Here is a 56,634-nt window from a genome sequence, read left to right as displayed (position 1 = left end):
TCGCCCACCCGGCCACCTTCCCGGACGGCTCGAAGGCCCGCTACCTGGCCACCATGCAGGCCGCGGCCGGCCTGGCCTCGGCGGTCGGACCGCTGTTCGGCGTGTGGGCCTGGACGCACCTGCACGCCGGGTTCTGGGTGCTGATGGCCGTGGTCAACGGCCTGGCCGGGGTGCTCGCGGTGTACGGCACCAGGCAGCGGGCGCAGCGGCGGACGGCCGCCGCGGCCGCCGCCGACCAGGACCCGGTGGGGGAGACGGTATGAGCGGCCCGTCGACCGGCCCGCGGCCGGTGCTGATCGTCGGCTACGTGGCCTTCGCGGTCGCGACCGTCGCGGCCTTCCAGGACGCCGACTCGGTGGTCTACGTCGAGGAACCGGACGTCGCCCGCAAGCGGAACCTCGCCGGGGCGGTCGAAGCCATCGGCTACGCCCGCGGCCTGATCGAGTGGGAGTACCACCTGCCCGGCCGCGCCGATGCCTTCTTCGCCGCCCACCCCGGGCTCGAGCCGGTCGCGGTGATCCCCGCCGTCGAGTACGCGGTGCCGTTCGCGGCCCGGCTCGCCGAACGCTACGGGCTGCCCGGCGCGGGCCTGGGAGCCGCCCAACTGCTGCGCGACAAGCACCAGTTGCGGGTGGTCGCGGCCGCCGCCGGGATCGCCAACCCGGCCTCCGAGCCGGTCGCCGACGCCGCCGCGCTGGCCGGCTTCCTGGCCCGGCACCCCGGCCCGGCGGTGCTCAAGCCCGCCAACCGGCAGGCGTCCGTCGGCACCCTGGTGGTCGGCGGCCCCGAGGAGGCCGAGGCCGCCTGGGCGTTCGGACAGGCCCAGGACGAGGGCGCGTTCGTCCCGGACCGGCCGATCACCCCCGTCATGCTGGCCGAACAGTACGTCTCCGGGCCGGAGTTCAGCGTCGAGATGCTGGTCGCCGACGGCCGCCCGGTGTTCGCCAACACCACCGGCAAACTGCTCTACCCCGGCCCGCACCCGATCGAGTCCGGGCACACCGTCCCGGCCGAACTGCCCCCGGAGACCCACGAGTTGCTGGCCGCCGAGACCGAAAGGCTGGCCGCCGCGGTCGGCTTCGGCACCGGCGTGCTGCACTGCGAGTGGATCCTCGCCGACGGCGTCCCGGTCCTGGTCGAGTGCGCCGGACGGCTGCCCGGCGACTCCATCACCGACCTGATCGAGGCCGCCTACCCGGTCGACCTCACCCGCGCCTACTACGCGCTGATGCGCGGCGAGGACCCCGGCCCGCTGCCCGCCAAGGCCGAACGCGCCACCGCCGCCGCCTTCCTGGCCCCCGACCGGCCCGGCACCGTCACCGCCGTGCACGGCCTGGACGCCGCCCGCGCCGCCGAAGGCGTCCGGCTCGCCGCGGTCGGCATCGCCCCCGGCCACCGCGCCACCGGCCTGCGCAGCTCCTGGGACCGGGTCGGCATCGTCACCACCCTCGCCGACACCCCCGCCGAGGCCCGCCGGCTCGCCGACGCGGCCGCCGCGCTGGTCCGGTTCGACCTCGCCCCCCGAGCAGCGGAGGAATCATGACCGAACAACGGGAAACGACGCCCGGCACCCTGCTGGTGATCGGCAGCGGACTCAAGGAGTACCGCGAGTACCTGGTCGGCCCGATGAGCCGCCGGGCCCGCGCCGCCGGCCTGGAGCTGCTGCTGGTCAACAACCTGCGGCCGACCTGGCAGCGCGAGTACTTCGACGAGATCGTGGTCGCCGACGTCTTCGACACCGCCACCATGAACGCCACTGTCCGGGAGATCGCCGCCCGCCGGAACATCGTCGGCCTGCTCTGCTGGGACGAGCCGCTGGTGCTGGACGCCGGCCTGCTGGCCGCCGAACTCGGCGTCCCCGGCCTGTCCGAACGCGGCGTGCGCGGCGTCCGCGACAAGGAGCGCACCCGCACCGTGCTCACCGCCGCCGGCCTGCGCCAGCCCGGCTTCGCGCTCACCACCGACCTCGCCGAGGCCCGCGCCGCCGCCGCCCGGATCGGCTACCCCGTGGTGCTCAAGCCGCGCGCCATGGGCGCCAGCATCGGCGTGGTCTTCGCCGCCGACGAGCGGGAGCTCGACGAGGCGTTCCGCACCGCGCTGTCCGCCAGCGAGGTCGACCCCGGCCCCTACCGGGCCAGCGTGATCGTCGAGGAGTACGCGGGCGGCCCGGAGATCAGCGTGGACGGCGCCGTCCACAAGGGCGAGTACCTGCCGCTGTTCCTGGCCCGCAAGTACAGCAGCGACGAGCCGTACTTCGAGGAGGTCGGCCACGTCGTCGACGCCGCCGACCCGCTGCTCGCCGATCCGGCCCTGCTGGCCCACCTGGCCGACGCGCACCGGGCGCTCGGCGTCGAGGACGGCATCACCCACACCGAGCTGCGGCTCACCCCGCGCGGCCCGCTGATCGTCGAGGTCAACGGGCGGCTCGGCGGCGACCTGATCCCGCTGCTCGGCCGGATCGCCACCGGGATCGAACCCGGCGAGGTGCTGTTCGACGTCGCCACCGGCCGCCGCCCGGAGATCGCCCCGACCCGCGCCGCGGTCGCCGGTATCCGCTTCGGCTGCCCCGAACAGGACTGCCAGCTGGAGGAGTTGACCCTCCCCGCGCCCGGCGACGCGCCCGGCCTGCTGCACGCCGCCCCGATGGCCCCGCCCGGCACCGTGCTGCGGCTGCCCCCCGGCGGCTACCTGGCCCGGCACTCCTTCGTGGTCTGCGAGGCCGACGGCGTCGCCGCCTGCGAGCAGCGGCTGGCCGCCGCCGCCGCGCTGGTGCGCACCGTCACCTCGGAGGTCGGGCCCGCCGACCCCGAGGCCCCGTTCGCGATGCCCGCCGGGCTGCTGGACGTGGACCGGTGAGCGCCGCGCGCTGGGCCGGACCGCCCCAGGACGCCGCCGAGGTGCTGCGCCGGGCCAGGGAGATCGCCCCCGCGCTGCGGGAGAAGGCCCCGGAGATCGAGGCCAACCGCACGCTGCCCGCCGAGGTGGTCGAACTGCTGCGCGGCACCGGCGTGTTCCGGATGTGCTTCGCCCGCGAGTGGGGCGGCCCCGAACTCACCTCGGTCGAACAGCTGGAGGTCGTCGAGGCGCTGGCGCACGGCGACGCCTCGGCCGCCTGGTGCGCCGTGATCGGCGCCAACAGCGGGCTGCTCGCCAACTTCCTCCACCAGTCCGTGGTGAAGGACGTGTACCCGAGCCTGGACCTGATCACCGCTGGTGTGCTCGCCCCGGCCGGCCGGGCCGAGCGGGTCCCCGGCGGCTTCCGGCTCAGCGGCCGCTGGTCGTTCGGCTCCGGGATCAGGCACAGCGACTGGGTCACCTCCGGCGCGTTCCTGTTCCAGGACGGCGAGCCCTGGGCCGAGCCCGGCAGCCCGCACGCACACGACTCCCGACAGTTCCTGGTGCCGCGCTCCGCCGTCGAGGTGGTCGAGGACTGGGACACCACGGGCCTGTGCGGGACCGGCAGTTGCGACTACACGATGACCGACGTGTTCGTCCCCGAGGAGCACACCTTCACCTTCTGGGAGGTCCGCGGCACCCCCGGCCCGCTCGCCCAGCCGGACTCCTTCATGCGCGCCCTGTGCGGCGTCCCGCTCGGCGTGGCCCGGGCCGCGCTCGACCACGCCCGCGAGGTCGCCACCACCCGCTACGACCGGATGGCCGGCCGCAGCTGGGCCGACAGCTGGCGGGTGCAGACCGAACTCGCCAGCTGCGAGGCCGAGTTCAACGCCGCCCGGGAGGGCGTGTACGGCGCGGCACGCCGCCAGTGGGCGGTGCTGTCGGCCGGCGGCACCCTGGACGACCTCACCCCGACCGAGCGCGCCGCCTCCCCGCTCGCCTGGCTGCACGCCTTCCGGGCCTCCCGCGCCGTCGTCACCCGGCTCTACGACCTGCTGCAGACCTGGTCGATCAACCGCTCCTCGCCGATGGACCGCTGGCTGCGCGACACCGCGGTGATGTGCCAGAACCTGACCGCCCAGGACGCCGTGCTGGAGTCGGTCGGCGCCTACCTGCTCGGCAGCCCCCCGCTGTTCCGGATCAGCCTCGGCCTGGACCGCTGACCCGCCCGACCCCCCCGACGTAGAAGGAGAAGTGACCAGCATGACATCGGAGATCCTGCTCCGCGCAAGGGAGTTGGCGCCGGTCCTGCGGGAGCGGGCCCCGGAGATCGAGGCCAACCGCACACTGCCCGCCGAGGTGGTCGAACTGCTGCGCGGCACCGGCGTGTTCGGCATGTGCTACGGCCCCGAGTGGGGCGGACCCGGCCTGACCTCGATGGAGCAGACCGAGGTGGTGGAGGCCCTCGCGTACGGCGACGCCTCGGCCGCCTGGTGCGCCGTGATCGGCGCCAACACCGGCATCTACGCCAACTTCCTGGACCAGACGGTGGCCAAGGAGGTCTTCCCGCGCCTCGACCTGGTGGTGGCCGGCCTGCTCCAGCCCGCCGGCCGGGCCGAGCGGGTCCCCGGCGGCTTCCGGCTCAGCGGCCGCTGGTCGTTCGGCTCCGGCGTCAAGCACGCCGACTGGGTCACCTCCGGCGCGTTCATCTACGACGGCGGCCGGCCCTGGGCCGCCCCCGGCAGCAAGCACCGGCACGACTCCCGGCAGTTCCTGGTGCCCCGCGAACAGGTCGAGGTGATCGACAACTGGGACACCACCGGCCTGTGCGGCAGCGGCAGTTGCGACTACACCATGGACGGCGTGTTCGTCCCCGAGGAGCACACCTACACCTTCGCCACCCCGCAGGGCCGCCCCGGCCCGCTCGCCCAGCCGGACTCCTTCACCCGGGCGATGTGCGGCGTCCCGCTCGGCGTGGCCCGGGCCGCGCTCGACCACGCCCGCGAGGTCGCCACCACCCGCTACGACCGGATGGCCGGCCGCAGCTGGGCCGACAGCTGGCGGGTGCAGACCGAACTCGCCCGCCTGGAAGGCGAGTTCAACGCCGTCCGGGAGGGCGTGTACGGCGCGATGCGCCGCCAGTGGGCGGTGCTGGCGGCCGGCGGCACCCTGGACGACCTCACCCCCACCGAGCGGGTCGCCTCCCCGCTGTCCTGGCTGCACGCCTTCCGCGGCTCCCGGACGATCGTCGCCCGCACCTACGACCTGCTGCAGACCTGGTCGATCAACCGCTCCTCGCCGATGGACCGCTGGCTGCGCGACACCACCGTCCTCGCCCAGCACCTGGTCGCCCAGGACCGCATCCTGCAGTCCGCCGGGGCCTACCTGCTGGGCTCCGAGCCCGAGTTCGGCATCAGCCTCGGCCTGGTCTGACCCCGCGAACCCCGAACCCCGAGGGAGAGAACCCCGATGAGCAGACTCGTCCTGCTGGTCAACCCGAACAAGGTGCATCCGCCGATCGCCCCGTACGCCCTCGACGTGCTCACCACCGCGCTGGAGGACGACGGATTCGAGGTGGAGGTGCTCGACCTGACCTTCCGCCGCGAGGACTGGAAGGCGTGCCTGCACGAGTACTTCGCCGAACGCTCCCCGATGCTGGTCGGGGTGACCGTCCGCAACACCGACACCGTGTACGCCTTCGAGCAGCGCCCGTTCGTCGGTGAGCACCGGGAGATCATCACCGAGATCCGGCGGCTCACCGACGCGCCCGTGGTCGGCGGCGGCATCGGCTTCTCCACCATGCCGTTCGCGCTGGTCGAGTACTTCGGCATCGACTACGGCGTGAAGGGCCCCGGCGAGAAGATCCTCTGCGAACTGGCCGCCGCGATCGCCGAGGGCCGCGACACCGCGGGCATCCCCGGCCTGATCCGCAACACCGACCGGGGCGCCGTCCGGGTGCCGCCCGCGGTGCTCACCGTCCGCCACGGTCAGACCCAACTCGCCGAGGCCACCGGCCAGTTCGAGCCACGGGTGTGGCAGGTCGACCGGCTCTCGGTGTACCGGCGGCGCTCCGGCCTGCCGCACCGGGTCGACAACCTGGAGTACTACCGGCGCGGCGGCCTCGGCTCCATCCTGACCAAGAACGGCTGCGCCTACCGCTGCTCGCACTGCGTCGAGCCCGACGCCAAGGGCACCCGTTACGGGCAGCGCGAACTCGCCTCGGTGGTGGACGAGATGGAGTCGCTGGCGGCCCAGGGCATCCTGGACCAGCACACCACCGACAGCGAGTTCAACCTGTCGATCGCGCACGCCAAGAACCTGCTGCGGGAGATCGTCCGCCGCCGGCACGCCGACCCGGCCAACCCGCTGAACGACCTGCGGCTCTGGGTCTACTGCCAACCCAGCCCGTTCGACGAGGAGTTCGCCGACCTGCTGGCCGAGGCCGGCTGCCGGGGCGTCAACGTCGGCAGCGACCACATCCGCCCCGAGGTGCTCAGCGGCTGGAAGGTCACCGAGAAGGGCGGCACCTACTACACCTTCGCAGACACCGAACGGCTGGTCCGGCTCTGCCACGAACGCGGCATCCTCACCATGGTCGAGGCGCTGTTCGGCATGCCGGGGGAGACCCCCGAGACGGTCCGCGCCTGCGTGGACGCCTTCATGGCGCTGGACGCCACCGTCACCGGCTTCTCGCTCGGCCTGCGGCTGTTCCCGTACACCCCGATGGGCATCGACATCGCCGAGCAGTGCGCGGGCGTGCGCACCGTCCCCGGCCTGCAGTCCAACACCGCCGACGGCCCGATCGTGCTCAAGCCGCTGCGGATGTGCTCCTCCCCGGCCGAGTACGAGCGGCAGTTCATGTTCGACGAGCACGGCAACTTCCGGCTGGTCTGCTACTTCTCGCCCGACCTGCTGCCCGACCCGGCCCGCGCCGCCGACCCGGCCGAGCGCTGGCACGGCGCCGTCACCGACCTGTGGGCGCTGATCGACCCGGCCGACCACCACCGGGTCATGCTGCCGACCGTCGAGGGCATGAGCGAGCACGACAACAACTACGCCGACAACCCGTTCCTCACCAGCCTGGGCGGCCTCGGCTACACCGGCGCGTTCTGGTCGCACTGGCGCGGCCGCGAGGAGATCATGCGCAAGGCCCGGGAGACGGCCGCCCAATCCTCACATCTGCCAACTCCTGCATGACATTGCGCACTTGAGGCGCCGGATTGATCGGATCATGATGAGGTAACGGAATCATCACTACCGGTGATCGACTCCGCACACCGCACCGCACCGCACCACCGCCGCACCACCACACGCCGCGAGGGGACGATGAACCAGCACGGGACCACCACGCCACTGACCGTGCTGCTCGCCGACGCCCAGCCCGCCGTCCGCCAGGGCGTCCGCTCGATGGTCGAGGCGGGCGGCGGCGCGGCCGTGGTCGACGAGGCCGGCACCACCGGCGAAGTGCTCGCCGCCGCCTCCCGGCACCGCCCCGACGTCCTGGTCCTCGACCCGCAGATGGACGACGGCACCGGCATGCGGATGATCAGCCAGGTCCTGCGCCTCGCCCCCGGGACCGGCGTCCTGGTGTTCAGCCCGTACGACGACGACAAGGCCGTCGCCGCCGCCTTCCACGCCGGAGCCCGCGGCTACCTGGTCAAACGTGCCACCGCCGACCAGATCGTCCGCGGCATCCACGCCGTCGGCGCCGGCGAGGCCATCCTCGACCGCACCATCGCGGCCCGGCTCGGCACCCTGATCGGCACCGGCCAGCGTCCGCGCAGCTACCCGTTCCCGCAGCTCAGCGACCGCGAACGGCAGGTCCTCGAACACCTCGCCGCCGGCCGCTCCAACACCGTCATCGCGCGGGAACTCGCCCTCGCCTCCAAGACCGTCAGCAACCGGATCTCCAACATCCTCGGCAAGCTCGGCGTGGCCGACCGCGCCCAGGCCCTCGTCCTCGCCCGCGACGCCGGCCTCGGCCACGCCGCCGCCCGCTGACCCGCCGCACCCCCAGAACGGAGCCCCGCCATGCCCGAAACCGGCCTGCCGCCCGGCCTGGTGATCCGCCGCCAGGAACCCGAAGGGCTCGAACGCGCCCACGGCCTCGACCTCAAGCTCCTGCACCCCTGGGACGGACTGACCGCCCCCTTCCACGGCGCCTGGTGCGTCCTGCGCCCCGGCGACCTCACCGACACCCACCAGCACACCGAACGCGAACTCTTCATCTGCATCAGCGGCCGCGGCGAGGTCCGCACCCCCGACGGCCACCGCCACCCCGTCGCCGCCGGCGACCTCGTCCTGCTCCCGGCCGACTCCGACCACGCCGTCGCCAACCCGCACGACACCGACTTCGCCTACTACGCCATCTGGTGGCAGGCGTGAACCCCCGCCACCCCGCCGAACCCCGCGAACCCGCCGCCCCTCGCCACCCCGACGTCCCTCGCCACCCCGCCGACCTCCACCGTCCCGACGACCTCCACCGCCTCGACTACGAGGGCCGCCGCTTCCACGCCCCCGACGGCGACCAGCGCACCGTCGCCGTCTACCACCAGCAGGGCGACCTGGTCTGGGGCGAGGTCACCGGCGGCAGCATCCGACGCGGCTGGACGGCCGGCACCCGCCAGCCCGACGGCACCCTCGCGATGGGCTACACCTTCGTCCTCACCGACGGCCAGGTCGTCTGCGGCCGCACCCGCAACACCCCCGCCCTCACCCCCGACGGCCGGATCCGCCTCCACGAGACCTGGGAGCGCTACGGCCCCCGGCCCGGCACCGGCACCTCCACCATCGAAGAGGTCGCCCCGTGACCCCCGTCGACTGGGCGCTGCTCGACAAGCACACCACCGGCCCCCTGCTGCGCCCCGGGGACGACGGCTTCCGCGCCTCCTCCGCCGCGTTCAACGAGCGCTGGGCGCACCGCGCGCCCGCCGCCGTGCTGCGCGCCGCCGACACGGCCGACGTGCTGCGGGCCGTCGACTGGGCGCGCGACCACGGGGTGCCGATCGTGCCGCGCGGCGGAGGGCACTCGTACGCCGGGCACTCCGTCAACTCCGGCCTGGTGGTGGACCTGCGGGCGCTGGACGCGATCACCGTCGACCCCGGCACCGGACGGGTCACGGTCGGCGGCGGCGTCCTGACCGGCGCGCTGTACGCGGCGCTGCGCCCGCACGGGCTGGCGCTGCCGCTGGGCAACGGCGCGGGCGTCGGGATCGCCGGGCTGGCGCTCGGCGGCGGCTCGGCCGCGACCTCCCGCCGGTTCGGGCTGACGGCGGACACGCTGCGCGCCACCACCCTGGCCACCGCGGCCGGGGAGGTCCTGGAGTGCGACGCCGAGCGCAACGCGGACCTGTACTGGGCCTGCCGGGGCGGTGGCGGCGGCAACTTCGGGATCAACCTGGACCTGACCTTCCAGGCCGTCGAGGCCCCCGCCGCGGCCACCTGCGTGCTGCTCTGGGAGGCCGTCCACGCCCCCGGAGTCCTGGCCGCCGTCCAGCAGTTGATGCTCACCGCGCCCGAGGAGACCTCGCTCCGCCTGGGCGTCGCCCGCTCCGGCGGCCGCACCCTGGTCTCCACCGTCGGCCTGCACCTGGGCAGCGCCGCCGAGCTGCGCGAACTGCTCGCCCCGGCGTTCGCGGCCGCCCCGCCGCTGCGCGCGGAGATCGCCGACCGGGCGTTCTGGGACGCGATGGACCACCTGAAGCACGAGACCAGCGGCGGGGCGTTCGCCGTCCGCACCCACTTCGCCACCCGCCCGCTGCCGCCCGGGGCCCTGGACGCCGCCCTGGCGCACCTCGCGGCCGCGCCCCCCAGCGGCAACACCGACGGCTGCGGCCTGGCGCTGTTCGGCTGGGGCGGCGCGATCAACCGGGTCGACCCGGCGGCCACCGCGTTCGTGCACCGCGACGCCCGGTACCTGGTCAGCCTGGACACCTCCTGGCTGCCCGGCGAGGACCCGGCCCCGCACCTCGACCACCTCGCCGGCCTCGACCAGCTGATCGCCCCGCACGCGACCGGCGGCGCCTACCTGAACTTCACCGACCCGGACCTGCGGGACTGGCGCGACGCCTACTACGGTGCGAACTACCCGCGGCTGGTCGCCACCAAGCGCCGCCACGACCCGGACGGACTGTTCGCCTTCCCGCAGTCCGTCGGCAGCTGAACGACCCCGATCCCCCCGCGAGGAAACACGACCGACCGACCGTCGGTCGATCCTCCGTGCCCGGAAGGAGACACCACCGTGTCGCCGCGAACCGCCACCCCGCGCCACTACCTGATGTGCCGGCCCGCGCACTTCACCGTCGACTACTCCATCAACCCGTGGATGGACCCGGCGAAGCCCACCGACACCGGCACCGCCCTCGCCCAGTGGGACCAGCTGCACGCGCTGTTCCAACGCCTGGGCCACACCGTCGAGTTGATCGAGCCGCTGCCCGGCCTGCCGGACATGGTGTTCGCCGCCAACGGTGCCACCACGCTGGACGGCCGGGTGCTCGGGGCCCGCTTCCGGCACCCCGAGCGGGCCGCCGAGGGCCCCGCGTACGCCGACTGGTTCCGCCGGCGCGGCTGGGAGGTCAAGGACGCCGAGCACGTCAACGAGGGCGAGGGCGACCTGCTGGTGGTCGGCGAGCGGATCCTGGCCGGCACCGGCTTCCGCACCGAGGCGGCCGCGCACGCCGAGGCGGCGGAGTTCCTCGGCCGCGAGGTGGTCCCGCTGCGGCTGGTCGACCCGCGCTACTACCACCTGGACACCGCGCTCGCCGTGCTCAGCGACACCGAGATCATGTACCACCCGCCGGCCTTCGACGCCGCGTCCCGCGCGACCCTGGAGCGCCTCTACCCGGACGCGGTGCTGGCCGACGCCGACGACGCCCGGGTGTTCGGCCTGAACGCGGTCTCCGACGGCGCCCGCGTGGTCCTCCCGGAGGCCGCCGTCCGGCTCGCCGAGCGGCTGCGCGAACGCGGCTTCACCCCGATCGGCGTCGACCTGACCGAGCTGCTCCGGGCCGGCGGCGCCGTCAAGTGCTGCACCCTGGAACTGCGGCACTGATCCCCGCCCGCGACGCCGCAGGGCCCGGACCGCAGCAGCGGTCCGGGCCCTCCGTCAGCTCACGCTCACACCAGGTCGAAGCGGTCCAGCTCCATCACCTTGGTCCAGGCGGCGGCGAAGTCCTTGACGAACTTCTCCTTGGCGTCGGCCGAGGCGTACACCTCGGCCAGCGCCCGCAGCTCCGAGTTGGAGCCGAACACCAGGTCGGCCCGGGTGCCGGTCCACTTGACCGCGCCGGAGGCGTCCCGGCCCTCGTAGACCGTGTTGTCGGAGGCGACCGGCGCCCAGGTGGTGCCCAGGTCCAGCAGGTTGGTGAAGAAGTCGTTGGACAGCGTGCCGGGGCGGTCGGTGAACACGCCGTGCTGCGAGCCGCCGGTGTTCGCGCCCAGCACCCGCAGGCCGCCGACCAGCACGGTCAGCTCGGGGGCGGACAGGTTCAGCAGGTTGGCCTTGTCCACCAGCAGGTACTCGGCCGGGAGCCGGGTGCCCTTGCCCTGGTAGTTGCGGAACCCGTCGGCCTGCGGCTCCAGCGCCGAGAAGGACTCGACGTCGGTCTTCTCCTGGGTGGCGTCCACCCGGCCCGGGCGGAAGCCCACCTCGACCTCGACGCCGCCCTCCTTCGCGGCCCGCTCGACCGCCGCGGTGCCGCCGAGCACGATCAGGTCGGCCAGCGAGACCTGCTTGCCGCCCCGCGCGTTGAACTCCTGCTGCACGCCCTCCAGCACCCGCAGCACCTGCGCCAGCTGCTCCGGGTCGTTGGCCTCCCAGCCGCGCTGCGGCTCCAGCCGGATCCGGGCGCCGTTCGCGCCGCCGCGCTTGTCACTGCCGCGGAAGGACGCCGCCGAGGCCCACGCGGTGGACACCAGCTGGGCGGTGGTCAGGCCGGAGTCCAGCAGCTTCGCCTTCAGCTCCGCCACGTCCGCCGCGTCGACCGGCTCGCCCTGGGCGGCCGGCAGCGGGTCCTGCCAGAGCAGCTCCTCGGACGGCACCTCGGGGCCGAGGTAGCGGACGACCGGGCCCATGTCGCGGTGGGTCAGCTTGAACCAGGCGCGGGCGAAGGCGTCCGCGAAGGCCGCCGGGTCGTTCAGGAAGCGGCGGGAGATCTGCTCGTACACCGGGTCGAAGCGCAGCGACAGGTCGGTGGTGAGCATCTGCGGGGCGTGCTTCTTCGCCGGGTCGAAGGCGTCCGGCACGGTGTCCGCGCCGGCGCCGTCCTTCGGCTTCCACTGGTGCGCCCCGGCGGGGGACTTGGTGAGCTCCCACTCGTAGCCGAACAGGATCTCGAAGAACGAGTTGTCCCAGGTGGTGGGGGTGTTGGTCCAGGTCACCTCCAGGCCGGAGGTGATCGCGTCGGCGCCCTTGCCGGAGCCGTACGCGCTCTTCCAGCCGAGGCCCTGCTCCTCCAGCGGCGCGCCCTCGGGGTCGGCGGCGACGTTGTCCGCCGGGCCGGCGCCGTGGGTCTTGCCGAAGGTGTGGCCGCCGGCGATCAGCGCGACGGTCTCCTCGTCGTTCATCGCCATCCGGCGGAAGGTCTCGCGGATGTCGCGGGCCGCCGCGAGCGGGTCCGGGTTGCCGTTGGGGCCCTCCGGGTTGACGTAGATCAGGCCCATCTGGACGGCGCCCAGCGGCTCCTCCAGCTGGCGGTCGCCGGTGTAGCGCTCGTCGCCCAGCCAGGTGGTCTCCGGGCCCCAGTACACGTCCTCGTCGGCCTCCCAGACGTCCGCCCGGCCGCCGCCGAAGCCGAAGGTCTCGAAGCCCATCGACTCCAGCGCCACGTTGCCGGACAGGATCAGCAGGTCGGCCCAGGACAGCGCCTGGCCGTACTTCTGCTTCACCGGCCACAGCAGGCGGCGGGCCTTGTCCAGGTTGGCGTTGTCCGGCCAGGAGTTGAGCGGGGCGAAGCGCTGCTGCCCGGCGCCCGCGCCGCCGCGGCCGTCGGAGATCCGGTAGGTGCCGGCGCTGTGCCAGGCCATCCGGACGATCAGCGGGCCGTAGTGGCCGAAGTCGGCCGGCCACCAGTCCTGCGAGGTGGTGAGCACGGTCTCGATGTCGCGCTTGACGGCGGCCAGGTCGAGCGAGGCGAAGGCCGCCGGGTAGTCGAAGTCCGCGCCCAGCGGGTTCGCCACCGCCGGGTTCTTCGCCAGGATCTTCAGGTTCAGCCGGTTGGGCCACCACTGCCGGTTGCCGCCGCCCTGAGTGGGGTGCGCGGCCCGGCCGTGCGCGACCGGGCAGCCGCCCGCACCCTCGGACTTGGGGTCGGTGACGATGGCGTCGTCGTTCTCGGGCATGGGAGTCCCTCCGGGTCGGGCGGATAGCGCTCTGCGACGGGCGTCTGGCTCTTCTTCGGAGCCGATCCTAAGATAGACCGAGTCTAAGTCAAGAAGAGGGTCAAACGGGTGGTGGTCCCGCTCGAATCGGGAGTCCGATGACGCCCGCTGTACAGTTCGGGCGAATGTTGAGCTGATTGGGTGAACGAGATGAGTGATCTGCTGGAACGACTGCGGTCCCGCGGCTGGCGACTGACCTCCCAGCGGCGGGTGGTCGCCGAGGTGCTCGACGGCGACCACGTCCACCTGACCGCGGACGAGGTGCACGCCCGCGCGGCCGAGCGCCTCCCGGAGATCTCCCGGGCCACCGTCTACAACACCCTCGGCGAGCTGGTCACCCTCGGTGAGGTCCTGGAGGTCGCCACCGACGGCCGGGCCAAGCGCTACGACCCCAACGCCCACCAGCCGCACCAGCACCTGGTCTGCTCCGCCTGCGGCACCATCCGGGACGTCCACCCCACCGGCGACCCGCTCGCCGCCCTCCCCGCCGCCGAGCGCTTCGGCTTCAGCGTCGCCACCGCCGAGGTCACCTACCGCGGACTCTGCCCCGACTGCGCCTGACGCCCCGCCCCGGCCCCCGCACCGTCCGCCGCGACGGGAGCCACCGGAGCCGGTGCCGGAGCCGGTGCCGCAGCCGCCCCGCGCCGGGCCCCCGGCCCCGCCGCGCCCAGCACCGCGATCAGCACCCCCGCCGCCAGCAGCAGCCACCACACCCCGTGCGCCGCCGCCGTGAACCGCGCGCCGCCCGCCGCCACCCCGGGCGCCAGCAGGACGCCCGCCACCGCCACGCCCACCGCCGAACCCGTCTGCCGGGCCGTCGAGGCCAGCGCGGCGGCCGTCGAGGCCATCGACCCCGGCAGCCCCGACACCGCGGTGTCGGTGATCGGCGGGTTCACCGTGCCCTGGAACACCCCGACCAGCGCGAACACCGCCAGCAGCGCGGGCACCGGCGTCCGCGGGCCCACCGCCGGCAGCAGCGCGCCCGCCAGCGCCAGCGCCGTCCCCGACACCAGCAGCGGCCCGCGCGGCCCGCACCGGCCCACCACCCGCCCGGTCCGCGGCGACAGCAGCAGGATCAGCACCCCCGCCGGCACCAGGCACAGCCCCGCGTCCAGCGCGGACATCCCGCGCACTCCCTGCAGGTACAGCGTCGCCGCGAACAGGAACGCCGCGAACGCGCCCAGCGCCGCGAACGCCAGCACCAGCGCCGCCACCACCGGCCCGCGCAGCAGCCGCACCTCCAGCAGCGGGTCCGCCCGCCGCGCCTCGTACCGCCCGAGCACCGGGACGGCCGCCGCCGCCAGCGCCAGCGGCCCCCACACCGACGGCGCCGACCAGCCCGAGCGCCCCGCCGAGATCAGCGCGAACACCGTCCCGCCCAGCACCAGCACCACCAGCAGCTGCCCCACCGGGTCGAACCGCCGGGCCCGCTCCGCCCGGGACTCCGGCACCCAGCGCAGCGCGCCCGCCACCCCCGCCGCCACCACCGGCAGGTTCACCCAGAACACCGCCCGCCAGCCCCAGCCGTCCACCAGCGCCCCGCCCAGCACCGGGCCCAGCGCCAGCGACAGCCCCGACACCGACCCGAACACCCCGATCGCCCGGGCCCGTTCGGCCGGCTCCGGGAACGTCGTCGCCACGATCCCCATCGCCACCGGGTTCAGCATCGTCCCGCCCACCGCCTGCACCGCCCGCGCGGCCACCAGCGCCCCGGCCCCCGGCGCCAGCGCGCACAGCGCCGACCCCAGCCCGAAGACCAGCAGCCCCAGCACGAACACCCGCCGCCGCCCCCACCGGTCCGCCGCCGCCCCCGCGGGCAGCAGGAACGCCGCCAGCACCAGCGTGTACGCGTCCACCGTCCACTGCAGCGCCGCCACCGACGCCCCCCAGTCCCGGTGGACCGCGGGCAGCGCCACGTTCACCACCGAGACGTCCAGCACCACCAGCGCCATGCTCAGGCAGCACACCGCGAGCACCAACCGCCTCCGCCGTCCGTCCGGTTCGGACACCGTCCCGCCTCCGTCCGCCGCCGCGGCGGGGGCCGGCCCCTCGCCGGCTCCGACCCGCCCGGTCGGCGGCACCGACGCTACGATTTCGAGCGTGCTCGAAATCAAGCCGGAGATTCCCGTCGAAGGACTGACCATCGCCGAGGCCGCCGAGCGGACGGGCGTCAGCGTCCACACCCTGCGCTACTACGAGCGGGCCGGCCTGGTCGTCACCGAGATCGACCGCACCCCCGGCGGCCGCCGCCGCTACCACCACCGCGACCTCAAGTGGATCGACATCTGCACCCGGCTGCGCGCCACCGGCATGCCGATCCGCACCCTGCGCCGCTACGCCGAACTCGTCGCCGCCGGCAACGGCAACGAGGCCGCCCGCCTCGCCCTCCTCGAAGCCCACCGCGCCGAGACCGCCGCGCGCCTCGCCGAACTCCAGGACCACCTCGCGCGCATCGACCACAAGGTCACCACCTACCGCTCCCGCCTGGCCGAGGGCAGCGCCGAGGGCCTCTGGGACCCGCAGCCTTGAACAAACCTTGACCCCGGCCCCGGTCACCGCGCCGCGGAGGCCGTCCGCGCACCGGTCTCCGGTGCACCCTTGAACAAGCCTTTACCCCAGGTCAGGGCGCCAATCAGCGCTGCCCGAACCCCGTTGGCCACTGCGCTACAGTCTGGCCGCCCGACCCGCCCGCGACCGCGGCGAGTCCGAACGACTGCACGGGGGATGCGCAGTGGCCATCGACGACCTACCGGCACCGGTGGTGACGTTCCTGAACGTCATCGGGGTGCCCTGGCCCTACATCAACGAGGACGAGGTCCGCGCCTTCGCCGCCATGGTGCGGCAGTTCGGCCAGGCCGTGGAGCGGACGCACGCCGAGGCGACCCGGGCGATGACCTCCTTCGCCCAGGCATACCAGGGCGCCGCCACCCAGCGGATGCAGTCCGGCTGGTCCGAGCTCTCCGAGCGGCACACCCGGGAACTCGTGATGGGCTGCACCCTGCTCGCCGAGGCGCTGGAGATCGGCGCCGAGGTGATCATCGGGCAGAAGGTCGAGGCCTTGGTCGAACTGGGCGTCATGGCCGCCACCTTCATCGCCGACCAGGCCGCCGCCGTGGCCACCTTCGGGCTGGCCGAGGCCGCCGTGCCGGTGATCGTGGAGGCCGGGAAGAAACTGCTGGAGACGCTCAAGCAGCAGATCATCCAGTACATCATCGGCGAGATCATCGAGGCCGCGGCCAAACCGCTCTTCGCCAAGATCGAGCACGCCATGTCCGGCCTGGACTGGGGCCAGACCTCGGGCGCGGCGGGTGCGGCGGACGGCTTCAGCCTCGACGCCGACCTGGCCGACCAGCACCTGAGGACGATGCGCGCCCACACCGAGGCGTTCCGCGGCCACGCGCAGGAACTGCGCGGCGGGCTCGAGAGGCTGGCGTTCTGATGGCGGCCGGAGGAGAGGAGCAGGCGGTCTTCCGGGCGCTCAAGAACGACGCCATGGACTCGCTGCCGAAGATCGCCGAGAAGCACGCCGCCGTCGTCGAGGAGGCCGCCGAGAAGGGCGCCCGCAACCTCGCCGCCCACGCCGCCACCGAGACCAAGATCGCCGAGGACCTCAGGGCGGTGGCCCCGCGGGACCTCAAGGTGGCGGCCCCGAAGGACCTGGAGGCGGCCGGCCCGCGCCTGGCGAGCGAGGAGTCCGCCCTGGCCGGCGAGGCCGGAACGGTCCCGAGCCCGCGCACCCCGTCCGGCCCCGGCCCGCTGGAGACCGAGCAGTACGGCAACGGGGCGCTCCGCGACGGCCCCAGCTACCAGCAGCAGATCGACGAGGAACTGGCCCCCCACGGCCTCGACCGCGCCGAGCACGACCGGCTGCGCCTCAGCCCCACCAACAGCCTGACCGAGGAGGAGGCCCGCCAGGTCGTCCAGGTCCGCGACGCGATCAAGCTGGACGAGGGCCGCATGGTCACCAAGATCGTCAAGCCCGACGTCGCGGAGGCCTACCTGGAGAACTCCACCACGCTCGGCGGCCGCGCCTTCGACCCCGGCGAGTTCCGCGGCTCCATCGCGCGCGGCTCCGACACCGCCGACCTGCGCAGCATGGACGACCTGCGCAACGGCCTCGCCCTCGACGACGGCGGCGCGGGCTGGACCCCGGTGCCGCCCGGCGCGTCCGAGGCATACCAGCTGCGCTTCCCCGCCCCGCACGGCATGGAGGCCGCCCCGACCCTCGGCGCGGTCAACGACCAGGCCCTGGCCGACCGCGTCGCGGGCATGGCCGGGCAGAATGCAGGAAAGAACTGGGACGCACCGTTCCTGGGCACCGGCTACACCGGCGGCGGCGTCCCGGAGTGGGACGCCAAGCCCACCGGCTTCCCGCACGGTGCGGAGATCTGGCGGATGAACGCCGACGGGACGGAAGAGGCCGTCGGCCGCTTCGACAAGAGCGATGGGCTGTGGAAGTACTATGACAACTGATCCCTCGGACCGTCACCAGCCGGTGAAGGGCGAGTTCGCGGTCTACGGCGGGGCGGTGTACCCGGCCCGCGCCGCCGCCGGCCTGTGGCCTTGCGTGGAACTGCTCCCCGGCCCCGGCGTCCCCGCCCCCGAGGACGTCGCCCCCCGGCTCGCCGCCGACGGCTCGGTGCTCGGCTACCCGCTGCCGCCCGAGCGGCTCGACGCCTGGTACGCCGTGCACTGGACCTTCCACTGGCGCGGCGAGCCCTTCGAGTGCACCGACCGCGTCGACACCACCGTCTCCGGCAACTACCTCGGCGACGACCGGGAGTTCGCCCGGCAGCACCTGAAGCGCCGGGTCACCGGCTACCGGGGCGCCTTCCCGCTCGCCGAGGTCACCGAGCCCGAGGAGCACCGCGAGGACCTGCTGGCCCCGCGCCTCGACCTGGCCCGGCGGCTGTCCGAGGCCGACCACTTCCGCCCCGGCTGCCACGCCGTCCTCGGCGGCACCACCCACCGGGCCGCCCCCGCGGTCGACCCGCACGGGCTGGTCGCCCTCGCCGGGGGCGGCGCGGTCCCCCCGGAGCAGCTCGACGCCTGGTACCGCACCCATTGGACGTTCCAGTGGCGGGGCGGCCCGTTCGAGGCCGTCGGCACGGTCGAGGGCCGGATCAAGGGCGTCTACACCGGCGGCAGTTGGGGCTTCGCCGACGCCAACCAGCTGGACGAGGAGACCGCCCCCGACGGCACGCACACCCGGTACACGGTGGAAGCCGACCCGGACAGCGTCACCGACCTGGCCCCCCACCGCACCGACCTGCTGCCCCCGCGCTGACCGAACCCCGCCCGGCGGCCCCGCGGCCGTCGGGCGGGCGGCGGCGCTCCGGCCGCGCGGCGGCACTCCGGCCGGGCCGTCGCGTTCCGGCCGGGAAAAGCAGAAGACCCCCGCCGAAGCAGGGGTCTCTCACTGGTGTCCGAGGGGGGACTTGAACCCCCACGCCCGATAAAGGGCACTAGCACCTCAAGCTAGCGCGTCTGCCATTCCGCCACCCGGACCGGGTGTTCACCTCGGGGCTTCCTTTCGGTCGCCCCCTGGCGACAGAGAGAACATTACCAGGCCCGGGGAGTGCTTCTCACCTGCGTTTTCGGGGGCGCGGACGGCCGCCCGCCGGGGATGCGGGCAGAACCGGACAAGCCGGGCGGCGGGGTGGGGGAGCGGAGGGCGATTGCGCTGGTGGCGGGCCCGGGGGCGATTTCGGACGGGCGTTCTGGCGGCAACAGTCGGTCCGGGGTGCGCCGCGACCGGCCAGGACGGCGCACAACACGCACCGAATCGGTCGGGAACCTTCACGACACGCGTAGTTCCAGTCCCGGTGCGGGTCGCCGGGTGGTGCTCTCCTAGCCTCTGTGGACCAGGGAGCCTTGAGCGGAACGCCCGATTCCCGACAGCCGTCGCCGGCCGGACCCCGGCGCGGGAGCCTCCCGTCACCGCGTGAAGGGCGGCGTGCAGTGGAACAGACGGAGAAGGCGGTCCCGGTCACCGCGACCTGGTGGCCCGGCCGCGAACCCGGACCGGGGCCGGAACCCGGGGTGTGGCGCTTCTCGGCGCTCTCCCACGAGGCGTCGGTGCCGCGCACCAGACACGCCGTGCGGGACCGGCTGCTGGCCCAGGGGATGGCGGGGGAGCGCTACCAGGAGCTGGTGGACGACCTGCTGCTGATCGTCTCCGAGCTGGTCTCCAACGCCGTCACGCACGCGGCGGTGCTCTCGCCCGAGGTGGTCTGCGAACTCGCCATCGACCCCGACCGGGTGCGGGTCTCGGTGCTGGACGGCCACCCGTACCGCCCCAAGGCGCAGGAGAACGACCCGGCCCGCCCCGGCGGGCGCGGGCTGCTGCTGGTCAAGAGCGTCACCCTGCAGGCGGGCGGCGAGTGCGACGTGGAGCGCACCGAGGACGGCGGCAAGGTGATCTGGGCCAGCCTGCCGCTGCCCGGCCCCGGGGCCGCCGGGCCGGACGCGGAGGCCGACCCCGACGACGACCCCGACTACTGAGCCGGGCCGGGCACCACCCCGCCGCGGCGGTTCCGCCCGCGGGGCCGGCCCGGCCGGCCCGGCCCCGCGGACCCGCGGGTGCTACCAGTCGTGCCCGGCGATCTCCCGGATGCCCGGCAGCGCCGCCTCGAACACGGTCTCGAACCACACCGAGAACGGCTTCGCGGCCCGCAGTTCGCGCAGTTCGGCCGCGGTCACGAACCGGGTGTCCTCGATCTCGTCCGGGTCCGGCTCCAGGTCGGCGGTGATCAGCCCGACGAAGAGGTGGTTCCACTCCCGCTCGATCAGCCCGGACGCCTCGTCCGGCAGGTCGTAGCGGACGTTGCCCGCCTCGCAGAGCAGGGCCGGGGCGGCGCCGAGCTCCTCGGAGGTGCGGCGGGCGGCGGCCAGGAACGGCTGCTCGCCGGGGTAGGGGTGCCCGCAGCAGGTGTTCGACCAGACGCCGGGGGAGTGGTACTTGCCGAGGGCCCGGCGCTGCAGCAGCATCCGGCCCTGGCGGTCGAACAGGAAGACCGAGAACGCCCGGTGCAGCCGGCCCGGCTGCTGGTGGGCCCAGAGCTTCTCGCCGGTCCCGATGGTCAGGCCGTCGTCGTCGACCAGTTCCAGCAGGATCTCGCCCGGTGCGGCCCCGGAGGGGGTGACGGTCTCCGGCGAGAGGGCCTCGGTCGGGCTGACAGCAGGGCTCATGGGCACAATGCCCCTTTCGGCACGTGGACCGGGGCCGCCGCCCGGCTGTGGTCCCCGGGCCGCCCGCCCCGTTCCTTGGGGTCGGCTGCGCGCGTCGGCCCGGACCGGCCGGTCCGCCGACGGCGTCGGGGCCCAAGTCTGCCGCATGGGCGGGCCCCGGCGGGGCCGCGACGCACTCCCCGGGGGAGGACGGCGGCACCACTGGCAGAAGTGTTCGACCCGCGATCGGCACCGGTCACCTGACGTTCACCTAACGCCCCGGAACGATCGGCGAACCGTGCGGGGGTGCGTTCTGGCTGGTCGACGGGGTCGCCTACCATCAGTGGCACCGGGCGGCCCGCAGCGGCCGTCCGCCCGGCGCGCCGCAGCCGCGGCCGCACCAGACCCGCACGGTACCTCCGACCCGGATCGGCGCCGCGCGACCCCCGAGTCCCCCTTGGAGTCCCGCATGATCGGCCTCGTCCTGGCCGCCGGCGCCGGCCGCCGGCTCCGTCCGTACACCGACACCCTCCCCAAGGCGCTGGTGCCGGTCGACGGTGAGCGGACGGTGCTCGACCTGACCCTGGGGAACTTCGCCGAGGTCGGGCTGCGGGAGGCCGCGATCGTGGTCGGCTACCGCAAGGAGGCGGTGCACGAGCGCAAGCAGGAGCTGGAGCGCAAGTACGGCGTGAAGCTCACCCTGGTCGAGAACGACAAGGCCGAGGAGTGGAACAACGCCTACTCGCTGTGGTGCGCCCGCGAGCTGTTCGCCGAGGGCCTGCTGCTCGCCAACGGCGACACCGTGCACCCGGCCTCGGTGCAGCGCACCATGCTGGACGGCAACGACCGCCGGATCAAGGAGGGCCGCGCCCCCGGGATCCTGCTCGCGCTGGACACCGTGAAGAAGCTCGCCGACGAGGAGATGAAGGTCGTCGTCGACCCCGAGCTGGGGGTGCGCCGGATCACCAAGCTGATGGACCCGCTGGACGCCACCGGCGAGTACATCGGCGTCACCGTGATCAACCCCTCGGCGGCCGGCCCGCTGGCCGACGCGCTGAAGGCGGTCTACGAGCGCGACCCGCAGCTGTACTACGAGGACGGCTACCAGGAGATGGTCGACCGCGGCCTGACCGTCGACGTGCAGCCGATCGGCGAGGTCTCCTGGGTCGAGGTCGACAACCACGACGACCTCGCCAAGGCCCGGGAGATCGCGTGCCAGTACTGACCCGCCTGGTGCCCTCGCCGGTCTTCGTGGAGATCCGCGCGGGCGCCCTCGACTCGCTCGGCGGGATCCTGGCCGACCGGCGGCTGTCGTCCGGAGGCCGGATCGCGGTGGCGATCAGCGGCGGCTCCGGCGAACTGCTGCGCGAGCGCCTGGAGCCCGCGCTGCCCGGCGCCGACTGGTACCGGGTGGCCGACGGCACCCTGGACAGCGCGGTGCGGCTGACCGACGAGATCCGCCGCGGCCACTACGACGCCCTGGTCGGCCTCGGCGGCGGCAAGATCATCGACGTGGCGAAGTACGCCGCGGCGCGGGTCGGCCTGCCCGTGGTCGCGGTCGCCACCAACCTCGCCCACGACGGCCTCTGCTCCCCGGTCTCCACCCTCGACAACGACGCCGGCCGCGGCTCCTACGGGGTGCCCAGCCCGATCGGCATCGTGGTCGACCTGGACGTGATCGCCAAGGCCCCGAAGCGGTTCGTGGCGGCCGGGATCGGCGACGCGGTCTCCAACATCTCCGCCTGCGCGGACTGGGAGCTCTCGCACGCGGTGACCGGCGAACCGGTCGACGGACTGGCCGTCGCGATGGCCCGTTCGGCGGGCGAGAACCTGCTCCGGCACCCGGGCACCCTGGAGGACCCGGACCTGCTGACCACGCTGGCGGAAGCCCTGGTACTGTCCGGCATCGCGATGAACATCGCGGGCAGCACCCGGCCCAGCTCGGGCGCCTGCCACGAGATCTCGCACGCCCTGGTCGAACTGCACCCCAAACGGCCCGGCCAGCACGGTGAGCAGGTCGGCCTCGGCGCCGCCTTCGCCTGCCACCTGCGGGGCGAACGGGAGCTGTCCGGGCTGATCGTGGAGCGCCTGCGCTTCCACGGCCTGCCGGTGACCGCCGATCAGCTCGGCTTCACCGACGCGGAGTTCACCGAAGCGGTGCACTACGCTCCGAACACCAGACCGGGGCGCTTCACCATCCTCGAACACCTCGACCTCTCCGCCACAGACATCAGGGACGCGTACGCCGACTATGTCCAAGCCGTCAACAGCTGAACGTCCGCCGGTCGACCTCACCCGGCGCCCGTCGATCGAGGAACTGCGGGCGGTGATCCATCCCGAGGGGATGCTGCAGCGCCGCAGCGCCGAGCACTGGGCCGGCCGCCTCTACATGCGGAAGATCTCGCTGCGGATCACCCGGGTCCTGTCGACCGTCACGGCCATCACGCCCAACGGCCTGACCTACCTGATGATGCTCACCGGCATCCTGGCCGGCCTCGCCCTGGTGGTGCCCGGCCTGACCGGCGCGGTGCTCGGCGCGGTGCTGATCCAGGTCTACCTGCTGCTGGACTGCGTGGACGGCGAGGTGGCCCGCTGGCGCCGGCAGACCTCGCTGACCGGCGTCTACCTGGACCGGGTCGGCCACTACATGTCCGAGGCCGCGCTGCTGACCGGCCTGGGCCTGCGCGCCGCCGACCTGTTCCACCGCGAGGGCGCGCACGCCGCCTGGCAGTGGGCCTTCCTGGGCACGCTGGCCGCGCTCGGCGCGATCCTGATCAAGTCCGAGACCGACCTGGTCGACGTGGCCCGCGCCCGCTCCGGGATGACCGCCGTCGAGGACAGCGCCTCGGTGCCGCGCTCGAACACGGTGGCCAAGGCCCGCCGGGCCGCCTCGCTGCTCAAGTTCCACCGCCTGGTCGGCGCGGTCGAGGCGTCGCTGTTCATCCTGGCCGCCGGCATCGCCGACGCGGTCCGCGGCGACCTGTTCTTCACCCGGCTCGCGGTCGTGGTGCTGGCCGCCATCGCGGTGCTGCAGACCGTCCTGCACCTGCTGTCCATCGTGCTGTCCAGCAGGCTGCGATGAGCGACGCCTTCCGCCTCGGCGCGGTCATCATCACCATGGGCAACCGGCCCGCCGAGCTGAACGCGCTGATCGAGTCGGTGCGCGCCCAGCAGGGCCCGCCGGTGGAGCTCGCGGTGGTCGGCAACGGCGCCCCGCTGCCCCCGCTGCCCGCGGGGGTGCGCACCGCCGAGCTGCCGGAGAACCTCGGCATCCCGGGCGGCCGCAACGTCGGCATCGAGCTGTTCGGCCCGGACGGCCGGGACGTCGACGCGGTGCTCTTCCTGGACGACGACGGCCTGCTGCCGAACACCGACTCGGCCGAGCTGCTGCGCGCGGCGTTCACCGCCGACCCGGCGCTGGGCATCGTCTCGTTCCGGATCGCCGACCCGGAGACCGGCACCACCCAGCGCCGGCACGTGCCCCGGCTGCGCGCCAGCGACCCGATGCACGGCTCCCGGGTCACCACCTTCCTGGGCGGCGCCAGCGCGGTGCGCAGCGCGGTGTTCCCGCGGGCCGGGCAGCTGCCGGCGGAGTTCTTCTACGCGCACGAGGAGACCGACCTGGCCTGGCGCGCGCTGGACGCCGGCTGGTCGATCGACTACCGCCCGGACGTGGTGCTCCACCACCCGGCGACCTCCCCGGCCCGGCACGCCGCCTACTTCCACAACGTGGCCCGCAACCGGGTCTGGCTGGCCCGGCGGAACCTTCCGGCCCCCCTGGTGCCTCTCTACCTGGGAACCTGGTTCCTGCTGACCGTGCTCCGGCGTCCCTCGAAGGAGGGGCTGCGGGCCTGGCTCGGCGGTTTCCGGGCAGGCTGGAAGGAGTCCTGCGGCCCGCGCCGGCCGATGAAGTGGTCCACCGTCTGGCGCTTGACCAGGCTCGGCAGACCGCCAATCATCTGATCGCGGCGGTTCGGCCCTCCCCCGGCCGATCACCAAGCAGACCAGAGCTCCCGTGGTACGCCCCGGTCCCCCGCCCCGTCCCCCCGGCGGGGGATTTCGACCCCCTGAAGGACGAATGTGTCGACACTGAGTGACCCGGTGAACCTCTCCGCACCAAGGGGTTCCGACGCGGGTCTGACCCCGAAGCAGTTGGCGGACAAGTACGGGTTGTCCGTCAGCGGCAAGCGTCCGAGCCTGCCGCAGTACGTCCGCCAGCTCTGGGCCCGGCGCAGCTTCATCAGTGCGTTCGCCACCGCCCGGCTGGTCGCGCAGTACACCACGGCGAAGCTCGGCCAGGTCTGGCAGGTGCTCACCCCGCTGCTGAACTGCGCGGTGTTCTACCTGGTCTTCGGTCTGATCATGAGCAACCGGGACACCGTCCCGAACTACATCGCCTGGCTGTGCATCGGCGTCTTCATCTTCCAGTTCTCGCAGAGCGCGATCCAGGCCGGCACCCGGTCGATCTCCGACAACCTGGGCCTGATCCGGGCGCTGCACTTCCCGCGCGCCAGCCTGCCGATCGCCTTCACCATCATCCAGCTCCAGCAGCTGCTGATCTCGATGGTGGTGCTGGTCGTCATCGTGCTGCTGAACGGCATCACCCCGGGCATGACCTGGCTGCTGATCATCCCGGCGCTGGTGTTCCAGTCGATGTTCAACACCGGCCTCGCCCTGGTGATGGCCCGGATCGGCTCCAAGACCTCCGACATCTCGCAGCTGATGCCGTTCCTGCTGCGCACCTGGATGTACGTCTCGGGCGTGATGTACAGCGTGTCGAGCTTCATCGAGAAGTGGCCGCCGATCTGGCAGACGGTCTACTCGTGGAACCCGGCCGTGGTCTACATGGACCTGATCCGCTACGCCTTCATGCCCGAGAGCTTCGACAAGAAGCTCTACCCGGGCGGCTGGGACGCCCACGGCAACGCGCTGCCGAAGGCGCTGATCCTCCCCGACCACATCTGGATCATGGCCGCCTCCTGGGGGGTCGTCGCCTTCGCCGTCGGCTTCGTGTTCTTCTGGAAGGCAGAGGAGGAGTACGGCCGTGGCTGACGCAGCTCTCGACACCGTCAAGGAGACCACCGTGGTGGACAACCAGGCCCAGGTCCCCACCGTGGTGGTGGACGATGTGCACATCGTCTACAAGGTGCACGGCGCCGGTTCCGGCAAGGGCAGCGCCACCTCGGCGCTGAGCCGGATCATCACCCGGAAGAAGTCGCCCACGATCCGCGAGGTGCACGCGGTGCGCGGGGTCAGCTTCACCGCGTACAAGGGCGAGGCGATCGGCCTGATCGGCTCGAACGGCTCCGGGAAGTCGACCATGCTGGCGGCCATCGCCGGCCTGCTGCCGACCGAGCGCGGCGGCATCTACACCCAGGGGCAGCCCTCGCTGCTGGGCGTCAACGCGGCGCTGATGAACGACCTGACCGGCGAGCGCAACGTGGTGCTCGGCTGCCTGGCGATGGGCATGTCCCCGTCCGAGGTGCGCAAGCGCTACCAGGGCATCGTCGACTTCTCGGGCATCAACGAGAAGGGCGACTTCATCTCGCTGCCGATGCGCACGTACTCCTCCGGCATGGGCGCCCGCCTGCGGTTCTCCATCGCGGCGGCGAAGACCCACGACGTGCTGCTGATCGACGAGGCCCTCGCCACCGGCGACCAGGGCTTCCAGCAGCGCTCCAAGGCCCGGATCAACGAGCTGCGCAAGGAGGCCGGTACGGTCTTCCTGGTCAGCCACGACAACAACGCGATCCGCGAGACCTGCGAGCGGACGATCTGGATCGAGCACGGCGAGCTGATCATGGACGGGCACACCGACGAGGTGGTGCGCCGCTACGAGAAGGGCGACCGCCCCTGAACGGGGGCGGGTCGCGGGGCGCAGGGCCGGTGCGCGGGGAGCGGATCCCCGGGCACCGGCCCTGCGCCGTGCGGCGGGTGAAGGGGCGACGGCGGATGCGTGTCCGTGGCGCGGTGGCGGTGCGGCCCGGTGTAGAACGGGGGAGTGACGGCAGTGTCGGATTCAACTAAGTCAGATAACCAGACAGCGGCGGTGACGCTGGACAAGGCCGACCTGGAGAACTTCCCGGTCGCCCCCGGCTTCCTGCCCGCCGCCTGGCGCGGCGACCTGATGGCGGTCTACGGCTTCGCCCGCCTGGTCGACGACGCCGGCGACGGCGACCTCGCCGACCCGGCCGCCGTCGCCCGGCTGCTGGACGTCCCGGGCGGGCCCGGCGACGAGGGCTTCCGGCTCGCCCTGCTGGACGGCCTGGAGCGCGACCTCGACCGGGTCTTCGCCACCGCCCTCGGCGACGACCCGGCCCCGCACGGCACCGTCCTGGGCAGCGACCCCGGCGAGCCCCGGCACCCGCTGCTGCGCCGGCTGGTCCCGCTGGTCGAACGGCACGCCGTCACCCCCGAGCCGTTCCGCCGGCTGATCGAGGCCAACCGGGTGGACCAGACCACCGCCCGCTACGCCACCTACGCGGACCTGCGCCACTACTGCACCCTGTCCGCCGACCCGGTCGGCCGCCTGGTGCTCGCCCTGGCCGGCCGCGCCACCCCGGAGCGGATCGAGCTGTCCGACGCGATCTGCACCGCGCTGCAGATCGTCGAGCACCTCCAGGACGTCGCCGAGGACCTCGAACGCGGCCGGATCTACCTCCCGCAGGAGGACCTCGCGGTCTTCGGCGTCACCGAGGACGACCTCGCCGCCGACACCGCGAGCCGCGGCGTGCGCCAGCTGATCGCCTGGGAGGCGAGCCGGGCCCGGACCCTGCTCGACCGCGGCGCGCCGCTGGTGGGTACGGTTCACGGGAGGCTCCGACTGCTGCTGGCGGGATTCACCGCCGGCGGGTACGCGGCCCTGGACGCCGTCGAGGCGGTCAGGTTCGACGTGCTCGCGCACCGGGCGAAGCCCGACAAGCGCCGCCTGGCCGGCCGGGCGGCGGCACTCTTCGCGAAGGGAAGGTGAGCGCCCGCGTGGGGGCATCACCACTGGCGTCCGCGCCGGTCATGGCGGCCTACCGGTACTGCGAGGCGGTCACCGCCCTGCAGGCCCGCAACTTCAGCTACGGCATCCGGCTGCTGCCCGAGGCCAAGCGGCTGGCGATGTCGGCGCTGTACGCGCTGGCCCGCCGGGTCGACGACATCGGCGACGGCGACCTGCCCGCCGAGCAGAAGGCCGAGGCGCTGGCCCGCACCCGGGTCCTGCTGGACGAGGTCCGGGCGGGCGCGGTCGGCGAGGACGACACCGACCCGATCAAGGTCGCCCTGGCGGACGCGGCCCGCCGCTTCCCGATCCCGCTGGGCGGCTTCGACGAACTGGTCGACGGCGTCGAGATGGACCTCAAGGGCGTCGAGTACGCCACCTTCGAGGAGCTCAAGGTCTACTGCCGCTGCGTGGCCGGCTCGGTCGGCCGGCTCTCGCTGGGCGTCTACGGCTGCGAGGACTGGGAGCGCGGCGCCGAGTACGCCGACACCCTGGGCCTGGCCCTGCAGCTCACCAACATCCTGCGCGACCTGCGCGAGGACGCCCTGAACGGCCGCACCTACCTGCCCACCGAGGACCTGGTCCGGTTCGGCTGCCAGCAGGGCTTCGCCCTGCCCGCCCTCCCGGTCGGCGCCGACTTCACCGGCCTGGTCGCCTTCGAGGCCGAACGCGCCCAGCGCGCCTTCGAGGAGGGCCTGCGGCTGCTGCCGATGCTCGACCGCCGCAGCCGCGCCGCCACCGCCGCGATGGCCGGGATCTACCACCGCCTGCTCGGCCGGATCTCCGCCGACCCGCGCGCGGTGCTCCGCGGCCGGGTCTCCCTGCCGGGCTGGGAGAAGGCGTACGTGGCACTGTCCGGGCTCGCCGGAGGGCGTTCTTGATTCTCGCGCCAGTTCTGTCACGCTGTGTCAACAGGGAATCACGACGCATGCGCACGTTGTTGTGCCCACCGTCCACCGCCGTCCGGGAGGATCGATGAGCACGCCGACAGCGCAGCGCGAGCGGACCGCGGTGGTGGTCGGCGGCGGCCTGGCCGGCATCACCGCCGCCCTCCGCCTGGCCGACGCGGGCGTGCGCACCACCCTGCTGGAGGCCCGCCCCCGGCTCGGCGGCCTGGCCTTCTCCTTCAAGCGCGGCGAACTGACCGTCGACAACGGCCAGCACGTCTACCTGCGCTGCTGCACCGCCTACCGCGGCCTGGTCGACCGGCTCGGCGCGAACGGCCTGGTCGACCTCCAGCCCCGGCTGGACGTGCCGGTGCTCTCGGTCGCCCCCGACGGCACCCGCACCCTCGGCCGGCTGCGCCGCGCCGAACTGCCCGTCCCGCTGCACCTGGCCGGCAGCCTCGCCACCTACCGGCACCTGAGCCCGGCCGACCGGCTGCGGGTGGTGCGCGGCGCGCTCGCCCTGCAGAAGCTCGACCTCGCCGACCCGGCGCTGGACGACCTCTCCTTCGGCGACTGGCTGCGCCGGCACGGCCAGACCCCGGCCACCGTGGCCGCCGTCTGGGACCTGGTCGGCGTGGCCACCCTGAACGCCACCGCCGACCGCACCTCGATGGCGCTGGCCGCGATGGTCTTCAAGACCGGCCTGCTCTCCGAGCCGGGCGCCGCCGACATCGGCGCGGCGAACGTCCCGCTCGGCGAGATCCACCACGACCGGGCGGTGGCCGAGCTGGAGCGGGCCGGCGTCCGGGTCCGGCTGCGCAGCCGGGTCGCCGAGCTGAAGGCCGCCGAGCAGAACGCCGTCCGGCTGGAGGGCGGCGAACTGCTCACCGCCGACACCGTGGTGCTGGCCGGCGCCCAGGACGCCGCGGCCGCCCTGCTGCCGGACGGCGCGATCCCGGCCCGGTACCGGCTGGCCGAGCTCGGCACCGCCCCGATCCTCAACGTGCACGCGGTCTACGACCGGCGGCTGGTCCGCCGTCCGTTCTTCGCGGCGCTCGGCTCCCCGGTGCAGTTCGTCTTCGACCGCACCCGGCACTCCGGGCTGGCCGTCCCCGGCGCCCAGTACCTGGCCGTCTCGCAGTCCGCCGTCGAGGACGAGATCGACCTGCCGGTCGCCGAGCTGCGCGCCCGCTACCTGCCGGAGCTGGAGCGGCTGCTGCCCGCCGCCCGCGGGGCCCGGGTGCTGGACTTCTTCGTCACCCGGGAGCGCACCGCGACCTTCGACCCGGCGCCCGGAACCGCCGCCCTGCGCCCCGGCGCGCGCACCGCGGTGCCCGGCGTCCTGCTCGCAGGGTCCTGGACGGCCACGGGTTGGCCAGCGACCATGGAGGGTGCGGTGCGCAGCGGCCACGCTGCGGCCGACGCCGCCCTGGCCGGCCACGGCCGGCTCCCGGTCGACCGGGGAGACGGGCGGTGGCCACGATGACGCCGAGCCCCCGCCCCCCGACCACTGACACCGCACCCGTCCGACCGCCCGCCGCGGCCGGCCGGACGTACCGAGAGGGAACGCACGTGGAGGCACGCACCGGCTCGACGGTCGAGGACACCCCGACCGTCCTCGACCTGCTGGCGCGCGGACGCACGCTCTGCACGCCGCCGATGCGCGCGGCCGTCGCCCGTTTGGCGGCACCGATGGACACCGTCGCCGCCTACCACTTCGGCTGGATCGACCGGGACGGCAAGCCCGCCGCGGGCGACGGCGGCAAGGCCGTGCGCCCGGCGCTGGCCCTGCTGTCGGCCGAGGCGGTGGGCGCGAACGCGCAGGTGGGCGTACCGGGCGGCGTGTCGGTCGAGCTGGTGCACAACTTCTCGCTCCTCCATGATGACCTGATGGACGGTGACGAGACGCGCAGGCACCGGGCCACCGCCTGGACGGTGTTCGGCCCGGCGCAGGCCGTGCTGGTCGGCGACGCGCTGGCCACCCTCGGCACCGAGGTCCTGCTGGACGCCGCGGTGACCGGCGGGGCCGACCCGGCCGACGCCGCCCGCGCCGTCCGGCTGATCACCACCGCCACCCGGCGGCTGATCGACGGACAGGCGCTGGACGTCTCGTTCGAGCAGCGCGACGCGGTGACGGTCGAGGAGTGCCTGGCCATGGAGGGCGGCAAGACCGGCGCCCTGCTGGCGGCCTCGGCGGCGATCGGCGCGGTGCTGGCCGGCGCCGACGACCGGGTGTCCGACGCGCTCCAGCGGTACGGCTACCACCTCGGGCTCGCGTTCCAGGCGGTGGACGACCTGCTGGGCATCTGGGGCGCCACCGAGGTGACCGGGAAGCCGCACTGGAGCGACCTCCAGTCGCGGAAGAAGTCGCTGCCGGTGTGCGCCGCGCTGGCCGAGGGGGGCGCCGCCTCCCGCGAGCTGGCCGCACAGCTGGCCGACCCGACCGGCCGCGGCGAGGAGAGCGAGCAGCTGCTCGCCGCCCGCGCCGCGCTGATCGAGCGGGCCGGCGGCCGGGCCTGGACGCAGGAAGAGGCCCGCCGCCAGTACGACACCGCCCTCGCCGCCCTCGGCGAGGTGCCCATGGCCGACGAGGTGCGCGAGCACTTCGTCGCACTCGCCGAATTCGTGGTGGTCAGAGAGAGGTGACGTAAGAGTGACAGCAACCGCGGGTGGAAGGCTCGGACCCCAAACCTCAGTTGCAGTAACACGATCTGACGATTCCTCACCAGCGGCGGCGCTCAGCCGCGCCACCGCACACCTGCTGTCACTCCAGCACGCCGACGGCTGGTGGAAGGGCGACCTGGAGACCAACGTCACCATGGACGCCGAAGACCTGCTGCTCAGGGAGTTCCTGGGCATCCGCACCGAGGAGCAGACCCGGGCCACCGCGGCCTGGATCCGTTCCCGGCAGCGGGAGGACGGCACCTGGGCCACCTTCCACGGCGGCCCGCCCGAGCTCTCCACCACCGTCGAGGCGTACGTGGCCCTCCGGCTCGCCGGGGACGCCGCGGACGCCCCGCACATGCGGGCCGCCGCCGCCTTCGTCCGCGAGCGCGGCGGCATCGCCGCCAGCCGGGTGTTCACCCGGATCTGGCTCGCGCTGTTCGGCTGGTGGCCCTGGGAGAAGCTCCCCGAACTGCCCCCCGAGGTGCTGTTCCTGCCCAGCTGGGCCCCGCTGAACATCTACTCCTTCGGCCAGTGGGCCCGGCAGACCATCGTCCCGCTCACCGTGGTCTCCGCGCACCGCCCGGTCCGCCCCGCCCCGTTCGGCCTCACCGAACTGCACACCGACCCGGCCGACCCGTACCCCGTCCGGCCGCTCGCCCCCGCGCACAGCTGGGACGGCCTCTTCCAGCGGCTCGACCAGCTGATGCACCGCTACCGCCGGCACGCCATCAAACCGCTGCGCCGCCTGGCCCTGCGGCAGGCCACCGCCTGGATCGTCGAGCGCCAGGAGGCCGACGGCTGCTGGGGCGGCATCCAGCCGCCCGCCGTCTACTCGCTGATCGCGCTGCGGCTGATGGGCTACCGGCTCGACCACCCGGTGATGAGGGCCGGCCTCGCCGCCTTCGACTCCTTCACCGTGCACACCGAGGACGGCAAGCGCTGGATGGAGGCGTGCCAGTCCCCGGTCTGGGACACCTGCCTGGCCGCCATCGCGCTGCGCGACGCCGGACTGCCCGGCGACCACCCCGCCCTGGTCCGGGCCGGCGGCTGGATGCTCGGCGAGGAGGTCACCACCCGCGGCGACTGGGCCGTCAAGCGCCCCCGGCTGGCCCCCGGCGGCTGGGCCTTCGAGTTCCAGAACGACACCTACCCGGACGTGGACGACACCGCCGAGGTGGTCCTCGCGCTGCGCCGGATCGACCACCCCGACGCCGCCCGGCTGGCCGGCGCCGTCGAGCGGGCCGTCGACTGGAACCTCGGCATGCAGTCCAAGGACGGCGCCTGGGGCGCCTTCGACGCCGACAACACCAGCAAGCTCCCCAACAAGCTCCCGTTCTGCGACTTCGGCGAGGTCATCGACCCGCCCTCGGCGGACGTCACCGCGCACGTGGTGGAGATGCTCGCCGAGACCGGCCGCGCCCGGGACCCGCGCACCCGGCGCGGCGTCGCCTGGCTGCTGCGCCACCAGGAGGCCGACGGCTCCTGGTTCGGCCGCTGGGGCACCAACTACATCTACGGCACCGGCTCGGTGGTGCCCGCCCTGATCGCCGCCGGGATCACCCCCGGCCACCCCGCGGTCCGGCGCGCCGTCGCCTGGCTGACCGACCGGCAGAACCCGGACGGCGGCTGGGGCGAGGACATGCGCTCCTACGAGGACCCGGCCACCTGGGCCGGCCGCGGCGAGTCCACCGCCTCGCAGACCGCCTGGGCGCTGATGGCGCTGCTCGCGGCCGGCGAGCGCGGGTCCGAGGCGGTCGAGCGCGGCGTCGGCTGGCTCACCGGCACCCAGCGCGAGGACGGCACGTGGGACGAACCGCAGTTCACCGGCACCGGCTTCCCCTGGGACTTCTCCATCAACTACCACCTGTACCGCCTGGTCTTCCCGGTCACCGCGCTCGGCCGCTACGTGCACGACGCCCCGCTCGGCCGGGGCGGTGAGCGATGACGGACCCGCTACTGGTGCTGTGCGCGCTCGGGCCGGAGGCCTGGGCGCTGCGCGGCGGCGACTGGTCCGGCGCGGCCGGCGGCCCGGCGGTGCTGGCCCGCACCGGGATGGGCCGCCGGGCCGCCGGCCGCAAGGCCGCCGCGCTGCTCGACGCGGGCGGCTACGGCGCGCTGCTGGTCGCCGGGTTCGGCGCCGCGCTCGGGCCCGGGGTGCGCCCCGGCGAGGTGATCGTCGCCGACCGGGTCACCGACGCCGAGGGCGGCGACCACCCGCTGGCCTCCGCGCCCGCGCTGGCCACCGCGCTGGAGGAGGCGGGCCTGCGGGTCCACCTCGGCACCCACCGCACCGCCGACCGGGTGGTGCGCGGCGCCGAGCGGGCCCGGCTGCACGCCGCGGGCGCGCTCGCCGTGGACATGGAGGCCGCCGCCGTGCTGGCCGCCCGCGCCCGGCACGCCCCCGACCTGCCCGCGGCCGTGCTGCGGGTGGTCGTCGACACCCCCGAACGGGAACTGATCCGCCCCGGCACCCTGCCGGCCGGGGTGCGCGCCTGGCGGGCCCTGCGCTCCGCCGTCCCGGCCCTCACCGCGTGGCACCGGCAGGCCGTCGCCACACCCGCCCAGCTGACGAACCCACAGCCCTCGACGCTCCCCCAGGAGGCGAGCTAAGCAATGGCCATGCCGCTGCGTCAGACCGTCCGCGTGTCCACCTACCTCATGCAGCAGAAGATCAGGGGACGGAAGAAGTTCCCGCTCATCGTCGAGCTGGAGCCGCTGTTCGCCTGCAACCTCAAGTGCGAGGGCTGCGGGAAGATCCAGCACCCGGCGGGCGTCCTCAAGCAGCGGATGCCGGTCGCCCAGGCGGTCGGCGCGGTCCTGGAGTGCGGCGCCCCGATGGTCTCCATCGCGGGCGGCGAGCCGCTGATGCACCCGCAGATCGACGAGATCGTCCGCCAGCTGGTGGCGCGCCGCAAGTACGTCTTCCTGTGCACCAACGCCCTGCTGCTGCGCAAGAAGCTCGACAAGTTCACCCCTTCGCCGTACTTCACCTTCGCGGTCCACATCGACGGACTGGAGGAGCGGCACGACGCCTCGGTGGCCAAGGAGGGGACGTTCGCGGAGGCCGTCGAGGCGATCAAGGAGGCCAAGCGGCGGGGCTTCCGGGTCACCACCAACTCGACCTTCTTCAACACCGACACCGCGCAGACCGTGGTCGAGGTGCTGGACTTCCTCAACGACGACCTCAAGGTCGACGAGATGATGATCTCCCCGGCCTACGCGTACGAGAAGGCCCCCGACCAGGAGCACTTCCTCGGCGTCGAGCAGACCCGCGAGCTGTTCCGCAAGGCGTTCTCCGGCGGCAACCGGCGGCGCTGGCGGCTCAACCACAGCCCGCTGTTCCTGGACTTCCTGGAGGGCAAGGTCGACTTCGAGTGCACCGCCTGGGGCATCCCGAACTACTCGCTGTTCGGCTGGCAGCGCCCCTGCTACCTGATGTCGGACGGCTACGTCCCCACCTACCGCGAGCTGATCGAGAAGACCGACTGGGACAAGTACGGCCGCGGCCGTGACCCGCGCTGCGACAACTGCATGGCCCACTGCGGGTACGAACCGACCGCCGTGCTCGCCACCATGGGCTCGCTCAAGGAGTCTATCCGGGCCGCCCGGGAGACCCTCGCCTCGCCCAAGGCGGTCTGACCGGGACCCCGGCCCGGCCGCCCGTACCCCATACGGGCGGCCCACGCCGACGGGCGACCGCGACCGCCGGGCCGCAGGCTGGACACCGACAGTCCACGCACACCGAACCAGCCGGAGGGGTACGCCATGCCACTGCTGAGCCGGATCACCGGGCCCGCCGACCTCAGACGACTGCACCCCGAGCAGCTGCCGCTGCTCGCCGACGAGATCCGCGACTTCCTGATCGACGCCGTCACCCGCACCGGCGGCCACCTCGGCCCCAACCTCGGCGTGGTCGAGCTCAGCATCGCCCTGCACCGGGTCTTCGACTCCCCGCACGACCGCGTCCTGTGGGACACCGGCCACCAGGCGTACGTGCACAAGCTGCTCACCGGCCGGCAGGACTTCAGCCGGCTGCGCGCCAAGGACGGGCTGTCCGGCTACCCCTCGCGGGCCGAGTCCGAGCACGACCTGATCGAGAACTCGCACGCCTCCACCGCGCTCGGCTACGCCGACGGCATCGCCAAGGCCAACCAGCTGCTCGGCGTCGACCGCTGCACCGTCGCCGTGATCGGCGACGGCGCGCTCACCGGCGGCATGGCCTGGGAGGCGCTCAACAACATCGCCGAGGCCGAGGACCGCCCGCTGGTCATCGTCGTCAACGACAACGAGCGCTCCTACTCGCCGACCATCGGCGGCCTCGCCCACCACCTCGCCACCCTGCGCACCACCCGCGGCTACGAGCGCTTCCTCGCCTGGGGCAAGGACGCCCTGCAGCGCACCCCCGTGGTCGGCCCGCCGCTGTTCGACGCGCTGCACGGCGCCAAGAAGGGCTTCAAGGACGCCTTCGCCCCGCAGGGCATGTTCGAGGACCTCGGCCTGAAGTACCTCGGCCCGATCGACGGCCACGACATCGCCGCCGTCGAGCAGGCGCTCCGCCAGGCCCGGCACTTCGGCGGCCCGGTCATCGTGCACTGCCTGACCGTCAAGGGCCGCGGCTACCGCCCCGCCGAGCAGGACGAGGCCGACCGCTTCCACGCGGTGGGCCCGATCGACCCGTACACCTGCCTGCCGATCTCCCCGTCCGCGGGCGCCTCCTGGACGTCGGTGTTCAGCCAGGAGATGCTCGCCCTCGGCGCCGAGCGCCCCGACCTGGTCGCCGTCACCGCCGCGATGCTGCACCCGGTCGGGCTCGGCCCGTTCGCCGCCGCGCACCCCGGGCGCACCTACGACGTCGGGATCGCCGAGCAGCACGCGGTGGCCTCCGCCGCCGGCCTGGCCACCGGCGGGCTGCACCCGGTCGTCGCGGTCTACGCGACCTTCCTGAACCGGGCCTTCGACCAGGTGCTGATGGACGTCGCGCTGCACCGGCTCGGCGTCACCTTCGTGCTCGACCGGGCCGGGGTCACCGGCAACGACGGGGCCTCGCACAACGGCATGTGGGACATGTCGATCCTGCAGGTCGTCCCCGGGCTGCGGCTGGCCGCCCCGCGCGACGCCGACCGGCTGCGCGAGCAGCTCCGGGAGGCCGTCGCGGTCGAGGACGCCCCCACCGTGGTGCGCTTCCCCAAGGGCGACCTCGGCCCCGAGGTCCCGGCGATCGAACGGATCGGCGGCGTCGACGTGCTGGCCCGCACCGGGCCCAGCCCCGACGTGCTGCTGGTCGCGGTCGGCTCGATGGCCCCCGCCTGCCTGGACGCCGCCGCGCTGCTGGCCGCCGACGGGATCACCGCCACCGTCGTCGACCCGCGCTGGGTCAAGCCGGTCGACCCCGCGCTGGTCGCGCTGGCCGCCGCGCACCGGATGGTGGTCACCGTCGAGGACAACGGGCGGGCCGGCGGCGTCGGCGCCGCCGTCGCCCAGGCCATGCGGGACGCCGAGGTCGACGTGCCGCTGCGCGACCTGGGCGTCCCGCAGGAGTTCCTGGCGCACGCCTCGCGCGGCGAGATCCTGGAGGAGATCGGACTCACCGGCACCGGCGTCGCCGCCCAGACCGCCGCCTACGCCCGCCGCCTGCTGCCCGGCACGCGGAGCGGCGCCCAGGAGTACCGGCCCAGGGTGCCGCGCAAGTAGCCACCGATTGGAGCGAACCAGCGTGACCCAGGCCGAACCGCTCGACCTCGCCGCCCTGCTCGACGCCCGGGGCGGCGAGCGCTACGAGCTGCACGCCCGCTACCTCAACCCGCAGCTGCCCCGGATGCTGCACACCATCGGCTTCGACCGGTACTACGAACGCGCCAAGGGTCCGTACTTCTACGACGCCGAGGGCAACGAGTACCTCGACATGCTCGCCGGGTTCGGCATCTTCGCGCTCGGCCGGCACCACCCCGCCGTCCGGGCCGCGATCGAGCAGGTGATGGAGCTGGAGACGGCCGACCTGACCCGCTTCGACTGCTCCCCGCTGCCCGGCCTGCTCGCCGAACAGCTGATCGCCCACGCGCCCAGCCTCGACCGGGTGTTCTTCGGCAACAGCGGCACCGAGGCGGTCGAGACGGCGCTCAAGTTCGCCCGGTACGCCACCGGCAAGCGCCGCGTCCTCTACTGCGACCACGCCTTCCACGGCCTCACCGCCGGCTCGCTCTCGGTCAACGGCGAGGGCGGCTTCCGCAAGGGCTTCGACCCGCTGCTGCCGGACACCGCGATCCCGCTCGGCGACCTGGACGCGCTGCGCAAGGAGCTGAAGAAGGGCGACGTCGCGGCGCTGATCGTCGAACCGATCCAGGGCAAGGGCGTGCTCGCCCCGCCGCCCGGCTGGCTGGCCGCCGCCCAGGAACTGCTGCACGCCCACAAGGCGCTGCTGATCTGCGACGAGGTGCAGACCGGCGTCGGCCGCACCGGCACCTTCTTCGCCTACCAGGCCGAGGAGGGCGTCCGCCCCGACCTGGTGTGCGCCGCCAAGGCGCTCTCCGGCGGGTACGTGCCGATCGGGGCGACGCTCGGCAAGTCGTGGATCTTCGAGAAGGTGTACTCCTCGATGGACCGGGTCCTGGTGCACTCCGCCAGCTTCGGCTCCAACGCCCAGGCGATGGCCGCCGGGCTGGCCACCCTGCACGTGATGCGGCAGGAGGGCGTGGTGGAGAACGCCGCGAAGGTCGGCGAGCTGTTCCGGAACCGGCTGGCGGCGCTGACCGAGCGGTACGAGCTGCTCGCCGAGGTGCGCGGGCGCGGGCTGATGATCGGCATCGAGTTCGGCCGCCCCAAGTCGCTCAAGCTGCGCACCGGCTGGACGGCGCTGCAGGCCGCCCGCAAGGGCCTGTTCGCGCAGATGGTGGTCGTTCCGCTGCTCCAGCGGCACCGGATCCTCACCCAGGTCTCCGGCGACCACCTGGAGGTGATCAAGCTGATCCCGCCGCTGATCGTCACCGAGAAGGAGGTCGACCGCTTCGTCGACGCCTTCACCGAGGTGATGGACGACGCCCACCGGGGCAGCGGCCTGATGTGGGACTTCGGGCGCACCCTGGTCAAGCAGGCGGTCGGCTCGCGCTGACCCGCGGCGCTCAGAGCTCGGTGCGGCGGCGGCGGACCACCACCCACAGGTCCGCCGCCGCGAGCAGCGTCAGCACCCCGCAGCCCACCGCGAACACGGTCAGCGTCCCGCTGCTCGGCGCGCCGTGCGCCGGGGCCAGCGCGGCCCACACCGCGAAGCCCGCCGTGCACAGCGCGAAGAACGGCAGGAACAGCACCGACAGCAGGAACCGCAGCTTCAGGTCACTGCGCGCGGTGGCCGGTTCCGTTCCGCTCAGCCACACCTTCGGCGTCCTGGCGCGCCGCATACGCAACCGCCTCCCTCGTACCCTTTCCAGCCTAGGACTGTTCGGGCGCGGGGAGGCGGGCGATGGACGAACTGCACGGGGACCGGTTGGACGACTACCCGGGGCTGCCGGTGGAGCCGGCCCGGGCGCTGGCCGCCGAGCGGGGCTGGCGCACCGTGCGGGTGCTGGAACCGGAGGCGCTGCTGACCATGGAGTACCGCTCCGACCGGCTCAACCTGACGGTGCGGGACGGTGTGGTGGAGCGGGCCTGGGCGGGCTGAGGGCGGGCCGGCAGCGGGCGCGCGGGCCACTGCGGACGGGGCGCCGCCGCCGGGCGCGGCCGGGGTGCGGCGGCGGTCGGGCGGGCGAAGCGGCCCTCCCGGTGCCAGGCCGCCAGCACCCGGCGGTCCAGCGCGGCGACGGCCGGCTCGGCCAGCGGCAGCGAGAGCAGCACCAGCGCGCCCGCCGCCCAGCCCGCGAACACGTCCGAGATCCAGTGGGTGCCCAGGTAGACGGTGGTCAGCCCGATCGAGGCCGCGGTGAGCGCCGCGAGCACCGATCCGGTCCGCCGCCAGCGGGTCGCCAGGTAGGCCAGCACGCCCCAGGTGACCACGGCGTTCGCGGTGTGCCCGGACGGGAAGATGCTGCCGCCGGAGAACAGTTCGGGCGAGCCCACGTAGTGCGCGTAGTGCGGGCCCAGCCGGCCGGTCAGGATCTTCACCCCGCCGACCGTGAGGTTCAGCAGCAGCAGCGCCATGCCCATCACCAGCAGCGGCCGCGCCGAGTGCGAGCGGTAGCAGCGCCAGCCCAGCCACAGGCAGGCCGCGATCGCGGTGGGGCCGCGCTGCCCGGCGACCACCCAGATGTCCAGGTAGGGCAGCGCCCCGGGCCACTGCTTGTAGGGCCGCAACTGCTGGAGCGACCAGTCCAGGTCGACCAGCGGGGAGTCGTACAGGATGGCCAGCACCACCGCCAGGTAGAGCAGCCCGACCAGGCCGAAGAGCAGGGCGTGCCGCCGGCTGATCGAGGGGAACGCGGATTCCGACGCTCCGGTTGGAGATTCCTGACCGGAACGGACCGGAACCGTGCGCGGTGCGGTCGATATCTGCTGCTCGGGGGATTCGGGATCAGCTGGCACGGCTTCGACATTACCGGGCGGCCCCCGGGCGTCCGGGCTATTCGGGGCATCTGTCACCCGGTGGTGACGTGTCGTACCCCGTTTCTCCATAGCGGCAGTTCAGGACGCGCGTAGCGGAGCGGGAAAGGGGGGCGGGGAGTGGGCCAAATCACGCTCCCCGGCGCTCCGGGTGACTGCATTCGGGTGGTTTCTCCAATTGCCCGGAGGGTAGTGCGGGAACGAATCAGCGGCCGATTTCCCGTGACCCAGGTCACTTCCGGGTCGTCTCCGGGGAAATCGGCCGCCGTCTCGGGCGGGCGCCGCCGGGGTCAGGGCAGCAGGCGTTCGACGGCCGCCGCGCCCTGCTCCTCCAGGTCCTTCCTGGCCTTCTCGACCAGCTCCGGCGTGGGGGTGCGCCCCGAGGCCATCACCAGGTCCTCGGGGTCGACCGGGCTCTCCGCCCCGGTGTGCAGCAGGTGGTCCGGGGTCGGCTCGGACTCGCTGTCCGTGGAATCGGTCATCAAGATCCTCCGTGGGTGGAGCGCCGGAGGGCCCGGGCGGCCCCTCCGGCGGGGGCGCGCCCGCCGCCGGGGCCGGCGGCGGGAGGTCTGCCATCGAGTCTGGACCCGGGCCCGGGGCGGCGCACCACGAAACGCGCCGGAGGGCCCGACCGTCCGGTCGGGCCCTCCGGCGCGCTCGGCGGGGCGGGCGGCGGGGTCAGTCGAGCGGGCCGCCCGCGACGTAGATCACCTGGCCGGAGACGAAGCCCGCGCCCTCGGAGGCCAGGAAGGAGATGGTGTGCGCGATGTCCTCCGGCACGCCGACCCGCTGGACCGGGATGGCGGAGGCGGCGGCCTGCTTGAACGCCTCGAACTCCATGCCCACCCGGGCCGCGGTGGCCGCGGTCATGTCGGTGGCGATGAAGCCGGGGGCGACCGCGTTGGCGGTGACGCCGAACTTGCCGAGCTCGATGGCCAGGGTCTTGGTGAAGCCCTGCAGGCCGGCCTTGGCGGCCGAGTAGTTGGCCTGGCCCCGGTTGCCCTGGGCGGAGGAGGAGGACAGGTTGACGACCCGTCCGAAACCGGCCGCCACCATGTGCTTCTGCACCGCGCGGGTCATCAGGAAGGCGCCCTTGAGGTGCACGTTCATCACGGTGTCCCAGTCCGACTCGGACATCTTGAACAGCAGGTTGTCGCGCAGCACGCCCGCGTTGTTCACCAGCACCACCGGGGCGCCGAGTTCGGCGGCGATCCGCTCCACCGCGGCCTCCACCTGCTCGGCGTCCGACACGTCCGCGCCGACGGCCAGCGCGCGGCCGCCCGCGGCCCGGACCGCCTCGGCGGTGCCCTCGGCGCCGGCCTCGGTCAGGTCGACCACGGCGACGGCGTAACCGTCCGCGGCCAGCCGGAGCGCGGTGGCGGCGCCGATCCCGCGGGCCGCACCCGTCACCACGGCCACCCGCGCCGGAGCGCCGGCGGTCACGGACGTGCTCTGCTCGGTCATCTTCGTACTCGTCTCTCTCGAAGTCGGACGACGGGAGCGGCGCGGGCCGGTGACCCGTCGATGAGAAATAAATGGGTTGCGCAGCGCGCAGCGCGGTAACCCTACCGATGAGTAGGATTTCCGGCCAGGGGGCAGCGCCGCAGGTGACAGAGGGTGAGGACGAAAAGCGGCCGAGCGGGTGAACCAGGTTGGGCGTGGTCCCGACATACGGGGGAAATATGCCAACTTCGCCAATCCTGCGACTACTCTGCGCCCCTACCTGCCGGTCCAGGCCGACCGTTTGTATAGTGTGCGCCAGCAGCCACCGGCTGCACGGCCGGCGCGTCCTCTCTCACAGCGGGATGCTCACTCGCCGTTACTGCCCCGCGCGGGTGTCCCACACACACCCGCGCGTGACACCGGGACGGATTTCATGGTGCTGGGGGAGATCCCGACAACCCGCGTGCCCGGCCGACTGCAGCAGTCGCCCGGTCACCTCATCCGCGTGGCCCAGCAGGTGCACACCCGCTTGTGGTCCGAATACGTCGGTACCGAGCTGACGGCTCCGCAGTTCGCGGTGCTGCTGGTACTGGCACTGGAGCCCGGAGCCGACCAGCGCACGGTCGGCGAACGGGCCTCGCTCGACAAGGCGACGATGGCCGAGATGGTCGCCCGGCTGGTCCGGCGGGGCCTGGTGCTTCGCCGCAGGGACCCGGCCGACGGCCGGCGCAAGCTGCTGGCGCTCTCGCAGAACGGCGCTCAGGCCGTCCGCGAGGCGACCGGCGGCGTGGTCCGGGTCCAGCGGACCCTGTTCGAGCCGCTCGGCCCGGACGAGCAGCTGGAGATCGTCCGGATCATGGCCCGGATAGCCCGGCTGGAACCGGGGGCCGTCGCCGTGATGACGGACGCCCGGCCGACGCTGGACGCCCAGCGGGCCATCGGCTACCTGATCCGGGTCGCCCAGCAGGTCCACACCAAGCTCTGGTCGGAGAAGGTCGGCACCGAGCTGACGGCTCCTCAGTACGCGGTGCTGGACGCGCTGGAGACCGAACCGGGCGCCGACCAGCGCACGGTCGGCGAGCTCGCCTCGCTCGACAAGGCGACGATGGCCGAGATGGTCAGCCGGCTGGTCCGGCGCGGCCTGGTGCTGCGCCGCCGCGACCCCTCGGACGGGCGCCGCAACCTGCTCTCGCTCTCCCCGACCGGCCAGGAGCTGCTGCACCGCTCCACCGCCGGGGTCCGCGAGGTCCAGGAGGCGCTGCTCTCCCCGCTGGAGCCGCACGAGCACGTGCAGGCGCTGACGCTGCTCGCCAAGGCAGCCCGGCTGTAACGATTCTGCACAGCGCCATCCGGCTCGCCGGGCGGCCGGCGCCCGGCCGGCCACGCGGCACCGGCCGGACGCGACGGAAGGGGCCGGCACCCGCTCGGGTGCCGGCCCCTTCCGTTCCCCCGGGGCTCACTGCCGGTGGCAGGGCCCGCCACTGACGGTCGGTCAGCGGACGGGGCGTCAGTTCCAGTCGAAGCCGGCCGGGTCGGGACCGATCCGCTGCCCGGTGGCGAGGCCCGCGACGGCCGCCAGGTCCTCGGCGTCCAGCTCGAAGCCGGTGACGTCCAGGTTCTCCCGGATCCGGGCGGGGGTGACCGACTTCGGGATGGCGATCACGCCGGACTGCAGGTGCCAGCGCAGCACCACCTGGGCCGCCGTGCGGCCGTGCTTGGCGGCGACGGCCAGCAGGGCGGGCTCGGCCAGCAGCTCCTTGCCCTGGCCCAGCGGGCTCCACGCCTCGGTGGCGATGCCGTGCTCGGCGTGCAGGGCGCGCAGCTCCTCCTGCGGGAAGTACGGGTGCAGCTCGATCTGGTTGAGGACCGGCTTCACCTCGGCCTCCTTCAACAGCAGCTCCAGGTCTGGCACGCGGAAGTTGGAGACGCCGATCGCGCGCACCCGGCCCTCGGCGTGCAGCTGCTCGAAGGCGCGCCAGACGTTCACGAAGGCGTTGCCGTGCATCGGGCGCGGCCAGTGGATCAGGTACAGGTCCAGCACGTCCAGGCCGAGGCGGCCGAGCGACTCGTCGAAGGTGCGCAGCACCCGGTCGCGGCCCTGCTCGCCGGACCAGTCGACGGTGCCCGAGTTCCACAGCTTGGTGGTCACGAACAGCTCGTCGCGGGGCACGCCGGACTCGGCGATCGCCCGGCCGGTGCCCGTCTCGTTCTCGTAGATCTCGGCGGTGTCGACCGAGCGGTACCCGGCCTCCAGGGCGGTGCGCACGGCGGGGACGGCCTCCGCGTCCGGCACCTGCCAGACGCCGAAGCCGAGTTGCGGGATCCGCACGCCGTTGTTCAGCGCGATCGAGGGGATCGGGGGTACTGCGGGAGTGCTGCTCACTGGAAGGGGTGCCCTTCGGTTGTCCTTCTGCTTCCGGAGCGCTGGCAACGGCGGTGAACACCGGCTTATTCCCGCGCACCGGGAGTTCCCCGGAACGGATGAAAGCGGGACGGGACGGCGGCCGGATCGGGCCGGTCCGCCGGAAAACCCGTTGCGTGCGTCACACCGCGGAGGTCAGGCTCGCCGCATGTGACGAGCCGACCACCCGCTCCGCCGCGCACCTCCGACGCGCCGGGCCCCACCGGGCCCGGCCGACGCGCCCGCCCGCGCCCCGCCGGCCGGGGCCGCCCGTCCCGCCCTGCCCCGTCCCACCCCGCAACGGAGCGACCATGCCGCTCGTCCCCCTGCCGCTGCCCGACCCCGGCAGTCCCGACCTCAGCTCCCCGCGCGGCTTCCTGCGCTGGCTCGGCCGCGCCCAGCGCCGCGGCCGGCTGCTCGCCACGCTCTGGAGCACGCTGGAGCTCGGCTCGCTCGCCGCGCTGCCCGTCGCGATCGGCCGCGGCGTGCAGGCCGTGGTCGACCACGACACCCGCGCCCTGCTGGCGGCCGGGCTGCTCGCCCTGCTGCTGTCCGCCGTGCAGACCGCGATGACGGTCCTGCTGCACCGCCAGGTGGTGTGGAACTGGATCCAGGCCGCCTCCCAGATCCGCCAGCTGGTGGCCCGTCAGGCCTCGGCGCTCGGCGGCGGGTTGAGCCGGCGGATCGCCACCGGCGAGATCGTGGCCGTCTCCAGCGGCGACGTCGAGAAGATCGGCTGGTACGTCGAGCTCACCGCCCGGCTGTACGGCGCGGTGCTGGCCTGGCTCGGCGTCAGCACCGTGGTGCTCTGGCGCCAGCCCGGCCTCGGCCTGGCCGTGCTGCTCGGGGTGCCGGTGCTGGCCGCCGCGGTGTGGCCGCTGCTCGGGCCGTTCGAGCGGCGCTACGACGAACAGCGGGCGCTCGGCGGCAAGGCGTCCGAACTGGCCGCCGACACGGTGGCCGGGCTGCGGGTGCTGCGCGGCATCGGCGGCGAGGAGCTGTTCCTGAACCGGTACCGGGCCGCCTCCCAGCGGGTCCGCGCCGCCGCCGTCCGGGCCGCCCGCACCTGGGCGGTGATGCAGGCCCAGGAGGTGCTGCTGCCCGGCCTGTTCGTGGTCGGCGTCACCTGGTACGGCGCCCGGCTCGCCCTCGACGGGTCGATCGGCGTCGGCGAGCTGATCGCCGTCTACGGCGCCACCGCCTTCCTCGCCGCCCCGCTGCGGGTCATCGGCGAGGCCGCGCACGCCTGGAGCGTCGCCCGGGTCTCCGCCGGGCGCGCCGTGCGGGTCCTCTCGCTGACCAGGGACGGCGAACCGGCGGGCGGCGCGGAGCCGGTCCGGGCGGCCGGGGCGGAGCTGCTGCGCCGGGCCGACCGCTCCGACCTGCACGACCCGGTCAGCGGGCTGACCGCCCGGGCCGGGCGGCTGACCGCCGTGGTCTGCGGCGACCCGGACGCGGCGGGCGAGCTGGCGGCCCGGCTCGGCGGGCGGCCGGTGCTCGCCGAGGGGCGGCGGGCCGACCCCTCGGTCCGGCTCGGCGGCGTCGAACTGGACGGCCTGCCGCTGGCCGCCGCCCGAGCCGCGGTGCTGGTCCACGACAAGGATCCGGTGCTGCTCTCCGGCACCCTGGCCGAGCTGTTCGACGTCCCCCGCTCCGGCCGGGTCGAACCCGCCGAGGCGCTGGCCGCCGCCCGCGCGCAGGACGCGCTGGAGGCGCTCGTCGACGGCTCGCCCGAGTGCGCGGGGGACCCGATGGCGGCCCGGATCACCGAACGCGGCCGCTCGCTCTCCGGCGGCCAGCGCCAGCGCCTCGCCCTGGCCCGCTCGCTGGTGGCCGACCCGCCGGTGCTGGTGCTGGACGAACCGACCAGCGCGGTCGACGCCCACACCGAGTCCCGGATCGCCGCCGGCCTGCGCGAACTGCGCTCCGGGCGCACCACGGTGGTCTTCGCCACCAGCCCGCTGCTGCTCGACCGGGCGGACACCGTCCTGCTGCTCCAGCACGGCCGGGTCGCCGCCACCGGCACCCACCGCGAGCTGATGGCCGGCGAGCCGCGCTACCGGGCCGTCGTCACCCGGGAGGAGAACCCGGCCGGGGCGCCGGAGCCAGCGGATCAGGCGGAACCGGCCGGGGCCGCCGCGGCTCCCGCCGGGCCCGGGGCGGCCGGGGGCGCGCCGTGACCGGGCCGCCGCACCGGCGCACGAGTCGGCGGCCCGACCGCACCAGCAGGCGTCCGCACGTCCACCGGAACCGAAGGAGCACGCAGTGAAGCCCCCGAAGATGCACGAGCAGGGGCCGGTCACCACCCTGCCGGTCGGCTCCGCCGCCGCGGTGCGGGCGTACGGGCGGATGCTGCTGCGGCGGCACCGCGGCGGCCTGGCGGGGGTGGTGGCCCTGCACGGGACGGCGACGGTGGCGGGGCTGGTCGGGCCCGCGGTGCTCGGCTCGCTGGTGGAGTCACTGGCCACCGGCGGCGGCGGGCGGGTCACCGCCGCGATCGGGTGGTACCTGGCCGCGCTGGTGGTCCAGTCGGCGTTCACCGGGCTGTCGCTGCTGCGCGGCAGCGTGCTCGGCGAGGAGGTGCTGGCCGACCTGCGGGAGGACTTCCTGGTCCGCTCGGTGGCGCTGCCGCTCGGCGTGCTGGAGCGGGCCGGCACCGGCGACCTGGTCTCCCGGGGCACCACCGACATCGACCGGCTGGCCCGCTCGGTGCGCGACGCGGTGCCCGAACTGGTGGTCGCCCTGGTCTCGGTGGCCCTGGTGCTCGGCGCCCTGCTGGTCACCTCCCCGCTGCTGGCCGCCACCGCCCTGCTCGGCCTGCCCCTGCTCCTCCTCACCTCCCGCTGGTACTTCCGGCGGGCCCCGCAGTCCTACCGCAACGAGTCGGCCGGGTACGCGGCGGTCAACACCGTGCTCGCCGAGACGGTCGACGCGGGGCGGACGGTCGAGGCGCTGCGGCTCGGCGACCGCCGGGTCGAACTGACGGACCGGAAGATCAAGAGCTGGATCGAATGGGAGCGCTACACCCTCTGGCTGCGCAGCGTCTGGTTCCCCACTGTGGACGGCACCTACGCGCTGGCCGTGCTCGGCACCCTGGTGCTGGGCGGTCTGTTCGCCCTGCACGGCCTGATCAGCCCGGGCCGGCTGACCACCGGCGTGCTGTACGCCCAGGCCCTGGTGCACCCGGTCTCCCGGCTGCTGCGCTGGTACGACGAACTGCAGATCGGGCAGACCTCGCTGGCCCGGCTGGTCGGCGTCCGCGAGGTCGCCGACCCGGAGACCGACGAGGCGCTGCGCCCGGACGGCCGCCGGGTCGAGGCCCGGCAGGTCAGCTTCGGCTACCGCGAGGGGACGGACGTGCTGCGCGACATCACGCTGGACGTCGAACCGGGCAGCCGGGTCGCCCTGGTCGGGCCGTCGGGGGCGGGCAAGTCGACGCTGGGCCGGCTGCTCGCGGGCATCTACGCGCCGGGCCGCGGCCGGGTCACGCTCGGCGGGGCGCAGCTGTCGCGGATGCCCGCCGAGCGGGTGCGCACCGAGGTCGCGCTGGTCAACCAGGAGCACCACGTGTTCGTCGGCACCCTGCGGGACAACCTGCACCTGGCCCGGGCGGACGCCGACGACACCGAGCTGCGGACCGCGCTCGCCGCGGTCGACGCCACGGAGTGGGTGGACGCGCTGCCCGACGGGCTGGACACCGAGGTCGGCTCCGGCGGCACCGCGCTGACGCCCGCCCAGGCCCAGCAACTCGCGCTGGCCCGGCTGGTGCTGGCCGACCCGCACACCCTGGTGCTGGACGAGGCCACCTCGCTGCTCGACCCGCGGGCGGCCCGGCACCTGGAGCGCTCGCTGTCCCGGGTGCTGGCCGGCCGTACGGTGGTGGCGATCGCCCACCGGCTGCACACCGCGCACGACGCCGACGTGATCGCGGTGGTCGAGCAGGGCCGGATCACCGAGTACGGGTCGCACCCGGAGCTGGTGGCGTCCGGCGGGCCCTACGCGGCGCTCTGGCGCTCCTGGCGGGACGAGCGGTAGCCGGCCCCCGGGGCCGGGGAGCCGGCCGGGGGCGTGCGGGTGGCGCCCCCGGCCGTCCCACCGGCGGAGCCGGGCGGGTCGGGTCAGGGCAGCTTGAAGGTGCCGACGATGCTGGTGGCGCCGAGGACGTGGGGCTGGATGGCGGTGGTGACCTCTTCGTAGGTCAGCCCGGCGGACGGGAGGGTGGGGGTGGAGAGCGCGTAGAGGGTGAAGACGTAGTGGTGGGGCTGGCCGGTGGCGGGCGGGCAGGGGCCGCCCCAGCCGACCACCGGCATGCCGTTGGTGTCGAAGCTGTTGGCGCCCTGGGTGTACTGGAGCTTGCCGTGGCCGTCGATCCGGCGGGCGTCGCCGGGGATGTCGTAGAGCACCCAGTGGTGCCAGCCGCCGGCCAGCGGGGCGTCCGGGTCGTTCACCAGCAGGGCGTAGCCGAGCGTCCCGGCGGGGGCGTTGCGCCAGTCCAGCCGGGGGGCGAGGTTCTTGCCCTGGCAGGGGGCGCCCTCGGCGCCCGGTCCGCCGAACTCGGTCCACTGCGGCAGTTTGCCGCCGTCGTGGAAGTCCGGGCTGGTGAGGGTGAAGGGGGTGAGGCGGGCGGCACCCGCGGTGGCGGTCGGGGCCGCGGCGGCGACGAGCGTGCAGCTGACGGCCAGGGCGGCGGCGAGGGCGGCCGCGCGGCGTCCGGGTCGGCGGTAGGTGGTCAATTGGTCCCCCCGGGGAAGTGAGTTGACTGTCCGTCACGGTGACGGCGGTGCCAGCCAATCGGTGTTCCGGGAGGGGGTCAAGGGGGCGGGTGGGGCAGGGGCTGCTTCCGGCCGGTGACGGCGGGGCCGCTCGCGACGCGGCCCGAGCGGGTCGGGCGGCCCGTCCGGTGGCCCATGCGTCGGCCCGGGCGTCGGCCCGGGCGTCGGCTCGTGACGCGGACGGGTGAATGGGCGGCGGTGGCGGGGTGGCGCGGCGGCCGGCGGGTCGGGGCCGGGCGCAGACTGCGGGGGTGACCAAGACATCAGGTGGTTCTCCGTCAGGTACCCAGCGCAACGAGATCGCGGGGATCCCGACCCGGTACATCGGGATCGGCGTCATCGTGGTGCTGGCGGTCTGGTTCCTGTTCGCCAACCTGGAGAAGGTGAAGATCCAGTTCTGGGTGTTCACCGTCACCTGCCCGCTGTGGATCGCGCTGCTGGCGACGCTGCTCGCCGGGACGGCGCTGGGCTGGCTGCTGAAGGGACGGCGCAGCAGGTGACGGCGCCGGGGGAGCACACGGGGGAGAGCGCGGGGGCGGGGCCGACCGGCGGGGCCGGGGCGGCCGGGGAGCCGCTGATCGAACTGCGCGGGGTGAACAAGCACTTCGGCCAGTTGCACGTGCTGCAGGACATCGACCTGACGGTGGACCGGGGCGAGGTCGTGGTGGTGATCGGCCCGTCCGGGTCGGGCAAGTCCACGCTGTGCCGGGCGATCAACCGGCTGGAGACGGTGGAGAGCGGCACCATCCTGATCGAGGGGCAGCCGCTGCCCGCCGAGGGCAAGGGGCTGGCGAAGCTGCGCGCCGAGGTGGGGATGGTCTTCCAGTCCTTCAACCTGTTCGCGCACAAGACGGTGCTGCAGAACGTGACGCTGGCCCAGGTCAAGGTCCGCAAGCGGGGGAGGGCCGAGGCCGAGGCCAAGGGCCGCCGCCTGCTGGAGCGGGTCGGGCTGGCGGCGCACGAGGACAAGTACCCGGCGCAACTGTCCGGCGGCCAGCAGCAGCGGGTGGCGATCGCCCGGGCGCTGGCGATGGACCCGAAGGCGCTGCTGTTCGACGAGCCGACCTCGGCGCTCGACCCCGAGATGATCAACGAGGTGCTGGAGGTCATGCGCGCGCTGGCCGCCGAGGGGATGACCATGGTGGTGGTCACCCACGAGATGGGCTTCGCCCGGTCGGCCGCCAACCGCGTGGTGTTCATGGCCGACGGGCGGATCGTCGAGGACCGCGTCCCCGAGGAGTTCTTCGCGGACCCGCGCAGCGAGCGCGCCCGGGACTTCCTCTCCAAGATCCTGAAGCACTGAGGGGGCCGGGGACGATGAGACGCCTCGGGGCGCTGCTGCTCGTGCTGCTGGTCGGGGCGGCGGGCTGCGGCAAGGAGGGCACCCCGCCGCCGAAGGGGCCGCAGCCCGGCGCGCTGCCCAGCTACCAGGTGCGCGGCGGCGACGCCGTCACCGGCTCGCCCACCCTGGACGCGGCCCGGGCGCGCGGCCACCTGGTGGTCGGCGCCAAGGAGGACCAGCCGTACCTCGGGGAGAAGAACCCGGCCACCGGCGAGTACTCCGGCTTCGACATCGAGATCGCCAGGATGGTCGGCGCCGACCTGGGCTTCGGACCCGGGCAGATCGAGTTCCGCACCATCGCCTCCGCCAACCGCGAGACGGCGCTGCAGAACGGGCAGGTCGACTACTACGTGGGCACCTACACCATCAACGCCAACCGCAAGAAGCTGGTCGGCTTCGCCGGGCCGTACTTCATCGCCGGGCAGTCCCTGCTGGTCCGCAAGAACGAGACGAAGATCGACGGGCCGCAGGACCTCGCCGGGCGGAAGGTCTGCTCGGCGGCCGGGTCGACCCCGTACCAGCGGATCCAGCAGGACTACCCGCAGGCCAAGTTGATCGGCTACGACACCTACTCGGCCTGCGTGGACAACCTGATCACCGGTCAGGTCGACGCGGTGACCACCGACAACGCGATCCTGCAGGGCTACGCGGCCAAGGTGCCGGACGAGCTGAAGGTGGTCGGGCAGCCGTTCTCCACCGAGCCGTACGGCATCGGCGTGCCCAAGAACGACACCGTGCTGCGGCTGGCGCTGGACGACGCGCTGCAGCGGCACGAGCAGAACGGCGACTGGAAGAAGGCGTACGAGGCGACCCTCGGCCTGTCCGGGGTGCCCGCGCCCGAGCCGCCGGCGATCGACCGCTACCAGTAGGAAGGAGGGGGACGGGGTGAACGTCCTGACCGACAACTGGTCCACGTACTGGCACGGGTTCCTCGGCACGCTGTGGCTGACCCTGGTCAGCGCGGTACTGGCGCTGGTGCTCGGGGCGCTGGTGGCGGGGTTCCGGGTGTCGCCGGTGAAGCCGCTGCGGGTGTTCGGCACCGGGTGGGTGACGGTGCTGCGCAACACGCCGCTGACGCTGCTGTTCTTCATCGTGGTGCTGGGGCTGCCCCGGTTCGACATCACGCTGCCGTTCTTCACCTTCGCGGTGCTGGCGCTGGGCTGCTACACCTCGGCGTTCGTCTGCGAGACGCTGCGCTCCGGGGTGAACACGGTGCCCGCCGGGCAGGGCGAGGCGGCCCGCAGCCTGGGCCTGACGTTCACCCAGACGCTGGGCCTGGTGGTCCTGCCGCAGGCGTACCGGGCGGTGGTCGCCCCGCTGGGCAGCGTGATGATCGCGCTGGCGAAGAACACCGCGATCGCCGGGTCGTTCAGCGTGGTCGAACTGCTCGGCACCTACCGGACCATCAACGAGCTGGGCTACGGCATCGTCTGGACCTTCGTCTGGATCGCGCTCGGCTACCTGATCCTGACGCTGGCGATCAGCGCCCTGTTCAACGTGCTGGAGCGACGGGTGGCGGTGTCCCGATGACGGAGGTGTTCCGATGACGGTGGAGTCCTCCGCGCTGTACGACGTGCCGGGCCCGAAGGCGCTGGCCCGGCACCGGCTGTACGGGTGGCTGGCGCTGCTGGTGATCGCCGCCGTGCTCGGCTGGGTGGTCTACATGCTGTTCCACACCCAGCAGTTCACGTACCAGAAGTGGATGCCCTTCGAGTACGAGGGCGTCCAGGAGCTGCTGCTGCGCGGCCTGGGCAACACCCTGAAGGCGTTCGGCTGGACGGTGCTGTTCGCGCTGCCCTTCGGCGCGCTGTTCGCCGCCGGGCGGCTCTCCGACCACCGGGCGGTGCGCTGGGCGTCCACCGTGGTGGTGGAGTTCTTCCGGGCGATGCCGCTGCTGGTGATGATCTTCTTCATCTTCGTCGCCCTCAAGGCCCCGCCGATGTGGGCGCTGGTGGCCGGGCTGACGCTGTACAACGGCTCGGTGCTGGCCGAGGTCTTCCGGGCCGGGGTGCTGGCGGTGCCCAAGGGGCAGCGGGAGGCGGCGTACGCGCTGGGGCTGCGCAAGACCCAGGTGATGGCGTACGTGCTGGTGCCGCAGGCGAACCGGGCGATGCTGCCGACCATCGTCAGCCAGCTGGTGGTGGCGCTCAAGGACACCTCGCTCGGGTTCCTGATCACCTACGAGGAGTTCCTGCACGCCGGGAAGCTGATCGCCACCAACCTCGACTACGACCTGCCGTTCATCCCGGTGGTGATGGTGATCGCCCCGGTCTACATCGGCATGTGCCTGCTGCTCTCCTGGTTCGCCAAGTGGCTGGAGCGGCGCGGGCGGCGCAGCCCGAAGGCGAAGGGCGGTGTGCCGGTCGCTCCGGCAGGGGTGACGCCCGATCCGCAGGGGTAGCGGACGGTGACCGGGCGGGTCGGTTAGGGTCAGTGGGTCGACGATCGATGCCGATCCCCGAGGAGTCGCCGCATGTCCGTGCCGCCCGTGGAGTCCGCAGGGGCCGTGCTGCCCAGCCGCCGGGATCCGGCCGAGCCCGAGGTGCTCGACCGGCGGGAGAGCGCGGGCGGCGAGGTGGTGCTGCGGCGGCGCGGCGGGCACTGCGAGGTGATCGTGAACGGCTGCTTCCTGATGGACACCGTCGACGGCCGCTCCGAGCGGCTGCTGGTGGCGGCCGCGCTGGACGGGCTCGCGGCGGTGGCGCGGCCCAGCGTGCTGATCGGCGGGCTGGGCGTCGGCTTCTCGCTGGCGCACGCCGCCGCCGAGCCGCGCTGGTCGCGGATCGCGGTGGTCGAGCGGGAGGCGGCGATCATCGACTGGCACCGCACCGGCCCGCTGGGCGCGTTCTCCGCCGGGGCGCTGGACGACCCCCGGGTGGAGGTGCTGCACACCGACCTGGTGGCGTACCTGGCGGGGGCGGGGGAGCGCTACGACGCGCTCTGCCTCGACATCGACAACGGGCCGGACTGGACGGTCGGCGCCGAGAACGACCGGCTGTACGGGCCGGCCGGGCTGGCGAGCGCTGCCGCCCGGCTCAACTCCGGTGGCGTGCTGGCGGTGTGGGGCGCGCAGCCGTCCGCCGCCTTCGAACTGGCGCTGCGGGAGGCCGGGTTCACCGGTGTCCGGACCGAGGAGGTCCCGGTCGAGCGCGGCGTGCCGGATGTCGTCCACCTGGCACGCCGCGCCTGAACTACCGCGTCACTTCAGGCCGTTGGCGAGCGCCGTCATCAACTCGCCGTTGGCGGTGTCTCCGTCGAAGGACCAGATCATCGCTCCGGCGAGGCCCTGCTCCTTGATCCAGTTGGCCTTCCGGGTGATCTCCGTCGGGTCGTCGTAGGTGTAGAGCACGGTGCCGTTGTAGAGGTACGCGTGGCCGGCCACCGGGTCCCGGTAGAGGGTGTAACCGCCGCTGGTCAGCTTCTCCTTGAGCTTGTAGTAGTCCTCGAAGCCGTTCTCGTAGCTGCCCGGCGCGGGGCCGGTCGCGGTCTGGAACAGGCCGTTGGTGGTGCCGCGCGGCACGCCCGTCCAGCCGCGGCCGTAGAACGGGACGCCCAGGGTCAGCTTGGACTTCGGGGCGCCGCCGTTGACGTACGCGTTGATGGCGATCTCCGAGCTGAACCGCCGGTCCGGGGTGGACGGGTCGCCGGCGGCGACCTTCAGCGCGGACTGCTGGTTGGTGGTCATCTCCCAGGCGCCGTGGTAGTCGTAGCCCTGGACGGTGGCGAAGTCGAACGCCCCGAACAGGCCCGGGATGTCGATGCCCGCGGAGATCTTCGCCGGGTCGGCGGGCAGGAAGGCGCTCAGCGTGTAGTGCTTGCCGGTGCTGGCGCCGAGCGCGTCCAGCTGGCGGCGGAACTCCTGGGCCAGCAGGGTGTAGTTGGCCTTGTCGGCCGGGCGGATCACGTTGCCGAGGTGGCCCTCCGAGTTCGGCCACTCCCAGTCCAGGTCGATGCCGTCGAAGATGCCCGCTGCCGAACCGGCGCCGCCGCGGCCGTCGATCACCGGCAGGTTGCCCTTGATGTACAGGTCGATGCAGGAGGAGACCAGCGCCTTGCGGGAGGCGTCGGTGGCCGCCGCGTCGGAGAACCACTTGCTGTAGGACCAACCGCCCAGCGAGATCTGCACCTTGAGGTTCGGGTACTTGGCCTTGAGCTGCTTGAGCTGGTTGAAGTTGCCCGCCAGCTTCTGGTCCCAGGTGTCGGTCGTCCCGGCCACCGAGGTGCCCGCGTCCCAGCCGCGCCCGAAGTCCGCCCAGGCGTCGCCCGCACCGTCACCCGCGTTCGGGTCGGAGTCGTTGCCCGCCGCCTTGTTGGTGAGGAAGCACTGCTTGGTGGAGGGGTGGATGTTGGCGAACGCGTAGTTCAGGTAGTCCAGCTTCGCGGCGCTGCCCGAGGTGTCCAGCTTCTTCACGCTGTAGCCGCGGGCGTACACCGACCACTGGGTGAAGTAGCCGATGGTCAGGCCGGTCTGCGGGTTGACCTTGCCGGTGCGCAGGGTCACCGGGTTGGACGCCGGGGAGGTGTTGCCCGCCGCGTCCTGGGCCTTCACGGTGAAGGTGTACGGGGTGTCGGGGGACAGGCCGGAGACCGTCGCCGCGGTGGTGGGGGCGGCGACCGTCAGGGCCAGCGTCCCGCCGTTGTACACGTCGTACGCCGTCACCTCGACGTTGTCGGTCGACGGGCCCCAGGCCAGGCCGAGGGTGCTCGCGCCCGCCGAGGTGCCCACCGGGGTGCCCGGGGCGGTCGGGGCCTCGGTGTCCGGCGGCGGCGGGGCGATGGTGACGCCGACCGGGGCGGAGGCCGCCGAGCGGTTGGCCGAGGTGTCGAACGCGACCACGGTGAAGGTGTGCCGGCCGTCCGCCAGGCCGGTGAGCGTCACCGCCGTGCCGTCGCCCGTCACCGTGGACACCTTGGTGGCGCCCTCGTACACGTCGTACCCGGCGACCTTCACGTTGTCGGTGGACGCCGTCCAGGACACCGTCGCCCGGCCCGCGCCGGACTGCGTCGCGGTGAGGTTCGTCGGCACGGACGGCGCCTGGTCGTCGCCGCCGCTGCCGTCGCACGGCTTGCCGTTCAGCTTGCAGTTCTTCAGTTCCGCGAACGGGCCCGAATAGGCCACGTTGAAACCGAAGTCGTACGAGGCGCCGGGCGCGATCTGCGGTTGCCAGCTCGGGTTCTTCACGGTGACGTGGGAGGCCGCGGCGGTGTACGTGGCGTTCCACAGCGAGCCGAGGGTGTTGTTCGCGGGGAGGTCGAACTCCAGCGTCCAGCCGTTGATCGCGGCGCTGCCGGCGTTGCTGATGGTGTAGCCGCCGCCGTAACCCGAGCCCCAGTCCTGGTCCTTGTGGAAGACCGCGGTGGGCTCGGCCGCGTGCGCGCTCTGGGCCGGGAGGGAGACGGCCAGCAGCGGGGCGAGCAGGCTGCCGACGGCGAGGAGGGGTAGGCGGTACCGACGTCTGCGCATGGGGACTCCTGTGTCCGGGAGCGGCGGCCGCGGGCGGGGCGCGCGGGCGGGCTCCACTGCCTGTGGGGGAGGAGGGGTGCGTGTGCAGGTGCGGCGGATCTTCCGGCCGTCGGGGAGCTCGGAGGTCCTGTGTCATTGGAGGGTAGGGAGTAGGTAATGGAATGGCAATAGGTCTGGACCACCCGGAAGTTTCCGCATTGAGGAGGGAATTCGCGTTCCGGACCGTCCGGCGGGCGGGCCTCCGGGCACGGGGGCGAGGTGGGGGTGATGTGTGCGACATGCGTTCCCAAGCGCCCGGCGGTGCGGCATGATCATTGACATGCTCGAACATCAGATCGAACTGCTGGGCCAGCTCCTGGAGGAGTTCGGCGCCCTGCGGTTCCCCCCGGACTGGTACGACCGGGAACCCGACGGCGAATCCCTGGTCACCCTGGCCACCACCCTCGCCGGCTGCACCGTCGCCACCCTCGACGGCCCCCTCGGCGCCCGCCACCGCGAGCACCTGCGGCAGCGCCGCGCCCTGCTCGCCGAACTGCTGCCGGCCGTCGCCGCCGACTCGTACGCCACGAGCTACTTCGTCGCGCTCTACCGGATGGCCGTCCTGGCCGAGGAGGTCGACGACCGGCGGGCCGGGGTGAGGTGACGGCCCGTCGGCGGGTCGGTGGCCCGGCCCGCCGACGGGTCAGAACAGCGGCTCCTGGCCGGGGAACGGGGGCTCGGGCGCGCGCAGCACGGCGTGCAAGCGTTGCGGCTCGCCCCGCCAGGCCAGGTGGGCGGCGTACCTGAACCAGCCCTCGGTCAGCTCGGAACCGGGACCGAGGGTCCGGACGACCGCGCTGGCCGCGAGCGGTCGCAGTGCGGTGAGCGGGGGCAGCGGCTGCTGCGGGCCGTGCGCGGTGGTGACCGGTTCGCCGCCCGGGCACCGGGCGGCGACCAGGGCGGCGGCGGCCACGGCGGCCAGACCGACGGAGTGCTCCGGCCCGTCCGACCCGCGCAGGGCGCGGACCAGGGCGGTACGGACCAGGGCGGCGCGCCGCTCGGGGGCGGCGTCGTCCAGGGCGTCCGCGAAGTCGGCGGCGTCGTCGTTGTCGAACGGGCCGGTGTTCCAGCTGCCCAAGGTGCGCTCCCGCGTCAGTGCGGTGAGGAGCTTCGCAGGGGGGCCGACAGCGGATCGCCGTTCCCCGGGCCCCTGCTGGGGCCCGGGGACGGGACGGCTAGCCGAACGGGCTGGACGGGGGCGGGGTCTGGGGGGCGGCCGGAGTGGTCGGAGCCGCCGGGGGCGGGGTGGTCTGGGCGAAGGGGTTGAAGTCCGCCGGGGGGACCTTGACCAGGCGGCCCTTGGTGGGGTCGGCTTCCTCCGGATCCGCTGCGGCGGCGGGTGCGGTGCTGGGGGCCGGGGGTGCGAAGGGGTTGAAGTCCGGCGGCGGGACCTTGACCAGGCGGCCCTTGGTCGGGTCGGCCTCCTCCGGCTCCGCGGCCGGAACGACCGGCGGGGCGCTCGGCCGGGGCGGGATGGCCGGGGTCGGGGCGCTCGGGGACGGGCTGGTCACGGTGCCGAACGGGTCGGCCGGTTCGGAGGAGAGCGTGGTGCCGAACGGGTCGGCGGTGGCGGCCGGGCGGGGCGCCGCGGCCGGGGCGGGGGCGGCGGCCGCGACCGGTGCGGGGGCCGGGGGCGGGGTGGTCTGGGCGAAGGGGTTGAAGTCCGCCGGGGGGACCTTGACCAGGCGGCCCTTGGTGGGGTCGGCTTCCTCCGGATCCGCTG

Annotated in this window: 53 protein-coding genes, 1 tRNA gene and 1 pseudogene (1 of these 55 cut by a window edge); 42 read left to right on the top strand and 13 right to left on the bottom strand. The window is 73.8% G+C overall.

All coding sequences use genetic code 11. The features are described 5' to 3' along the window. The 11 genes from ABD345_RS05710 to ddaH form a co-directional block, all read left to right on the top strand. Positions 1-263: the 3' portion of an MFS transporter gene (locus ABD345_RS05710; RefSeq protein WP_344550657.1), read on the top strand. 1,012 nt of this gene lie to the left of the window's left edge; 263 of the gene's 1,275 nt are visible here — the last part of the coding sequence; its start codon lies beyond the left edge, outside the window; its stop codon occupies positions 261-263. Beyond that, a complete protein-coding gene (locus tag ABD345_RS05705; protein ID WP_344550656.1) occupies positions 260-1,543 on the top strand; it encodes an ATP-grasp domain-containing protein in 1,284 nt (427 codons plus the stop codon). The genes ABD345_RS05710 and ABD345_RS05705 overlap by 4 nt, the downstream gene beginning before the upstream one ends. Next, the gene (locus ABD345_RS05700; RefSeq protein WP_344550655.1) at positions 1,540-2,856 is read left to right on the top strand and encodes an ATP-grasp domain-containing protein; all 1,317 of its coding nucleotides are present in this window, start codon (positions 1,540-1,542) and stop codon (positions 2,854-2,856) included. Before ABD345_RS05705 ends, ABD345_RS05700 begins: the two co-directional genes overlap by 4 nt. Then, a complete protein-coding gene (locus tag ABD345_RS05695; protein WP_344550654.1) occupies positions 2,853-4,058 on the top strand; it encodes an acyl-CoA dehydrogenase family protein in 1,206 nt (401 codons plus the stop codon). Before ABD345_RS05700 ends, ABD345_RS05695 begins: the two co-directional genes overlap by 4 nt. 40 nt (positions 4,059-4,098) lie before the next feature. Further along, entirely contained in the window at positions 4,099-5,268 is a 1,170-nt protein-coding gene (locus ABD345_RS05690) for an acyl-CoA dehydrogenase family protein (RefSeq protein WP_344550653.1), read from the top strand. 36 nt (positions 5,269-5,304) lie between these two features. Then, positions 5,305-7,032, top strand: a complete 1,728-nt coding sequence (tsrT, locus tag ABD345_RS05685) for a tryptophan 2-C-methyltransferase (RefSeq protein WP_344550652.1) — start codon at positions 5,305-5,307, stop codon at positions 7,030-7,032. Between the two features lie 63 nt (positions 7,033-7,095). Beyond that, a complete protein-coding gene (locus ABD345_RS05680; protein ID WP_344550651.1) occupies positions 7,096-7,836 on the top strand; it encodes a response regulator in 741 nt (246 codons plus the stop codon). 30 nt (positions 7,837-7,866) lie between these two features. Then, complete coding sequence (locus ABD345_RS05675) at positions 7,867-8,220, top strand: cupin domain-containing protein (RefSeq protein ID WP_344550650.1); 354 nt, start codon at positions 7,867-7,869, stop codon at positions 8,218-8,220. After that, on the top strand, positions 8,217-8,645 hold the full coding sequence (locus tag ABD345_RS05670; protein ID WP_344550649.1) for an avidin-fold protein: 429 nt from the start codon (positions 8,217-8,219) through the stop codon (positions 8,643-8,645). The genes ABD345_RS05675 and ABD345_RS05670 overlap by 4 nt, the downstream gene beginning before the upstream one ends. Further along, positions 8,642-9,997 (top strand): FAD-binding oxidoreductase, encoded by a 1,356-nt coding sequence (locus ABD345_RS05665; protein WP_344550648.1) that lies wholly within the window; start codon positions 8,642-8,644, stop codon positions 9,995-9,997. Before ABD345_RS05670 ends, ABD345_RS05665 begins: the two co-directional genes overlap by 4 nt. Before the next feature lie 78 nt (positions 9,998-10,075). Continuing rightward, positions 10,076-10,885: a dimethylargininase gene (ddaH, locus tag ABD345_RS05660; protein WP_344550647.1), complete on the top strand. Its 810-nt coding sequence runs from the start codon at positions 10,076-10,078 to the stop codon at positions 10,883-10,885. A gap of 65 nt (positions 10,886-10,950) precedes the next feature. Here ddaH and katG read toward each other — a convergent pair whose 3' ends face one another. After that, the gene (gene katG / locus ABD345_RS05655) at positions 10,951-13,173 is read right to left on the bottom strand and encodes a catalase/peroxidase HPI (RefSeq protein WP_344550646.1); all 2,223 of its coding nucleotides are present in this window, start codon (positions 13,171-13,173) and stop codon (positions 10,951-10,953) included. 189 nt (positions 13,174-13,362) lie between these two features. Here katG and ABD345_RS05650 point away from each other — a divergent pair, with 189 nt between their 5' ends. Further along, on the top strand, positions 13,363-13,773 hold the full coding sequence (locus tag ABD345_RS05650) for a Fur family transcriptional regulator (protein ID WP_344550645.1): 411 nt from the start codon (positions 13,363-13,365) through the stop codon (positions 13,771-13,773). On the opposite strand, the gene ABD345_RS05645 is transcribed toward ABD345_RS05650, so the two are convergent. After that, complete coding sequence (locus ABD345_RS05645; RefSeq protein WP_344550644.1) at positions 13,743-15,221, bottom strand: MFS transporter; 1,479 nt, start codon at positions 15,219-15,221, stop codon at positions 13,743-13,745. The two genes, ABD345_RS05650 and ABD345_RS05645, sit on opposite strands and share 31 nt — an antisense overlap. Before the next feature lie 91 nt (positions 15,222-15,312). Between ABD345_RS05645 and ABD345_RS05640 the strand changes: the two genes are divergently transcribed. The 4 genes from ABD345_RS05640 (at position 15,313) to ABD345_RS05625 (ending at position 18,499) form a co-directional block, all read left to right on the top strand. Beyond that, positions 15,313-15,741: a MerR family transcriptional regulator gene (locus ABD345_RS05640; protein WP_344550643.1), complete on the top strand. Its 429-nt coding sequence runs from the start codon at positions 15,313-15,315 to the stop codon at positions 15,739-15,741. A 202-nt stretch (positions 15,742-15,943) separates the two neighbouring features. After that, on the top strand, positions 15,944-16,651 hold the full coding sequence (locus tag ABD345_RS05635; protein WP_344550642.1) for a WXG100-like domain-containing protein: 708 nt from the start codon (positions 15,944-15,946) through the stop codon (positions 16,649-16,651). Further along, a complete protein-coding gene (locus ABD345_RS05630) occupies positions 16,651-17,685 on the top strand; it encodes a hypothetical protein (RefSeq protein ID WP_344550641.1) in 1,035 nt (344 codons plus the stop codon). Before ABD345_RS05635 ends, ABD345_RS05630 begins: the two co-directional genes overlap by 1 nt. Next, positions 17,675-18,499 carry a hypothetical protein gene (locus ABD345_RS05625; protein WP_344550640.1) on the top strand — a complete coding sequence of 275 codons (825 nt, stop codon included), beginning with the start codon at positions 17,675-17,677 and terminating at the stop codon, positions 18,497-18,499. Before ABD345_RS05630 ends, ABD345_RS05625 begins: the two co-directional genes overlap by 11 nt. Positions 18,500-18,632: 133 nt before the next feature. Here ABD345_RS05625 and ABD345_RS05620 read toward each other — a convergent pair. After that, positions 18,633-18,720: transfer RNA gene (locus ABD345_RS05620), tRNA-Leu, on the bottom strand. 453 nt (positions 18,721-19,173) lie between these two features. Between ABD345_RS05620 and ABD345_RS05615 the strand changes: the two genes are divergently transcribed. Further along, complete coding sequence (locus ABD345_RS05615) at positions 19,174-19,716, top strand: ATP-binding protein (RefSeq protein ID WP_380272701.1); 543 nt, start codon at positions 19,174-19,176, stop codon at positions 19,714-19,716. 81 nt (positions 19,717-19,797) lie between these two features. On the opposite strand, the gene idi is transcribed toward ABD345_RS05615, so the two are convergent. Beyond that, complete coding sequence (idi, locus tag ABD345_RS05610) at positions 19,798-20,409, bottom strand: isopentenyl-diphosphate Delta-isomerase (RefSeq protein WP_344550639.1); 612 nt, start codon at positions 20,407-20,409, stop codon at positions 19,798-19,800. 442 nt (positions 20,410-20,851) lie between these two features. Here idi and ABD345_RS05605 point away from each other — a divergent pair, with 442 nt between their 5' ends. The 15 genes from ABD345_RS05605 to ABD345_RS05535 all read left to right on the top strand — a co-directional run bounded on the left by ABD345_RS05605 (position 20,852) and on the right by ABD345_RS05535 (position 38,029). Further along, on the top strand, positions 20,852-21,607 hold the full coding sequence (locus ABD345_RS05605; protein WP_344550638.1) for a phosphocholine cytidylyltransferase family protein: 756 nt from the start codon (positions 20,852-20,854) through the stop codon (positions 21,605-21,607). Further along, complete coding sequence (locus tag ABD345_RS05600; protein WP_344550637.1) at positions 21,595-22,656, top strand: iron-containing alcohol dehydrogenase family protein; 1,062 nt, start codon at positions 21,595-21,597, stop codon at positions 22,654-22,656. The genes ABD345_RS05605 and ABD345_RS05600 overlap by 13 nt, the downstream gene beginning before the upstream one ends. Before the next feature lie 70 nt (positions 22,657-22,726). After that, a complete protein-coding gene (locus tag ABD345_RS05595; protein WP_344550753.1) occupies positions 22,727-23,464 on the top strand; it encodes a CDP-alcohol phosphatidyltransferase family protein in 738 nt (245 codons plus the stop codon). After that, positions 23,461-24,345, top strand: coding sequence for a glycosyltransferase family 2 protein (locus tag ABD345_RS05590; RefSeq protein ID WP_344550636.1), 885 nt, complete (start codon positions 23,461-23,463; stop codon positions 24,343-24,345). The genes ABD345_RS05595 and ABD345_RS05590 overlap by 4 nt, the downstream gene beginning before the upstream one ends. 117 nt (positions 24,346-24,462) lie before the next feature. After that, complete coding sequence (locus ABD345_RS05585; RefSeq protein WP_344550635.1) at positions 24,463-25,434, top strand: ABC transporter permease; 972 nt, start codon at positions 24,463-24,465, stop codon at positions 25,432-25,434. Beyond that, positions 25,427-26,239, top strand: coding sequence for an ABC transporter ATP-binding protein (locus ABD345_RS05580; RefSeq protein WP_344550634.1), 813 nt, complete (start codon positions 25,427-25,429; stop codon positions 26,237-26,239). Before ABD345_RS05585 ends, ABD345_RS05580 begins: the two co-directional genes overlap by 8 nt. Before the next feature lie 192 nt (positions 26,240-26,431). After that, positions 26,432-27,352 (top strand): squalene synthase HpnC, encoded by a 921-nt coding sequence (hpnC, locus tag ABD345_RS05575; RefSeq protein WP_380272697.1) that lies wholly within the window; start codon positions 26,432-26,434, stop codon positions 27,350-27,352. Between the two features lie 41 nt (positions 27,353-27,393). After that, positions 27,394-28,251 (top strand): presqualene diphosphate synthase HpnD, encoded by an 858-nt coding sequence (gene hpnD / locus ABD345_RS05570; protein ID WP_344550752.1) that lies wholly within the window; start codon positions 27,394-27,396, stop codon positions 28,249-28,251. A 94-nt stretch (positions 28,252-28,345) separates the two neighbouring features. After that, entirely contained in the window at positions 28,346-29,743 is a 1,398-nt protein-coding gene (gene hpnE / locus ABD345_RS05565) for a hydroxysqualene dehydroxylase HpnE (protein ID WP_344550631.1), read from the top strand. An 86-nt stretch (positions 29,744-29,829) separates the two neighbouring features. After that, positions 29,830-30,903, top strand: coding sequence for a polyprenyl synthetase family protein (locus tag ABD345_RS05560; RefSeq protein WP_344550630.1), 1,074 nt, complete (start codon positions 29,830-29,832; stop codon positions 30,901-30,903). Between the two features lie 7 nt (positions 30,904-30,910). Continuing rightward, positions 30,911-32,869, top strand: a complete 1,959-nt coding sequence (shc, locus tag ABD345_RS05555) for a squalene--hopene cyclase (RefSeq protein WP_344550629.1) — start codon at positions 30,911-30,913, stop codon at positions 32,867-32,869. Then, positions 32,866-33,534, top strand: a complete 669-nt coding sequence (locus ABD345_RS05550; RefSeq protein ID WP_344550628.1) for a phosphorylase family protein — start codon at positions 32,866-32,868, stop codon at positions 33,532-33,534. The genes shc and ABD345_RS05550 overlap by 4 nt, the downstream gene beginning before the upstream one ends. A 3-nt stretch (positions 33,535-33,537) precedes the next feature. Next, on the top strand, positions 33,538-34,563 hold the full coding sequence (hpnH, locus tag ABD345_RS05545; protein ID WP_344550627.1) for an adenosyl-hopene transferase HpnH: 1,026 nt from the start codon (positions 33,538-33,540) through the stop codon (positions 34,561-34,563). A gap of 126 nt (positions 34,564-34,689) precedes the next feature. Next, positions 34,690-36,615: a 1-deoxy-D-xylulose-5-phosphate synthase gene (dxs, locus tag ABD345_RS05540; protein WP_344550626.1), complete on the top strand. Its 1,926-nt coding sequence runs from the start codon at positions 34,690-34,692 to the stop codon at positions 36,613-36,615. A gap of 22 nt (positions 36,616-36,637) precedes the next feature. Continuing rightward, entirely contained in the window at positions 36,638-38,029 is a 1,392-nt protein-coding gene (locus ABD345_RS05535) for an aspartate aminotransferase family protein (RefSeq protein WP_344550625.1), read from the top strand. A gap of 10 nt (positions 38,030-38,039) precedes the next feature. Here ABD345_RS05535 and ABD345_RS05530 read toward each other — a convergent pair whose 3' ends face one another. The 4 genes from ABD345_RS05530 to fabG form a co-directional block, all read right to left on the bottom strand. Then, entirely contained in the window at positions 38,040-38,315 is a 276-nt protein-coding gene (locus tag ABD345_RS05530) for a DUF6343 family protein (RefSeq protein WP_344550624.1), read from the bottom strand. A gap of 94 nt (positions 38,316-38,409) precedes the next feature. Next, the gene (locus ABD345_RS40245; RefSeq protein WP_380272694.1) at positions 38,410-39,432 is read right to left on the bottom strand and encodes a phosphatase PAP2 family protein; all 1,023 of its coding nucleotides are present in this window, start codon (positions 39,430-39,432) and stop codon (positions 38,410-38,412) included. Between the two features lie 308 nt (positions 39,433-39,740). Beyond that, positions 39,741-39,932 (bottom strand): hypothetical protein, encoded by a 192-nt coding sequence (locus ABD345_RS05515; RefSeq protein ID WP_344550622.1) that lies wholly within the window; start codon positions 39,930-39,932, stop codon positions 39,741-39,743. A 196-nt stretch (positions 39,933-40,128) separates the two neighbouring features. After that, positions 40,129-40,914: a 3-oxoacyl-ACP reductase FabG gene (fabG, locus tag ABD345_RS05510; protein WP_344550620.1), complete on the bottom strand. Its 786-nt coding sequence runs from the start codon at positions 40,912-40,914 to the stop codon at positions 40,129-40,131. Positions 40,915-41,398: 484 nt separating this feature from the next. Here fabG and ABD345_RS05505 point away from each other — a divergent pair, with 484 nt between their 5' ends. After that, positions 41,399-42,223 carry a MarR family winged helix-turn-helix transcriptional regulator gene (locus ABD345_RS05505; RefSeq protein ID WP_344550619.1) on the top strand — a complete coding sequence of 275 codons (825 nt, stop codon included), beginning with the start codon at positions 41,399-41,401 and terminating at the stop codon, positions 42,221-42,223. 177 nt (positions 42,224-42,400) lie between these two features. On the opposite strand, the gene ABD345_RS05500 is transcribed toward ABD345_RS05505, so the two are convergent. Beyond that, the gene (locus ABD345_RS05500; protein ID WP_344550618.1) at positions 42,401-43,276 is read right to left on the bottom strand and encodes an aldo/keto reductase; all 876 of its coding nucleotides are present in this window, start codon (positions 43,274-43,276) and stop codon (positions 42,401-42,403) included. A 329-nt stretch (positions 43,277-43,605) separates the two neighbouring features. Between ABD345_RS05500 and ABD345_RS05495 the strand changes: the two genes are divergently transcribed. Together ABD345_RS05495 and ABD345_RS05490 are read left to right on the top strand one after the other, a co-directional pair. Next, positions 43,606-45,474: an ABC transporter transmembrane domain-containing protein gene (locus ABD345_RS05495; RefSeq protein ID WP_344550617.1), complete on the top strand. Its 1,869-nt coding sequence runs from the start codon at positions 43,606-43,608 to the stop codon at positions 45,472-45,474. A gap of 100 nt (positions 45,475-45,574) precedes the next feature. Beyond that, positions 45,575-47,329 carry an ABC transporter ATP-binding protein gene (locus tag ABD345_RS05490; protein WP_344550751.1) on the top strand — a complete coding sequence of 585 codons (1,755 nt, stop codon included), beginning with the start codon at positions 45,575-45,577 and terminating at the stop codon, positions 47,327-47,329. A gap of 83 nt (positions 47,330-47,412) precedes the next feature. On the opposite strand, the gene ABD345_RS05485 is transcribed toward ABD345_RS05490, so the two are convergent. Next, positions 47,413-48,027, bottom strand: coding sequence for a YbhB/YbcL family Raf kinase inhibitor-like protein (locus ABD345_RS05485; protein ID WP_344550616.1), 615 nt, complete (start codon positions 48,025-48,027; stop codon positions 47,413-47,415). Between the two features lie 290 nt (positions 48,028-48,317). Here ABD345_RS05485 and ABD345_RS05480 point away from each other — a divergent pair, with 290 nt between their 5' ends. The 6 genes from ABD345_RS05480 (at position 48,318) to ABD345_RS05455 (ending at position 52,598) form a co-directional block, all read left to right on the top strand. Then, positions 48,318-48,566, top strand: coding sequence for a LapA family protein (locus ABD345_RS05480; RefSeq protein ID WP_344550615.1), 249 nt, complete (start codon positions 48,318-48,320; stop codon positions 48,564-48,566). Positions 48,567-48,640: 74 nt separating this feature from the next. Next, the gene (locus ABD345_RS05475) at positions 48,641-49,369 is read left to right on the top strand and encodes an amino acid ABC transporter ATP-binding protein (RefSeq protein ID WP_344550750.1); all 729 of its coding nucleotides are present in this window, start codon (positions 48,641-48,643) and stop codon (positions 49,367-49,369) included. Positions 49,370-49,383: 14 nt separating this feature from the next. Further along, complete coding sequence (locus tag ABD345_RS05470) at positions 49,384-50,277, top strand: glutamate ABC transporter substrate-binding protein (protein ID WP_344550614.1); 894 nt, start codon at positions 49,384-49,386, stop codon at positions 50,275-50,277. Positions 50,278-50,293: 16 nt separating this feature from the next. Further along, entirely contained in the window at positions 50,294-50,938 is a 645-nt protein-coding gene (locus ABD345_RS05465) for an amino acid ABC transporter permease (RefSeq protein ID WP_344550613.1), read from the top strand. 13 nt (positions 50,939-50,951) lie between these two features. Next, on the top strand, positions 50,952-51,809 hold the full coding sequence (locus tag ABD345_RS05460; protein WP_344550612.1) for an amino acid ABC transporter permease: 858 nt from the start codon (positions 50,952-50,954) through the stop codon (positions 51,807-51,809). A 72-nt stretch (positions 51,810-51,881) separates the two neighbouring features. Continuing rightward, positions 51,882-52,598, top strand: coding sequence for a spermidine synthase family protein (locus tag ABD345_RS05455; RefSeq protein WP_344550611.1), 717 nt, complete (start codon positions 51,882-51,884; stop codon positions 52,596-52,598). Between the two features lie 9 nt (positions 52,599-52,607). Here the strand turns inward: ABD345_RS05455 and ABD345_RS05450 are convergent, their stop codons facing one another. After that, positions 52,608-54,872, bottom strand: a complete 2,265-nt coding sequence (locus ABD345_RS05450) for a glycosyl hydrolase family 18 protein (RefSeq protein WP_344550610.1) — start codon at positions 54,870-54,872, stop codon at positions 52,608-52,610. Positions 54,873-55,191: 319 nt separating this feature from the next. Here ABD345_RS05450 and ABD345_RS05445 point away from each other — a divergent pair, with 319 nt between their 5' ends. Continuing rightward, complete coding sequence (locus ABD345_RS05445; protein WP_344550609.1) at positions 55,192-55,515, top strand: hypothetical protein; 324 nt, start codon at positions 55,192-55,194, stop codon at positions 55,513-55,515. 39 nt (positions 55,516-55,554) lie between these two features. On the opposite strand, the gene ABD345_RS05440 is transcribed toward ABD345_RS05445, so the two are convergent. Together ABD345_RS05440 and ABD345_RS05435 are read right to left on the bottom strand one after the other, a co-directional pair. Continuing rightward, positions 55,555-55,989, bottom strand: a complete 435-nt coding sequence (locus ABD345_RS05440) for a DUF4259 domain-containing protein (RefSeq protein ID WP_344550608.1) — start codon at positions 55,987-55,989, stop codon at positions 55,555-55,557. 97 nt (positions 55,990-56,086) lie between these two features. Next, a pseudogene (locus tag ABD345_RS05435) lies at positions 56,087-56,634 on the bottom strand (hypothetical protein); the annotation flags it as partial.

It is taken from the genome of Kitasatospora saccharophila, from assembly GCF_039529925.1.
Lineage (GTDB): Bacteria > Actinomycetota > Actinomycetes > Streptomycetales > Streptomycetaceae > Kitasatospora > Kitasatospora saccharophila.
The sequence above is the reverse complement of the archived record's forward strand: the minus strand, read 5'-3'. Positions and strand labels throughout refer to the sequence as shown.

What these genes read in the sequence shown, in the direction of transcription:
- ABD345_RS05705 (WP_344550656.1), top strand. Translation starts at nt 260, where the DNA reads ATGAGCGGCCCGTCGACCGGCCCGCGGCCGGTGCTGATCGTCGGCTAC.
- ABD345_RS05700 (WP_344550655.1), top strand. Translation starts at nt 1,540, where the DNA reads ATGACCGAACAACGGGAAACGACGCCCGGCACCCTGCTGGTGATCGGC.
- ABD345_RS05690 (WP_344550653.1), top strand. Translation starts at nt 4,099, where the DNA reads ATGACATCGGAGATCCTGCTCCGCGCAAGGGAGTTGGCGCCGGTCCTG.
- tsrT (WP_344550652.1), top strand. Translation starts at nt 5,305, where the DNA reads ATGAGCAGACTCGTCCTGCTGGTCAACCCGAACAAGGTGCATCCGCCG.
- ABD345_RS05675 (WP_344550650.1), top strand. Translation starts at nt 7,867, where the DNA reads ATGCCCGAAACCGGCCTGCCGCCCGGCCTGGTGATCCGCCGCCAGGAA.
- katG (WP_344550646.1), bottom strand. Translation starts at nt 13,173, where the DNA reads ATGCCCGAGAACGACGACGCCATCGTCACCGACCCCAAGTCCGAGGGT.
- ABD345_RS05650 (WP_344550645.1), top strand. Translation starts at nt 13,363, where the DNA reads ATGAGTGATCTGCTGGAACGACTGCGGTCCCGCGGCTGGCGACTGACC.
- ABD345_RS05630 (WP_344550641.1), top strand. Translation starts at nt 16,651, where the DNA reads ATGGCGGCCGGAGGAGAGGAGCAGGCGGTCTTCCGGGCGCTCAAGAAC.
- ABD345_RS05625 (WP_344550640.1), top strand. Translation starts at nt 17,675, where the DNA reads ATGACAACTGATCCCTCGGACCGTCACCAGCCGGTGAAGGGCGAGTTC.
- ABD345_RS05605 (WP_344550638.1), top strand. Translation starts at nt 20,852, where the DNA reads ATGATCGGCCTCGTCCTGGCCGCCGGCGCCGGCCGCCGGCTCCGTCCG.
- ABD345_RS05595 (WP_344550753.1), top strand. Translation starts at nt 22,727, where the DNA reads ATGCTGCAGCGCCGCAGCGCCGAGCACTGGGCCGGCCGCCTCTACATG.
- ABD345_RS05590 (WP_344550636.1), top strand. Translation starts at nt 23,461, where the DNA reads ATGAGCGACGCCTTCCGCCTCGGCGCGGTCATCATCACCATGGGCAAC.
- hpnD (WP_344550752.1), top strand. Translation starts at nt 27,394, where the DNA reads ATGGCGGCCTACCGGTACTGCGAGGCGGTCACCGCCCTGCAGGCCCGC.
- hpnE (WP_344550631.1), top strand. Translation starts at nt 28,346, where the DNA reads ATGAGCACGCCGACAGCGCAGCGCGAGCGGACCGCGGTGGTGGTCGGC.
- ABD345_RS05550 (WP_344550628.1), top strand. Translation starts at nt 32,866, where the DNA reads ATGACGGACCCGCTACTGGTGCTGTGCGCGCTCGGGCCGGAGGCCTGG.
- hpnH (WP_344550627.1), top strand. Translation starts at nt 33,538, where the DNA reads ATGGCCATGCCGCTGCGTCAGACCGTCCGCGTGTCCACCTACCTCATG.
- dxs (WP_344550626.1), top strand. Translation starts at nt 34,690, where the DNA reads ATGCCACTGCTGAGCCGGATCACCGGGCCCGCCGACCTCAGACGACTG.
- ABD345_RS05530 (WP_344550624.1), bottom strand. Translation starts at nt 38,315, where the DNA reads ATGCGGCGCGCCAGGACGCCGAAGGTGTGGCTGAGCGGAACGGAACCG.
- ABD345_RS05515 (WP_344550622.1), bottom strand. Translation starts at nt 39,932, where the DNA reads ATGACCGATTCCACGGACAGCGAGTCCGAGCCGACCCCGGACCACCTG.
- fabG (WP_344550620.1), bottom strand. Translation starts at nt 40,914, where the DNA reads ATGACCGAGCAGAGCACGTCCGTGACCGCCGGCGCTCCGGCGCGGGTG.
- ABD345_RS05495 (WP_344550617.1), top strand. Translation starts at nt 43,606, where the DNA reads ATGCCGCTCGTCCCCCTGCCGCTGCCCGACCCCGGCAGTCCCGACCTC.
- ABD345_RS05490 (WP_344550751.1), top strand. Translation starts at nt 45,575, where the DNA reads ATGCACGAGCAGGGGCCGGTCACCACCCTGCCGGTCGGCTCCGCCGCC.
- ABD345_RS05470 (WP_344550614.1), top strand. Translation starts at nt 49,384, where the DNA reads ATGAGACGCCTCGGGGCGCTGCTGCTCGTGCTGCTGGTCGGGGCGGCG.
- ABD345_RS05460 (WP_344550612.1), top strand. Translation starts at nt 50,952, where the DNA reads ATGACGGTGGAGTCCTCCGCGCTGTACGACGTGCCGGGCCCGAAGGCG.
- ABD345_RS05455 (WP_344550611.1), top strand. Translation starts at nt 51,882, where the DNA reads ATGTCCGTGCCGCCCGTGGAGTCCGCAGGGGCCGTGCTGCCCAGCCGC.
- ABD345_RS05450 (WP_344550610.1), bottom strand. Translation starts at nt 54,872, where the DNA reads ATGCGCAGACGTCGGTACCGCCTACCCCTCCTCGCCGTCGGCAGCCTG.
- ABD345_RS05445 (WP_344550609.1), top strand. Translation starts at nt 55,192, where the DNA reads ATGCTCGAACATCAGATCGAACTGCTGGGCCAGCTCCTGGAGGAGTTC.